General features: G+C 60.9%; 55 protein-coding genes (2 of these 55 only partly in view). 25 read left to right on the top strand and 30 right to left on the bottom strand.

The window, feature by feature from the left end:
• Both glpK and WIN67_RS24165 read right to left on the bottom strand, forming a co-directional pair.
• Positions 1 to 1,022 carry the 5' portion of a glycerol kinase GlpK gene (gene glpK, locus WIN67_RS24170; protein WP_339070128.1) on the bottom strand. It extends 484 nt beyond the left edge of the window, so only the first 1,022 of its 1,506 coding nucleotides appear in the window; its start codon is at positions 1,020 to 1,022; its stop codon lies beyond the left edge, outside the window.
• A gap of 76 nt (positions 1,023 to 1,098) precedes the next feature.
• The gene (locus WIN67_RS24165) at positions 1,099 to 1,947 is read right to left on the bottom strand and encodes an MIP/aquaporin family protein (RefSeq protein ID WP_102860475.1); all 849 of its coding nucleotides are present in this window, start codon (positions 1,945 to 1,947) and stop codon (positions 1,099 to 1,101) included.
• Positions 1,948 to 2,317: 370 nt separating this feature from the next.
• On the opposite strand from WIN67_RS24165, the gene ybaK reads away from it, so the two are divergent.
• Entirely contained in the window at positions 2,318 to 2,788 is a 471-nt protein-coding gene (ybaK, locus tag WIN67_RS24160) for a Cys-tRNA(Pro) deacylase (RefSeq protein ID WP_102860476.1), read from the top strand.
• 120 nt (positions 2,789 to 2,908) lie between these two features.
• Positions 2,909 to 3,703, top strand: coding sequence for a PhzF family phenazine biosynthesis protein (locus WIN67_RS24155; protein ID WP_339070127.1), 795 nt, complete (start codon positions 2,909 to 2,911; stop codon positions 3,701 to 3,703).
• Between the two features lie 82 nt (positions 3,704 to 3,785).
• Here the strand turns inward: WIN67_RS24155 and WIN67_RS24150 are convergent, their stop codons facing one another.
• A complete protein-coding gene (locus WIN67_RS24150) occupies positions 3,786 to 4,895 on the bottom strand; it encodes an ABC transporter ATP-binding protein (RefSeq protein WP_102880750.1) in 1,110 nt (369 codons plus the stop codon).
• Positions 4,892 to 5,812 (bottom strand): ornithine carbamoyltransferase, encoded by a 921-nt coding sequence (gene argF / locus WIN67_RS24145; RefSeq protein ID WP_339070126.1) that lies wholly within the window; start codon positions 5,810 to 5,812, stop codon positions 4,892 to 4,894. The genes WIN67_RS24150 and argF overlap by 4 nt, the downstream gene beginning before the upstream one ends.
• A gap of 409 nt (positions 5,813 to 6,221) precedes the next feature.
• Here argF and WIN67_RS24140 point away from each other — a divergent pair, with 409 nt between their 5' ends.
• The 3 genes from WIN67_RS24140 (at position 6,222) to grxD (ending at position 9,050) form a co-directional block, all read left to right on the top strand.
• Positions 6,222 to 6,371 (top strand): hypothetical protein, encoded by a 150-nt coding sequence (locus tag WIN67_RS24140; protein WP_339070125.1) that lies wholly within the window; start codon positions 6,222 to 6,224, stop codon positions 6,369 to 6,371.
• A 135-nt stretch (positions 6,372 to 6,506) separates the two neighbouring features.
• A complete protein-coding gene (locus WIN67_RS24135) occupies positions 6,507 to 8,615 on the top strand; it encodes a molybdopterin oxidoreductase family protein (RefSeq protein WP_339070124.1) in 2,109 nt (702 codons plus the stop codon).
• Between the two features lie 96 nt (positions 8,616 to 8,711).
• Positions 8,712 to 9,050 carry a Grx4 family monothiol glutaredoxin gene (grxD, locus tag WIN67_RS24130; protein ID WP_075121425.1) on the top strand — a complete coding sequence of 113 codons (339 nt, stop codon included), beginning with the start codon at positions 8,712 to 8,714 and terminating at the stop codon, positions 9,048 to 9,050.
• 81 nt (positions 9,051 to 9,131) lie between these two features.
• Here grxD and bfr read toward each other — a convergent pair whose 3' ends face one another.
• Entirely contained in the window at positions 9,132 to 9,605 is a 474-nt protein-coding gene (gene bfr, locus WIN67_RS24125; protein WP_025129649.1) for a bacterioferritin, read from the bottom strand.
• A gap of 212 nt (positions 9,606 to 9,817) precedes the next feature.
• Positions 9,818 to 10,036 (bottom strand): bacterioferritin-associated ferredoxin, encoded by a 219-nt coding sequence (locus WIN67_RS24120; protein ID WP_102860481.1) that lies wholly within the window; start codon positions 10,034 to 10,036, stop codon positions 9,818 to 9,820.
• Positions 10,037 to 10,358: 322 nt separating this feature from the next.
• Between WIN67_RS24120 and WIN67_RS24115 the strand changes: the two genes are divergently transcribed.
• Positions 10,359 to 10,961 (top strand): peroxiredoxin, encoded by a 603-nt coding sequence (locus tag WIN67_RS24115; RefSeq protein ID WP_007922432.1) that lies wholly within the window; start codon positions 10,359 to 10,361, stop codon positions 10,959 to 10,961.
• A gap of 77 nt (positions 10,962 to 11,038) precedes the next feature.
• Here the strand turns inward: WIN67_RS24115 and rnt are convergent, their stop codons facing one another.
• Both rnt and pyrC read right to left on the bottom strand, forming a co-directional pair.
• The gene (gene rnt / locus WIN67_RS24110; RefSeq protein WP_102860482.1) at positions 11,039 to 11,710 is read right to left on the bottom strand and encodes a ribonuclease T; all 672 of its coding nucleotides are present in this window, start codon (positions 11,708 to 11,710) and stop codon (positions 11,039 to 11,041) included.
• Complete coding sequence (gene pyrC, locus WIN67_RS24105; protein WP_110651376.1) at positions 11,707 to 12,753, bottom strand: dihydroorotase; 1,047 nt, start codon at positions 12,751 to 12,753, stop codon at positions 11,707 to 11,709. Before pyrC ends, rnt begins: the two co-directional genes overlap by 4 nt.
• A 157-nt stretch (positions 12,754 to 12,910) precedes the next feature.
• On the opposite strand from pyrC, the gene WIN67_RS24100 reads away from it, so the two are divergent.
• The 3 genes from WIN67_RS24100 (at position 12,911) to WIN67_RS24090 (ending at position 16,177) form a co-directional block, all read left to right on the top strand.
• Positions 12,911 to 13,825, top strand: coding sequence for a flagellar protein MotY (locus tag WIN67_RS24100; protein WP_102860484.1), 915 nt, complete (start codon positions 12,911 to 12,913; stop codon positions 13,823 to 13,825).
• 129 nt (positions 13,826 to 13,954) lie between these two features.
• Positions 13,955 to 15,172, top strand: a complete 1,218-nt coding sequence (locus WIN67_RS24095; protein WP_102880745.1) for an argininosuccinate synthase — start codon at positions 13,955 to 13,957, stop codon at positions 15,170 to 15,172.
• Positions 15,173 to 15,550: 378 nt separating this feature from the next.
• Positions 15,551 to 16,177: a response regulator transcription factor gene (locus WIN67_RS24090; RefSeq protein WP_102860486.1), complete on the top strand. Its 627-nt coding sequence runs from the start codon at positions 15,551 to 15,553 to the stop codon at positions 16,175 to 16,177.
• 137 nt (positions 16,178 to 16,314) lie between these two features.
• Here the strand turns inward: WIN67_RS24090 and WIN67_RS24085 are convergent, their stop codons facing one another.
• From WIN67_RS24085 to metG, 8 genes are all read right to left on the bottom strand, one after another.
• Positions 16,315 to 16,494 carry a PA3496 family putative envelope integrity protein gene (locus WIN67_RS24085; RefSeq protein ID WP_102860487.1) on the bottom strand — a complete coding sequence of 60 codons (180 nt, stop codon included), beginning with the start codon at positions 16,492 to 16,494 and terminating at the stop codon, positions 16,315 to 16,317.
• 107 nt (positions 16,495 to 16,601) lie between these two features.
• On the bottom strand, positions 16,602 to 17,240 hold the full coding sequence (gene nth, locus WIN67_RS24080; protein ID WP_060840796.1) for an endonuclease III: 639 nt from the start codon (positions 17,238 to 17,240) through the stop codon (positions 16,602 to 16,604).
• A gap of 7 nt (positions 17,241 to 17,247) precedes the next feature.
• On the bottom strand, positions 17,248 to 17,844 hold the full coding sequence (locus WIN67_RS24075) for an Rnf-Nqr domain containing protein (protein WP_110651377.1): 597 nt from the start codon (positions 17,842 to 17,844) through the stop codon (positions 17,248 to 17,250).
• Entirely contained in the window at positions 17,837 to 18,448 is a 612-nt protein-coding gene (locus WIN67_RS24070; RefSeq protein WP_110594906.1) for an RnfABCDGE type electron transport complex subunit G, read from the bottom strand. The genes WIN67_RS24075 and WIN67_RS24070 overlap by 8 nt, the downstream gene beginning before the upstream one ends.
• Before the next feature lie 2 nt (positions 18,449 to 18,450).
• Positions 18,451 to 19,437, bottom strand: coding sequence for an RnfABCDGE type electron transport complex subunit D (locus tag WIN67_RS24065; RefSeq protein WP_268562013.1), 987 nt, complete (start codon positions 19,435 to 19,437; stop codon positions 18,451 to 18,453).
• On the bottom strand, positions 19,424 to 20,629 hold the full coding sequence (gene rsxB / locus WIN67_RS24060) for an electron transport complex subunit RsxB (RefSeq protein ID WP_339070123.1): 1,206 nt from the start codon (positions 20,627 to 20,629) through the stop codon (positions 19,424 to 19,426). The genes WIN67_RS24065 and rsxB overlap by 14 nt, the downstream gene beginning before the upstream one ends.
• The gene (locus WIN67_RS24055; RefSeq protein WP_102880740.1) at positions 20,626 to 21,207 is read right to left on the bottom strand and encodes an Rnf-Nqr domain containing protein; all 582 of its coding nucleotides are present in this window, start codon (positions 21,205 to 21,207) and stop codon (positions 20,626 to 20,628) included. Before WIN67_RS24055 ends, rsxB begins: the two co-directional genes overlap by 4 nt.
• 128 nt (positions 21,208 to 21,335) lie before the next feature.
• Positions 21,336 to 23,387, bottom strand: coding sequence for a methionine--tRNA ligase (metG, locus tag WIN67_RS24050; protein ID WP_110594903.1), 2,052 nt, complete (start codon positions 23,385 to 23,387; stop codon positions 21,336 to 21,338).
• Positions 23,388 to 23,549: 162 nt separating this feature from the next.
• Here metG and apbC point away from each other — a divergent pair, with 162 nt between their 5' ends.
• Positions 23,550 to 24,644, top strand: a complete 1,095-nt coding sequence (gene apbC / locus WIN67_RS24045) for an iron-sulfur cluster carrier protein ApbC (RefSeq protein WP_300242288.1) — start codon at positions 23,550 to 23,552, stop codon at positions 24,642 to 24,644.
• Between the two features lie 102 nt (positions 24,645 to 24,746).
• Here apbC and WIN67_RS24040 read toward each other — a convergent pair whose 3' ends face one another.
• Positions 24,747 to 25,505, bottom strand: coding sequence for an SDR family oxidoreductase (locus WIN67_RS24040; protein WP_102860494.1), 759 nt, complete (start codon positions 25,503 to 25,505; stop codon positions 24,747 to 24,749).
• Positions 25,506 to 25,670: 165 nt separating this feature from the next.
• Here WIN67_RS24040 and WIN67_RS24035 point away from each other — a divergent pair, with 165 nt between their 5' ends.
• The 9 genes from WIN67_RS24035 (at position 25,671) to WIN67_RS23995 (ending at position 33,487) form a co-directional block, all read left to right on the top strand.
• Positions 25,671 to 26,402, top strand: a complete 732-nt coding sequence (locus WIN67_RS24035; protein WP_102860495.1) for a HugZ family protein — start codon at positions 25,671 to 25,673, stop codon at positions 26,400 to 26,402.
• Between the two features lie 66 nt (positions 26,403 to 26,468).
• A complete protein-coding gene (locus WIN67_RS24030) occupies positions 26,469 to 26,945 on the top strand; it encodes an FxsA family protein (protein WP_011063094.1) in 477 nt (158 codons plus the stop codon).
• Between the two features lie 251 nt (positions 26,946 to 27,196).
• Entirely contained in the window at positions 27,197 to 27,490 is a 294-nt protein-coding gene (locus tag WIN67_RS24025) for a co-chaperone GroES (protein WP_011063093.1), read from the top strand.
• 49 nt (positions 27,491 to 27,539) lie between these two features.
• On the top strand, positions 27,540 to 29,183 hold the full coding sequence (gene groL / locus WIN67_RS24020; protein WP_047288866.1) for a chaperonin GroEL: 1,644 nt from the start codon (positions 27,540 to 27,542) through the stop codon (positions 29,181 to 29,183).
• Between the two features lie 529 nt (positions 29,184 to 29,712).
• Positions 29,713 to 30,396 carry a two-component system response regulator ColR gene (gene colR / locus WIN67_RS24015; RefSeq protein ID WP_047305857.1) on the top strand — a complete coding sequence of 228 codons (684 nt, stop codon included), beginning with the start codon at positions 29,713 to 29,715 and terminating at the stop codon, positions 30,394 to 30,396.
• A complete protein-coding gene (locus tag WIN67_RS24010; RefSeq protein WP_102880736.1) occupies positions 30,386 to 31,666 on the top strand; it encodes a sensor histidine kinase in 1,281 nt (426 codons plus the stop codon). Before colR ends, WIN67_RS24010 begins: the two co-directional genes overlap by 11 nt.
• Positions 31,667 to 31,864: 198 nt before the next feature.
• Positions 31,865 to 32,545: a class I SAM-dependent methyltransferase gene (locus WIN67_RS24005; RefSeq protein ID WP_339071740.1), complete on the top strand. Its 681-nt coding sequence runs from the start codon at positions 31,865 to 31,867 to the stop codon at positions 32,543 to 32,545.
• A gap of 4 nt (positions 32,546 to 32,549) precedes the next feature.
• Complete coding sequence (locus WIN67_RS24000) at positions 32,550 to 33,260, top strand: lipopolysaccharide kinase InaA family protein (protein ID WP_339070122.1); 711 nt, start codon at positions 32,550 to 32,552, stop codon at positions 33,258 to 33,260.
• 2 nt (positions 33,261 to 33,262) lie between these two features.
• Complete coding sequence (locus WIN67_RS23995) at positions 33,263 to 33,487, top strand: hypothetical protein (RefSeq protein WP_102880734.1); 225 nt, start codon at positions 33,263 to 33,265, stop codon at positions 33,485 to 33,487.
• A 58-nt stretch (positions 33,488 to 33,545) separates the two neighbouring features.
• Here the strand turns inward: WIN67_RS23995 and WIN67_RS23990 are convergent, their stop codons facing one another.
• The 10 genes from WIN67_RS23990 to WIN67_RS23945 form a co-directional block, all read right to left on the bottom strand.
• Positions 33,546 to 36,569, bottom strand: a complete 3,024-nt coding sequence (locus WIN67_RS23990; RefSeq protein WP_253084611.1) for a multidrug efflux RND transporter permease subunit — start codon at positions 36,567 to 36,569, stop codon at positions 33,546 to 33,548.
• 13 nt (positions 36,570 to 36,582) lie between these two features.
• Positions 36,583 to 37,734 carry an efflux RND transporter periplasmic adaptor subunit gene (locus WIN67_RS23985; protein ID WP_339070121.1) on the bottom strand — a complete coding sequence of 384 codons (1,152 nt, stop codon included), beginning with the start codon at positions 37,732 to 37,734 and terminating at the stop codon, positions 36,583 to 36,585.
• A 124-nt stretch (positions 37,735 to 37,858) separates the two neighbouring features.
• A complete protein-coding gene (locus WIN67_RS23980) occupies positions 37,859 to 38,956 on the bottom strand; it encodes a DUF1513 domain-containing protein (RefSeq protein ID WP_102860995.1) in 1,098 nt (365 codons plus the stop codon).
• A gap of 2 nt (positions 38,957 to 38,958) precedes the next feature.
• Positions 38,959 to 40,023, bottom strand: a complete 1,065-nt coding sequence (locus WIN67_RS23975) for an imelysin family protein (RefSeq protein ID WP_102860502.1) — start codon at positions 40,021 to 40,023, stop codon at positions 38,959 to 38,961.
• A 44-nt stretch (positions 40,024 to 40,067) separates the two neighbouring features.
• Positions 40,068 to 41,492 carry a di-heme oxidoredictase family protein gene (locus WIN67_RS23970; protein WP_339070120.1) on the bottom strand — a complete coding sequence of 475 codons (1,425 nt, stop codon included), beginning with the start codon at positions 41,490 to 41,492 and terminating at the stop codon, positions 40,068 to 40,070.
• A gap of 189 nt (positions 41,493 to 41,681) precedes the next feature.
• The gene (locus tag WIN67_RS23965; protein WP_339070119.1) at positions 41,682 to 43,022 is read right to left on the bottom strand and encodes an imelysin family protein; all 1,341 of its coding nucleotides are present in this window, start codon (positions 43,020 to 43,022) and stop codon (positions 41,682 to 41,684) included.
• 163 nt (positions 43,023 to 43,185) lie between these two features.
• Positions 43,186 to 45,237, bottom strand: coding sequence for a putative bifunctional diguanylate cyclase/phosphodiesterase (locus tag WIN67_RS23960; protein WP_110594897.1), 2,052 nt, complete (start codon positions 45,235 to 45,237; stop codon positions 43,186 to 43,188).
• A 303-nt stretch (positions 45,238 to 45,540) separates the two neighbouring features.
• Positions 45,541 to 46,137 carry a superoxide dismutase gene (locus tag WIN67_RS23955; protein ID WP_011063080.1) on the bottom strand — a complete coding sequence of 199 codons (597 nt, stop codon included), beginning with the start codon at positions 46,135 to 46,137 and terminating at the stop codon, positions 45,541 to 45,543.
• A gap of 176 nt (positions 46,138 to 46,313) precedes the next feature.
• Complete coding sequence (locus WIN67_RS23950; RefSeq protein ID WP_102880727.1) at positions 46,314 to 46,916, bottom strand: LysE/ArgO family amino acid transporter; 603 nt, start codon at positions 46,914 to 46,916, stop codon at positions 46,314 to 46,316.
• A 2-nt stretch (positions 46,917 to 46,918) separates the two neighbouring features.
• On the bottom strand, positions 46,919 to 47,323 hold the full coding sequence (locus tag WIN67_RS23945) for an ACT domain-containing protein (protein ID WP_102860507.1): 405 nt from the start codon (positions 47,321 to 47,323) through the stop codon (positions 46,919 to 46,921).
• A 110-nt stretch (positions 47,324 to 47,433) separates the two neighbouring features.
• Between WIN67_RS23945 and WIN67_RS23940 the strand changes: the two genes are divergently transcribed.
• From WIN67_RS23940 to WIN67_RS23925, 4 genes are all read left to right on the top strand, one after another.
• Positions 47,434 to 48,333, top strand: a complete 900-nt coding sequence (locus WIN67_RS23940) for a LysR family transcriptional regulator ArgP (protein ID WP_102880725.1) — start codon at positions 47,434 to 47,436, stop codon at positions 48,331 to 48,333.
• A gap of 97 nt (positions 48,334 to 48,430) precedes the next feature.
• Positions 48,431 to 49,423 carry an NAD-dependent epimerase/dehydratase family protein gene (locus WIN67_RS23935; protein ID WP_110594894.1) on the top strand — a complete coding sequence of 331 codons (993 nt, stop codon included), beginning with the start codon at positions 48,431 to 48,433 and terminating at the stop codon, positions 49,421 to 49,423.
• Between the two features lie 106 nt (positions 49,424 to 49,529).
• Entirely contained in the window at positions 49,530 to 50,366 is an 837-nt protein-coding gene (locus tag WIN67_RS23930) for an ATPase (protein ID WP_273923016.1), read from the top strand.
• Positions 50,367 to 50,487: 121 nt separating this feature from the next.
• Complete coding sequence (locus WIN67_RS23925) at positions 50,488 to 51,336, top strand: cache domain-containing protein (RefSeq protein WP_102860511.1); 849 nt, start codon at positions 50,488 to 50,490, stop codon at positions 51,334 to 51,336.
• Positions 51,337 to 51,368: 32 nt separating this feature from the next.
• Here WIN67_RS23925 and WIN67_RS23920 read toward each other — a convergent pair whose 3' ends face one another.
• On the bottom strand, positions 51,369 to 52,886 hold the full coding sequence (locus tag WIN67_RS23920; protein WP_102880722.1) for an MDR family MFS transporter: 1,518 nt from the start codon (positions 52,884 to 52,886) through the stop codon (positions 51,369 to 51,371).
• A 403-nt stretch (positions 52,887 to 53,289) separates the two neighbouring features.
• Between WIN67_RS23920 and WIN67_RS23915 the strand changes: the two genes are divergently transcribed.
• Entirely contained in the window at positions 53,290 to 54,204 is a 915-nt protein-coding gene (locus WIN67_RS23915) for a helix-turn-helix domain-containing protein (RefSeq protein WP_110651386.1), read from the top strand.
• On the opposite strand, the gene WIN67_RS23910 is transcribed toward WIN67_RS23915, so the two are convergent.
• Positions 54,197 to 54,373 (bottom strand): hypothetical protein, encoded by a 177-nt coding sequence (locus WIN67_RS23910; protein ID WP_162884084.1) that lies wholly within the window; start codon positions 54,371 to 54,373, stop codon positions 54,197 to 54,199. The genes WIN67_RS23915 and WIN67_RS23910 overlap by 8 nt on opposite strands.
• Before the next feature lie 125 nt (positions 54,374 to 54,498).
• A complete protein-coding gene (locus WIN67_RS23905; RefSeq protein ID WP_339070118.1) occupies positions 54,499 to 55,404 on the bottom strand; it encodes a LysR family transcriptional regulator in 906 nt (301 codons plus the stop codon).
• Between the two features lie 114 nt (positions 55,405 to 55,518).
• On the opposite strand from WIN67_RS23905, the gene WIN67_RS23900 reads away from it, so the two are divergent.
• Positions 55,519 to 55,874, top strand: the start of a protein-coding gene (locus WIN67_RS23900) for an MBL fold metallo-hydrolase (protein WP_273906793.1). It continues 529 nt past the right edge of the window; only the first 356 of its 885 coding nucleotides appear in the window; it begins with the start codon at positions 55,519 to 55,521; the stop codon falls past the right edge of the window.

The raw sequence follows: 55,874 nt of genomic DNA, 5'->3' as shown, positions 1-55,874 counted from the left end.
TACACGCCGTTGCTGTCCTTGACCTTGCCGGCGAAGTATTCGGTGTCATGGGCGTCGTTGATGATTTTCAGTTCATCACGCAGCCACTGCACAGTGGAGCCGCCGTTGAACACGGCGCCTTCCAGGGCATAGGCCACTTCGCCGCGGGGGCCACAGGCGATGGTGGTGAGCATGCCGTGCTGGGACTTCACCGCCTTGTCGCCGGTGTTCATCAGCAAGAAGCAACCCGTACCGTAGGTGTTCTTGGCTTGGCCCGGTTCGACGCACATCTGGCCAAACAATGCGGCTTGCTGGTCGCCAGCGATACCGCCGATGGCGATGCCACTCTTGGTACGGCCGTAGATTTCCGACGAGGACTTCACTTCCGGGAGCATCTCCCGCGGGATGTCCAGCACCTCCAGCATCTTCGCGTCCCACTCCAGAGTGTGGATGTTGAAGAGCATGGTGCGCGAGGCGTTGGTGTAGTCGGTGACGTGGGTCTTGCCGCCAGTGAATTTCCAGATCAGCCAGCTGTCGATGGTGCCGAACAGCAGTTCGCCGCTACGGGCGCGCTCACGGCTGCCTTCGACATTGTCGAGGATCCACTTGAGCTTGGTGCCGGAGAAGTAGGGGTCGGTGACCAGGCCGGTGGTGTCGCGGATGTAGTCTTCCAGGCCGTCGCGCTTGAGCTGCTGGCAGATCTCGGTGCTGCGGCGGCACTGCCAGACGATGGCGTTGTAGATCGGGCGGCCGGTGGTCTTGTCCCAGACCACTGTGGTTTCACGCTGGTTGGTGATGCCGATGGCCGCTACCTGATCGTGATGCAGGCCGGCCTGCGCCAGGGCCTCCACCATCACCGCGCTCTGGGTGGCGAAGATTTCCATCGGGTCATGTTCGACCCAGCCGGCCTGAGGGTAATGCTGGGCGAATTCACGCTGGGCAGTGCAGACCACGTTGGCATCGCGGTCGAAAATGATCGCCCGGGAGCTGGTCGTACCCTGATCAAGGGCAATGATGTAGTTCTTATTCTGAATGTCGGTCATGTCGATTGCCTTGGACGAAATAAGGGAGTGAGAACAGGCGCGTGATCGATTTGGGCAGGATCACGCGCCGCGAGAATCAAGAAACTTTGACTTTGCCCTCTATGGCCGGTTCGGCCTCGGAGGCGGCAACAGCGCTGGGCAGATGCCGGGCAATCAGCCCGCGATAGGCCGCAGCACCGAGGCAGGCCCCCAGAATCGGGGCAAAGATCGGTACCAGGAAATACGGAATGTCACGGCCGCCGGTGAAGGAGATTTCACCCCAGCCAGTCATGAACGTCATCAGTTTAGGGCCGAAGTCCCGTGCCGGGTTCATGGCGAAGCCGGTCAGGGGACCCATTGCGCTGCCGATCACGGCAATCAGCAGGCCGATCAGCAGCGGCGCCATCGGGCCGCGAGGCAGGCCGTTGTTATCATCTGTCAGGGACATGATCACGCCCATGAGAATCGCTGTGATCACCACTTCCACCAGGAACGCCTGGGCAGTGGACAGTGCCGGGTTGGGGAAGGTGGAGAACACCGAGGCCAGTTCCAGGCTGGCCTGGGAGCCACGGATCATTTGGTGGGATTGTTCGAAATCGAAGAAAAGGTTGCTGTACAGCGTGTAAACCAACAGCGCCGCGCAGAAGGCGCCGGCGACCTGGGCCAGGATATAGAACGGCAGTTTGCGTTTATCAAAGTCGGCGAACAGCCACAGAGCGATACTCACGGCCGGATTCAGGTGCGCGCCGGAGACCCCGGCAGTCAGGTAGATCGCCATGCTCACGCCGATCCCCCAGATGATGCTGATTTCCCACAGACCGAAGCTGGCGCCCGCGACCTTGAGCGCGGCGACACAGCCGGTGCCGAAGAAGATCAATAGCGCAGTACCCAGGAACTCGGCCATGCATTGGCCCGATAGCGACGGTTGTTGCAGAGCAGTTGTCATTGTGAACCTCGATTTTTGTTGTTGTCTGGCGCTGCTGCAAAAGGCATGGAGCGCGACTTCCAACGAAGACGGAATCCCCATTCCGGCCTCGTCTTGCTACTGGGTGCAACCTTGGATCTACCGCAGGATATTCAGAAACGAAAAAATATAGACAAGAAACACCGCTGTCAAAGGTCGAAAGTGAACGATTGGTCATTTTATAGATATCAATCAGATGAATGATCCTGGGTGGCAGTCTCGGGAGTGACAGAGAACGTTGTGCTGGCAGCTCTCATGGGGCGTTATCAAGGCTTGGAATAGAGCCTTTTGCTGATGAATGGCCTAAAATTCGCCCGCTCGGTTTTGCCTTTTCGTCCCCCTTGGAGCTGCCATGACCCCTGCACTGGACCTGCTGAAAAAAGTTCGCGCCGAACATCGCATCCACAGTTACGAACATGACCCCAAGGCAGCGTCCTACGGCCTGGAGGCGGCGGAGAAGCTGAATCTCGATCCGGCGCAAGTGTTCAAGACCCTGCTGGCCAGCAGTGAAAAGGGCGAATTGCTGGTGGCGGTGGTGCCGGTCGTCGGAAGTCTTGATCTGAAGGCCCTGGCCCATGCTGCGGGGGTGAAGAAGGCTGAGATGGCTGATCCGGCCGCTGCCCAACGTGCCACCGGTTATCTGCTGGGGGGCATCAGTCCGCTGGGGCAGAAAAAACGACTGCGGACCTTTATCGACAACAGTGCCCAGCCGTTGGCCAGTATTTTCGTCAGTGCCGGTCGCCGTGGCCTGGAGGTGGAGTTGGCGGCGGCCGTGCTGGCCGAGCACACCCAGGCGAAGTTCGCCGACATCGGTCGCTCTTGAGCCCAGGCGTCGGCAGCGGCCCGGGCGGCTGCTGTATGCCGGAAAATCTTCCCTTCTGTGTCTGTCGGGTTCCTTGTTCCGGGCCTCATGCTGGCGGCCGACTATCCAAGGAGCACAGTTATGCCGCTTGAGTTCCAGCAGATCGATGCCTTCAGTGATCGCCCCTTCGCCGGCAATCCGGCCATGGTTTACCGGCTTGATGCGTGGCTTGATGCGTGGCTTGACGAGGCGCTGATGCAGCAGATCGCCGCCGAGCACAACCTGGCGGAAACCGCTTTTGTGGTGCGCGAGGCGCAAGGCTGGCGAATCCGCTGGCTTACTCCGACCACTGAAGTACCCCTGTGCGGGCATGCCACCCTGGCCAGTGCTTATGTGTTGTTCGAGGTCTACGACGAGCCGACGCAACGCATCGATTTTCAGAGCCGTTCCGGGCCCTTGAGTGTCACCCGCGAAGACGGGCTGCTATGGCTTGATTTCCCTTTGCGCAGCCCCAGCAGCCAGGCTGGGCTGGAAGACGTGGCGCAGATACTGGGTGCCCGAGTCATCGAGCTGCTGGGCGCCAATGAGCTGTTGGCGGTGCTGGAGTCGGAGCAGGCGGTACGCGATTGCCAGCCGGATATGGCAGCGTTGGCGAAGCTGCCCTGGCCTGGAGTGATTGTTACGGCGCGTGGAGACCGGCATGACTTTGTCTCGCGGTATTTTGCCCCGGGCATTGGCATCGACGAGGACCCGGTGACCGGTTCGACCCATTGCTGCCTGACGCCTTACTGGGCACGGCAATTGGATAAACAGCAGTTGAGCGCTTATCAGTGTTCGGCGCGAGGTGGAGCCTTGTTCTGTCGGTTGGAGGGAGAGCGGGTGAAGATCGGTGGCCATGCGCGGCTGATTGCCAGCGGACATTTGCACCTGGAATGACTGTGCCGGGTGTTTCGCCGTCAAGCCGGCTCCTACAGTTCGTTGCGATCTTGTAGGGGCCGGTTGGCCAGGGGAAGCGTTATCAGTGCGCGCTGCTGTAGCGGCGTACCCCTGATTCACTGTGTGGAATCTGCGCGGCGGTGCTGCCCGAGGCTTGGAACAGCACCAGGTGTTCTGCGGCGACCCGAATCCCCACGTCCGCTCCAACCTGATGATCGGCATGGCTGGGGAAGATCGACTCCAGCAGGCTGCCAGTCGGCAGTTGCAGGCGATACAGGGTCGAGGCACCGAGAAAGGTCTTGCCGACGATCCGCGCTTTCAGAGTGCTGTCCGGCGCATAAACGATATCGTCGGGGCGCAGCAGTACGTCCACCGCTCCACCGGACGGCCAGGTGTAGGCCCGGTTGCCCTGCAGCACACCCAGTTCGGTCTGCACCGATTCCGGGCTGCTCAACTGGCCACGAATGAAGTAGCCCTGGCCAATGAAACTGGCGACAAAGGGCGTCTGCGGTTCGTGATAGAGGTTGTAGGGGGTATCCCACTGCTCCAGGCGGCCTTCCTTGAACACCCCGACCTGATCGCTCACGGCAAAGGCTTCTTCCTGGTCGTGGGTGACCAGGATGGCACTGGTACCCCGAGCCTTGAGGATGTCACGCACCTCATGGCTGAGCTTGCGGCGCAATTCACCATCGAGATTGGAGAAGGGCTCGTCCAGCAACAGCAGTTGGGGTTCCGGCGCCAGGGCGCGGGCCAGAGCCACCCGTTGTTGTTGGCCGCCAGACAGTTCGTGGGGGAAGCGCTGACCGAGGTTCTTCAGGTTGACCAGTTCCAGCAATTCAGCGACCACACGGTCTTTCTGTGGGTGCTTGCGAATGCCGAAGGCAATGTTGTCCGCCACACACAGATGTGGGAACAGGGCGTAGTCCTGGAACACCATGCCGATCCGGCGTTTCTCCGGCGCCAGGGTGAAGCCGGCGCTGGAGATGGTTTCGCCGGCCAACTGGATCTCGCCCTCGTGTACGGGCTCGAATCCGGCGATGGCCCGCAGGGTGGTGGTCTTGCCGCAGCCGGATGAACCCAGCAGGCAACCGATATCACCGGCATTGAGGTGCAGATTGAGGTTCTGCACCACCCGTTGGTCCTGATAGCCGCATGCCAGATTGCGCAGGTTCAGCAGTAATGGCTGGCTCATGCGTGGTGGTACGCCGGTTCGACAAGAAACTCGAGCAGGGCCTTTTGCGCATGGAGACGGTTTTCCGCCTGGTCCCAGGCCACCGAACGTGGGTCGTCCAGCAGGTCGAGGCTGATTTCCTCGCCGCGGTGGGCGGGCAGGCAATGCATGAACAGTACGTCCGGCGCGGCCAGGTCGATCAGGGCGCGGTTTACCTGGAATGGCGCGAACAGCTTGAGGCGCTTGGCGGTTTCCTCTTCCTGGCCCATGGAGGTCCAGACGTCGGTGCTCACCAGGTGGGCGCCGGTTACCGCTTCGCGAGGATCGCGGACGATGGTCACGCGATCGCCGGCCAGAGCGACAAACTCCGGGTTGGGTTCGTAGCCTTCAGGGCAAGCGACGCGCAGTTGGAAATCGAACTGCATGGCCGCTTCTATATAGCTGTTGCACATGTTGTTGCCATCGCCGATCCAGGCCACGGTCTTGCCTTGGATCGAACCGCGATGTTCAAGGAAAGTCTGCATGTCCGCCAACAGTTGGCAGGGGTGCAGGTCATCGGACAGGCCGTTGATCACCGGTACCCGGGAGTTGGCCGCAAATTCGGTCAGGGTGCTATGGGCAAAGGTACGGATCATCACTGCGTCGAGCATGCGCGACATGACGATGGCGCAGTCGCCGATGGGCTCGCCGCGTCCCAGTTGGGTATCCCGTGGCGAAAGGAAGATGGCCTGGCCGCCCAGTTGGATCATGCCGGCTTCGAAAGACAGTCGGGTACGGGTCGACGACTTCTCGAAAATCATGCCGAGCACACGATTTTTCAAGGGCTCGAAGAGTACGCCGCGGTTACGCAGGTCCTTCAGCTCGATGCCTCGACGAATCACACTGACCAGCTCTTCGGGCGTGCAATCCATCAGGGAGAGAAAGTGCCTTGCGCTCATCATTAACTACCTTTTTGCAACGGACCGCAGATTCTCAAAGCCTTGTTTAATCGAACAACGGGCTGGACCTGCGGCGAAAGCCGCACGGGGCGACGAAATAGGGGAAGGCGCGATCTTATAATTAAATGTCGCGTCTTACCAATAGTGCTACGGCGATTACGGGCAAGAGAGGTCAGGACGCGATTGCGCTGACGCTTTTGAGACCAGTTTCCAGACAGCAGCCGAGCATTTGTACACTGCCCTGGCGCGCCTTGGCAATCCAGCGGGGCGCCGGCTGTTCGCTTGCAGTCGTTTTCTGACCTGTGGGCCGATGTCGCTGCCATGGGCATGCCAGGGAGTGTCAGTCTGAAACATTTCCTAATGCAAAGTACTGCGGTTACCAAGGCGAATCTGCGGCCGGGATAGATGCGTGATGAAATCCAAGGAGCAGCAACTGATGGCGCTTTTGGGGGAGGAGATGGCCCGGACACTCACTGACATGACCGCCTCAGTGACAGTCCTTTTTTTGAATTGCTGCTCAATTGCTGCCGATGGCCTGCCGCGCTTGGCGCCGAACTGACAGCACTGATCATGGCTGGGGCTGATGGCCCTGAATTCATGGGGCGAACGTCGCTGGTGTCAGCAGCGGTCAGCCGCCATAGTTTTTGCTTCCAGCGGCCCCCTATGGGTTGCCTTCAAACAATAGAGACTGGCCATGACCAAGACTCTCCATCACCGTGCCTGCCACTTGTGCGAAGCGATCTGCGGCCTGACCCTGGAAGTCACCGAGGAAGAGGGTGGCGCTCCGCGCATTACCTCGATCAAGGGGGACGCTCAGGACGGCTTCAGTCGCGGCCACATCTGCCCCAAGGCTGTGGCCCTGCAGGATATTCAGAATGACCCCGATCGCCTGCGTCAGCCGGTGCGGCGCGTGGGCAATGAATGGCAGCCGATCGAGTGGGACGAGGCTTTCGCCCTGGTAGCCGAGAGGCTGGCGAGCATCCAGCAGCGTCATGGCAATAATGCGGTGGCGGTCTATCAGGGCAACCCCAGCGTTCACAACTACGGGCTGATGACTCACAGCAACTACTTCCTTGGCCAGCTCAAGACCCGTAACCGTTTCTCGGCCACGTCGGTCGACCAGTTGCCCCAGCACCTGACCAGCTACCTGATGTATGGCCACGGTCTGCTGCTGCCGATTCCGGACATCGACCACACCGACTTCATGCTGATCCTCGGCGGCAATCCCTTGGCGTCCAACGGCAGCATCATGACGGTGCCGGACGTGGAAAAGCGTTTGAGGGCAATCCAGGCTCGTGGTGGCAAGGTGGTGGTGGTCGATCCTCGGCGCAGTGAAACGGCGGCCATGGCCGATCAGCATCTGTTCATCCGTCCTGGAGGAGATGTGGCCTTGCTGTTTGGCCTGTTGAACACGATTTTTGAGGAAGGGCTGATTCGCGACAGTCATCTGCAAGTCGATGGATTGGCAGAGGTGCGCCAGGCGATTTCCCGCTTCACCGCAGAGGCCATGAGCCCGCTGTGTGCGATTGCGGCGCCGCAGATTCGGCAGTTGGCCCGGGAGTTCGCCTCGGCGGAGCGAGCGGTCTGTTATGGACGCATGGGGGTTTCGACCCAAGCCTTCGGTACGTTGTGCCATTGGTTGCTGCAACTGCTCAATCTGATCACCGGCAACCTTGACCGGGTAGGTGGGGCCCTGTGTACCGAGCCGGCGGTGGATCTGGTAGCGGCGACTTCGGGGGGGCATTTCAACCTTTGGCAGAGTCGGGTTTCCGGGCTTCCGGAGTATGGCGGCGAGCTGCCTGTATCGGCCCTGGCCGAAGAGATGCTCACTGAGGGCGAGGGACAGGTTCGGGCATTGATCACCGTGGCAGGCAACCCGGTGTTGTCCACACCCAATGGCCGGCAGTTGGAGCAGGCACTGGACGGGTTGGAGTTCATGCTCAGCATCGACTTGTACATCAATGAAACGACCCGTTATGCCGACTTGATCCTGCCGTCCACCTCGGCTCTGGAGAACGATCACTACGACACCACGTTCAATCTCCTTGCAGTACGCAATGTCAGTCGCTTCAACCGGGCGATCCTGCCCAAGCCTGCGGGTGCGCTGCACGACTGGGAGATCTTTGTCGGCCTGGCCAAAGCGTTTGCCGCGAAAACCGAACAACCGCTGAAGCCGACCATCCCCCCTGCGCAGATGATTGACATGGGTTTGCGAGCCGGTGCCTACGGCGATGCATCGCCGCTCAAACTGTCCTTGGCAACACTGGACCAGTATCCCCACGGTATTGATCTGGGGGCGCTGCAGCCGAATCTGGCGGCACGCTTGAAAACCGAGAATCGGCGGATTCAGGCGGCGCCAGCGCCGATCATGGCGGATCTGGCGCGATTTGCCGCCTTGAGCGTGCCGCCGTTGGATGAGTTGCTGCTGATTGGCCGTCGCCATGTACGCAGTAACAACTCGTGGATGCACAACTATCACCGCCTGGTGAAGGGCAAGCCCCGTCACCAGTTGCTGATGCACCCGGATGACCTGGCCAGCCGCGGGCTGAATGACGGTCAGCGGGTGCGAATCAGCTCTCGGGTTGGTGCGGTGGAGGTAGAGGTGCTGGCCAGCACTGAAATGATGCCGGGGGTGGTGAGCTTGCCTCATGGTTGGGGGCACGGGCGCCCAGGGGTGCAACTGAGCATTGCCATGGCGCAGCCCGGTTGCAGCGCCAATGACCTGACCGATGAGCGTCAGCTTGATGCGTTGTCTGGGAATGCGGCGTTGAACGGGGTGCCAGTCAAGGTGGAAGCGGCCTGAGATGTCTGTCGGAGAGGCCGAGCAGGGCGCTCAGGTTTCCGTTACAATGCGCCACCGTGCCGACAACAGCGTCGGAAAGTTCAGCCGAGGTGTTCCATGGATATCATCGAAACTATTAAAGAGCAGATTGCCAACAACACCATTCTGCTTTACATGAAAGGCTCGCCGAATGCCCCGCAGTGTGGCTTCTCCGCGAAAGCCGCCCAGGCCGTAATGGGCTGTGGTGAGAAGTTCGCTTATGTGGACATCCTGCAGAACCCGGAAATTCGCGCCAACCTGCCTAAGTACGCCAACTGGCCGACCTTCCCACAGCTGTGGGTGGCAGGTGAGCTGGTCGGTGGTAGCGACATCATGGCTGAGATGTTTGCCAACGGTGAATTGCAGACTCTGATCAAGGACGCAGCCGAAAAAGCCGCGGCCAAGACTGAAGCCTGACGCGAATATATCCGCGTAATAAAAAGCCCCGCCTCTCTTTCGAGGGCGGGGCTTTTTATTGCGTGAGTATTACGAGTTAAGTTACTCGTCACCCATTTGCGATTGCAGATAGTTCTCGATGCCGACTTTATCGATCAGGCCCAATTGGGTTTCCAGCCAGTCGATGTGTTCTTCTTCGGATTCAAGAATATCTTCCAGCAGTTCACGGCTGCCGAAGTCGCTCACCGACTCACAATGGGCGATGGCTGCCTTGAGGTCTGCATGGCCGGTGCGTTCGATACGCAGGTCGCACTCGAGCATTTCCTTGGTGTGTTCGCCGATGTGCAGCTTGCCCAGGTCCTGAACGTTCGGCAGGCCTTCGAGGAAGAGAATGCGCTTGATTAGCTTGTCCGCATGCTTCATCTCGTCGATGGACTCGTGGTACTCGTGCTTGCCCAGCTTGTTCAGGCCCCAATCTTCATACATGCGTGCATGCAAGAAGTACTGATTGATCGCGACCAGTTCATTGGCAAGGATTTTATTGAGATGCTGGATGACTGTAATGTCGCCTTTCATGATGGGGTCCTGCCCTTTAATTAGTGGAATAAGGACAGAGTCTGAGCCGCGCAAACATTACTGTCAAACCTAAGTTATTGAATAATATATGAAAATTAATCGGAATAAGAATGTTTGTGTTCCGCGTTTTGACCCTAAGCGATTGAATTACAGGCATAAAAAAACCGGACGCTAGGTCCGGTTGTTTAAAACAGTGCTATTTATCCGAGAAATCAGGCGACATTAAATTCTACTGGATAGGGAATTGCTGCCTGGCTGCTCTGCAGTTCGGTCAGGGTCTCGCGGACCACTTGCTTGGCCAGGCATGCGCATTTACCACATTGGCTGGCGACGCCGGTTGCCTGACGCACATCGCGGTAGCTGCAGCAACCTTCATAGATGGCTTCGCGAATTTGTCCGTCGGTGACACCGGTGCAGAGGCAGACATACATAGGATGAGAACCGTCGCTGGTTAGGGCTCAATTGCGATGGATCTTAATGTTAACGAGAATGATTGTCAAAGTGGTTTCGGCGACCTTTGTTGCAGTTTCCTACCAGGGTGACGAACGGTTTTGTTCGCGATAGTGACAGATGATTCGCATTTTTCGCCTTGTGAGCCGGGCTGATGAAAAACCGTTAAGGACAGCTCAAAGACGCGGTGTATGATGGCCGGTCCTTGCGAAGCGGGGTCAGGTCACGGAGCTGTCGCATCCGCGTGGCAGACTCAAGGCCAATCCCCTTCTTCATTACTACGTCCACACCAGGAGATATCCAATGAGCGTACTCGTAGGCAAACAAGCCCCTGACTTCACCGTACCGGCCGTTCTCGGCAATGGCGAAATCGTTGACAGCTTCACCCTGTCCTCGGCCATCAAAGGCAAATACGGCCTGGTGTTCTTCTATCCACTGGACTTCACCTTCGTTTGCCCGTCCGAGCTGATCGCCCTGGACCACCGCATGGCTGACTTCAAGGCACGTAACGTGGAAGTGATCGCTGTTTCGATCGACTCGCACTTCACCCACAACGCCTGGCGTAACACCCCGATCAATGCCGGTGGCATCGGTCAGGTTCAATACATCATGGCGGCTGACATGAAGCACGACATCGCCAAGGCCTACGACGTTGAGTCCGAAGGCGGCGTGGCTTTCCGTGGCGCGTTCCTGATCGACGACAAAGGCGTTGTTCGTTCGCAGATCGTCAACGACCTGCCACTGGGCCGTAACATGGAAGAGCTGATCCGTCTGGTTGACGCTCTGCAATTCCACGAAGAGCACGGCGAAGTCTGCCCTGCCAACTGGAAAAAAGGTGACAAAGGCATGACCGCTTCGCCAGAAGGCGTTGCTGCTTACCTGAGCGAGAACGCTGGCAAGCTGTAAGCCAGGCGTCACGCATAAAAAAACCGGCCTCAGGGCCGGTTTTTTTATGCAGGCAATTCAACCCGACGAAGAATTGATCAGTCGTCGAAATCCTGCCAGCCGCCCATTTGTTTCCAGCGGTTGACGATGCCGCAGAACAGCTCGGCAGTCTTCTCGGTGTCGTAGCGGGCCGAGTGAGCCTCGCGACCGTCGAAGTCGATATCCGCGCTCTGACAGGCCTTGGCCAAAACGGTCTGTCCATAAGCCAGGCCAGCCAGGGTGGCGGTGTCGAAGCTGGAGAACGGGTGGAACGGATTGCGCTTCATATCCAGGCGCGCCACAGCGGCGTTGAGGAAGCCCAGGTCGAAACTGCTGTTGTGGCCCACCAGGATGGCGCGTTTGCAACCATTGGCTTTCAGCGCCTTGCGCACCCCACGGAAAATATCGGTCAGTGCAGTTTCCTCGCTGACGGCCATGCGCAGCGGGTGGTCGAGCTTGATCCCGGTGAACTCCAGGGCCGCGGCTTCGATGTTCGCGCCTTCAAAAGGCTCGACCCGGAAGAAATAGGTGTGTTCCGGGAACACGAAGCCTTTTTCATCCATGCCGATAGTGGTGGCGGCAATCTCCAGCAGGGCGTCGGTGGCCGAGTTGAAGCCGCCGGTTTCAACGTCGACGACTACCGGCAGGTAACCGCGAAAACGAGCTGCCATCGGGTGTCGAGGGCCGCCGCCGTTACCTTCTTGTTCGTCGTCGAAATGGTCGTCACTCACGAGTGATCCTCCAGCAGGCGCCAGCGCAGTTTTTCACCGGCGCGCAGCGGAATGACAGTCAGCTCACCGAACGGCAGGCTGGCGGGGGCGGTCCATTCTTCACGAACCAGGGTGATGCGATCGGTGTTGGTCGGCAGGCCGTAGAAGCGCGGGCCGTTGAGGCTGGCAAAGGCTTCCAGTTTGTCCAGGGCATTGCGCTGTTCGAACGCTTCAGCATACAGCTCGATCGCGGCATAGGCGCTGTAGCAGCCGGCGCAACCGCAAGCGGCTTCCTTGGCGTGCTGGGCATGAGGCGCCGAGTCGGTGCCGAGGAAGAACTTCTCGCTGCCACTGGTGGCCGCATCCAGCAGAGCTTCCTGGTGGGTGTTGCGCTTGAGAATCGGCAGGCAATAGAAGTGCGGGCGAATACCGCCCACCAGCATGTGGTTGCGGTTGTACAGCAGGTGGTGCGCGGTGATGGTTGCGCCGACGTTGGCCGAAGCCTCCTTGACGAACTGCACGGCTTCACCGGTGGTGATGTGTTCGAACACCACTTTCAGACTGGGGAAGCGCTCGACCACGCGACGCATATGCTCGTCGATGAAGATTTTCTCGCGGTCGAAGACGTCGACGTCGCCGCGGGTCACTTCACCGTGAATCAGCAGCGGCAGGCCAACTTCGGCCATCGCTTCGAGCACCGGGAAGATCTTGTCGATGCTGGTCACGCCCGAGTCCGAGTTGGTGGTCGCGCCGGCCGGGTACAGCTTGGCGGCGTGCACGAAACCGCTGGCCTTGGCTGCGCGGATCTCGTCCGGCTGGGTGCGGTCGGTCAGGTAGAGCACCATCAGCGGCTCGAAGCGGCTGCCGGCCGGGCGCGCAGCTAGAATACGCTGGCGATAGGCGTCGGCTTCCGCGGCGTTGCGCACCGGAGGTACCAGGTTGGGCATGATGATGGCGCGGCCAAAGGTGCGCGCGACATCTGCGACTGTATTGGGCAACACGGCACCATCGCGAAGATGAATATGCCAGTCGTCGGGACGCAGCAGGGTCAGGCGGTCGGACATTGGAGGTTCCAGGCGGGTAAAACTCGGGGGGAATGCTACCGGAAAAGACTCTTCCAGGCACTCGCTATCAAGTTTTGCGACGAGCAACCGATATCCCGAAGGTATGGCGTATTAACGCCTGTCGATTTTTCTGTTGTACACGTCAGTGGAGCCTCCCGTGCGCCAGCGTTATCTAGCCTTGCTCAGTGTGTTTGCCAGCCTGCCCGCGATGGCTCTCACTTTCCAGACCCGTCTGGAGAGCATTGAGTGGACGGTCGAAGGTGACAAATTCGAGTGCCGCTTGATCCAGCCCGTCACCGATTTCGGTTCCGGCGAATTCGTTCGCCGCGCCGGTGAGCAGGCGATTTTTCGCCTCAAGAGTTTCAACCCGATGCAGGCAGGTGGCTCGGCGACGCTGCTTGCGGCGGCGGCGCCCTGGCAGCCGGGGCGTGGCGACATCAACCTCGGGGCGGTCAAGGCCGGCACGGATGGGGTGCTGTACAACAGCAATCAGATGCAGGCCGGTCGCCTGATCATCGGTTTGCTGGAGGGGCGTAGTCCGGTGGTCCGGCATTTTTCCCGCGAGGGTGGGGTTTCCGAGGTGCGCCTGCTTCCGGTGAAATTCAGCAAGGCCTACAGCGACTATCAAAGCTGCATGACCAAACTGCTGCCGATGAACTACGAACAGGTGAAACAGGGCGAGATCGGGTTCCCGGGCGGCGGTATCGAACTCGATGCTCGAGCCAAGGCGAAGTTGCAGGTGATGGTGGACTTCATCAAGGCCGATCCGACGGTCAATCACGTCGAACTGGACGGCCACTCTGACAACAGCGGCAATCGCTTGACCAACCGCGACCTGTCCCGCCGCCGGGCCTTGGCGGTGATGGAGTTCTTCAAGGCCAACGGTTTGGCGGAAAACCAGATTGTGGTGCGCTTCCATGGTGAGCGTTATCCCCTGGCTCCCAACACCAATCCTGCCAACCGAGCGAAGAATCGCCGGGTCAATGTGCATCTGGAACGGGTCGCCCCCACCGAAAAACCGGCTCCGGCGCCTCAGGCCACCTCCGGTTCCAGCGCTGCGGCGACTTCCTGATACGGCTGTCGTCGTCGCGCGCTCGACATAATCTGTCGCTTGGTCGTCATAAGCTGTCGCGCCTCTGTAAATTATCCTCGTGGATCGGTAGACTCGACGGCTTTCCGTACAACCCCGTGGAGTGATGGCATGGCGGACGTAAACAAGGTCGTTCTGGCGTATTCGGGCGGCCTGGACACTTCGGTGATCCTCAAGTGGCTGCAGGATACTTACAACTGTGAAGTAGTGACTTTCACTGCTGACCTAGGCCAAGGCGAAGAGGTCGAGCCGGCCCGCGCCAAGGCGCAAGCCATGGGCGTCAAAGAGATCTACATCGACGATCTGCGCGAAGAGTTCGTGCGTGATTTCGTTTTCCCGATGTTCCGCGCCAACACCGTCTACGAAGGCGAGTACCTGCTGGGTACTTCCATCGCTCGTCCGTTGATCGCCAAGCGCTTGATCGAAATCGCCAACGAGACTGGCGCCGATGCCATTTCCCATGGCGCCACCGGCAAGGGCAACGATCAGGTGCGTTTCGAGCTGGGCGCCTATGCCCTCAAGCCAGGGGTCAAAGTGATCGCCCCTTGGCGTGAGTGGGACCTGCTGTCCCGCGAGAAACTGATGGACTACGCCGAGAAGCACGGTATCCCGATCGAGCGTCACGGCAAGAAGAAGTCGCCGTACTCGATGGATGCCAACCTGCTGCACATTTCCTATGAAGGCGGCGTGCTGGAAGACACCTGGACCGAGCACGAAGAAGACATGTGGCGCTGGACCGTCTCCCCGGAGAAGGCTCCTGACACCCCGCAATACCTGGAGCTGACCTACCGCAACGGTGACATCGTCGCCATCGACGGCGTGGAAATGACTCCGGCTACCGTGCTGGCGACCCTGAACCGCATCGGTGGTGAACACGGCATCGGTCGTCTGGACATCGTCGAGAACCGTTACGTGGGCATGAAGTCCCGTGGCTGCTACGAGACCCCGGGTGGCACCATCATGCTGCGCGCCCACCGCGCCATCGAGTCCATTACCCTGGACCGCGAAGTGGCTCACCTCAAAGACGAGTTGATGCCCAAGTACGCCAGCCTGATCTACACCGGCTACTGGTGGAGCCCTGAGCGTCTGATGCTGCAACAGATGATCGACGCCTCCCAGGCCCACGTGAACGGTGTAGTGCGCCTGAAGCTGTACAAGGGCAACGTGATCGTTACCGGTCGCAAGTCCGATGAGTCGCTGTTCGACGCCAACATCGCCACCTTCGAAGAAGACGGTGGTGCTTACAACCAGGCGGACGCAGCAGGCTTTATCAAGCTCAACGCATTGCGCATGCGCATCGCTGCAAACAAGGGCCGGACCCTGGTCTGATACCTTGAGTTGCTAAAAGAACCCCGCGATAAGCGGGGTTTTTTTTGCTTCTGATTAATGGTGCCTACGGGCAGAGGCTGAGTAGGGCAGTTGATTGAACGAAGAAGTGCTATTGAGTGCAGTTTGTTAATCACCCTCCCGCTGCTGAAAGTGCTGCCTGATGATGTGGCTTTTAGTACGAAAAGTAGCTGCTCTAGCGATTAATCTTAAGCGCTTTTCCAGTTAAGTGACCTTTATCTAAATTTTTTTGTAAGGTAAATCGGTATTGTTTGTAAGGATCGTCCTCGTAGGGTCGTAGCCCCTGGTAGCACGGTGTCAGAGTCAATTCTCTGGGGTATTGTGCGGGCTCTAAAAAACTCTAAGGACTTGGATGGACCTATGAAAAGAGTATTGATCGTGGATGATCATCCTGTTATTCGCCTGGCTGTGCGCATGTTGATGGAACGCCATGGTTTTGAAGTAGTAGCAGAAGCAGATAACGGCACGGACGCTTTAAAGTTGGCTCTTGAATATGTTCCCGATATTTTGATTTTGGATATTGGTATCCCACAACTTGATGGGCTTGAAGTTATAACCCGCCTGATGTCCAGAGGCATGCCGATCAAAATTCTAGTGTTGACCCTGCAAGTTCCCGGACCCTTTTCCATGCGTTGCATGCAGGCCGGGGCCGCCGGCTACGTGTGCAAGCAGCAGGACATTACCGAACTGATCAGTGCGGTGCGGGCGGTGCTGGCAGGTTACAGCTACTTTCCCAACGAGGCGTTGCACACCTTTCGTTCCAGTCAGGGCATCAGCAGCGAGGAAGAAATGATCGAGCTTCTTTCAGGGCGTGAGTTGATCGTATTGAAGCAGCTCACCAATGGCATGAGTAACAAGGAAATCGCCGAGGGCTTGTGTTTGAGCAACAAGACCGTCAGCACTTACAAGCGGCGGTTGTTGGCCAAGCTCAATGCTCGTTCATTGGTTGACCTGATCGAATTTGCCCAGCGCCATCAGTTGGTATGAGTGTGGATGACTGAAGCGACAGCCTGAATGGAGCAATCTGCTAATTCGGAACGGACCGGTCATGCCGAGGGGCTGACCGGTCGAGTTTCAGGGCGAGAGAGGCACAAAAAAACCTCCGTCTGGAGGTTCTTTTGTGACTAGAGGTCAAAGTCGTAATCGGCCAGTTGTTTCTGCAGCCGTCGTTCTTCCAGAAGATTGTCGATGGTTCTGCGCTTGCTCAGATTGGTTTTCGCCACCTCGACCACCGGTTCAGCATCGTCTGTGTCTGCTGCGATGAAGTCTTCTTCCACGTCCAGTTGTTCTTTGCCAGTGCTCATAAGGTCAACTCCAGGCTAAGACTGCCATTGGCGCTCCTTATATCGATATTCTCCTGGCGGGTAAAAAAGATTTTTTCAATCGACTCATCAACAAAATCAATGCTGCCTCAATCGTCAGAAGTCTTTTGCTTGTACTCGCACAGGTCTTCGATTCGACAGCTGCCGCAACGTGGCTTACGGGCCAGGCAGACGTAGCGACCGTGAAGGATCAGCCAGTGATGGGAGTCCAGCAGAAACTCCTTGGGTACAAACTTCAGCAGTTTTTTTTCCACTTCCACTACATTCTTGCCCGGGGCCAGCCCGGTGCGGTTGCTGACCCGGAAGATATGGGTGTCCACGGCCATGGTCAATTGCCGGAAAGCGGTGTTGAGGACCACGTTGGCGGTCTTGCGGCCGACGCCAGGCAAGGCTTCCAGCTCCTCCCGGGTCTGTGGCACTTCACTGTTGTGGCGTTCCACCAGCAGACGGCAGGTCTCGATGACGTTCTTGGCCTTGCTGTTGTACAGGCCAATGGTCTTGATGTACTCGGACAGGCCCTCGACCCCCAGTGCATGGATAGCTGCCGGTGTATTGGCCACGGGGAAGAGTTTGGCGGTCGCCTTGTTGACCCCGACGTCGGTCGATTGCGCCGAAAGAATCACCGCGATCAGCAACTCGAACGGCGAGGAGTAGGCCAGTTCGGTTTTTGGTTCGGGGTTGTCTTCGTGAAGTCGGCGAAATATTTCCAGGCGTTTGGCGGCATTCATCGGTGGTTCATTTCCTCGAAGGCGGTCGGTTGAAGGATGAAGAGGTGGTCCAGGCCCGCTTTGCCGCCAGCAGCAGGCCAAGCAGGATAAAACCCCCAGGGGCCAGAGTCAGCAGGCGCAATCCGCCTTGGGGCAGCAACACCCAACCGGCGCTATCACCGGGCAGGCCGGCGAGCCAGCCCAGATGGCTGCCCAGGGCGCCGGTGCCCAGCAATTCGCGCAGCGCGCCCACCAGCACCAGCGCGCCACAGAAACCTGCAGTTAGGCGTAGCCGGTCGCGGTGCTGGAAGAAGCCCGCCTGTTCCAATATCACGCATTGCAGGGGCAGCAGGCCCAGGTACAGGCTCAACTGCTGGTGCAACTCATAACTCCAGGCTTGCACCGCCAGCCACAGCCAACTGCCGAGAGTGGCGGCGAGCAACAGGCTGGCCAGCCACTGCTGACGGCTTTGCAAATGTGGCCGCAGCAGGCCCATGCCGGCCCCGAAGGTCCCGATCAGCAGCGTGGACGCCAGAGCCAGGCCCAGGGCCTTGACCCAGGAATCCGTGGCCCCGATCAACGGCGTCAGCATCAGCAGGCCCGGCAATGACAGTGGCTTACTCATCGGCGGCTCCCGAAAGCAGTTGCTGACGATGCTCATCGAAGTAGCGCAGGGCATCGTGCAGGGCGCTGATCACCGCGCGGGAGGTGATGGTGGCGCCGGCGATCTGATCGAACTGGCCATTGTCCTTTTTCAGGGCCCAGGCAGCATCGTCCGGGGATGTGCGGGATTTGCCGGAAAACCCCAGCAGCCAGGCGTTGGGCTGTTCGGCGATGCGGCCTCCCAGGCCTGGGGTTTCATCCTGCTTGAGCGTCTTGCTGCCCAGCAGGCGGCCATGACTGTCGATGGCGATCAGCAGCTCGATGGGGCCAGCGTAACCGTTCACTCGAGTGCGTAGCAGCACGGCACTGGGCTGACCCGCGCGGGTGGCCAGGTAGCCATCCAGCAAGCGGCTGTTGTCCAGTTGCACATCCCTCAAGGGCAGTGGTTGCTCCAGTGGCTGGTTGTCGTAGCTTGCCGCAGGCAGCAGGTCGAGTAACTTGCGGGCCTGCAACGCCCGTTGCTCGGCGGCGATGCGCGGTGCGCCAGCGTATTGCAGCCACAGGGTGGCGCCCACGCCGAGAACGCCGAGCAGCACCAGCAGGAGCAGACCTCGCGTTCTCTTCATGCTCAAGCTTTCTCCTGTTCCGAGAGGCACAGGCGTTCCAGCCCCGGTACCGCCAGATTCATCAGCAGTACGGCGAAGGCAACGCCGTCGGGGTAGCCGCCCCAGGTGCGGATCAGGTAGGTCAGCAGGCCGACGCCGACGCCGAACAGCAGCCTGGCTTTCGCTGCCTTGGGGCCGGACACCGGTTCGGTGACGATAAAGAATGCGCCCAGCATGCTGGCGCCGCTGAGCAGGTGAAACAGCGGTGAGCCATGGGAGTCGGAGCCCGAGCCGTTCCAGCACAGCAGGCTGATGACAAAGAGGCTGCCCAGCATGCCCACGGGCGCCTGCCAACTGATGACCCGCTGCTGCAGCAGAAACAGCCCCCCGGCAAGAAATCCCAGGCTGATCCATTCGGCGCCACGGCCGCCGAAGTGCCCGAAGGCGGGGTTGCCGGCAAAGAGTTCGTCGAGGGTCAGGCTCTTGTTGATCCGCAGGCTGTCCAGTGCCGTGGCTTGAGCCCAGGCGTCCGCATGCAGGCCGTCCGCGACACCGAATACCTGTTGCAGGCCGCCAAGCAGGTCCATGGCGTGGGGCGCAGGCCAATGGGTCATCGACTGGGGAAAACACAACAAGGCCAGGGCGTAGCCGAGCATGGCCGGATTGAACGGGTTCTGGCCGACACCGCCGTACAAGTGCTTGCCCAGGACAATGGCGGCAGCGGCCGCGCTGAGCGGCAGCCACCAGGGGCAGTAAGCTGGCAAGGCCAGGGCCAGTAGCGTGGCGCTGACCAAGGCACTGCCATTGCCTAGGTTGGGCGGCAGCGGGCGTCTTCTGAGGTACAGGACCAGGGCTTCCATGGCCAGGGCGCCGCTGACGGTCAGCAGCAGATTGAGCAGCACGCCCCATCCGTACAGCCACAGCATCACCAACAGGCCCGGCAGCGTGGCCAGCAGCACTCGCTGCATGGCCTGGCGCAGGCGCTGGTCGACGCCGTCAGCTATCAGCATGGGCCTTCACCTGGCGCTCGGCCTCGTACAAGCGTGCCTGAGCCTGGGCCAGCTGTTCTGCTCGGGTGTCGGGCTGGCGCTGTAGTTTGTTCAGATCGGCGCGGGCGTAGGCCAGTTCGGTTTTCAGTTGCCGCAGCTGTGGATCGATCGGGCGTTTTTCGATACGAGTCAGTGTCGGCGCCGGTTTCGCACTGGCGTCCTCGGCGGCATGCAGGGCCTGTTCGGCCGCCGCCAGGGCTGCGCCCAGGGTTTCCAGTTCAGCACTGGATGCGTCAGCCGCCTGAGCTTTCTTCAGTTCGGCGCGGCGCGTCGCCAACTGGATTTTCGCGCGCTTGAGCTCAGCATCCTTGGCCACTGGCGGCGGAGCAGGTGGCGCCTGGGACTCCAGCTGGGCCAAGGCCTGCTCGGCGGTTTCGAACTGACGCTGCAGGACGATCAATTGCATTTGCTGCTCGAAGGTCGGTGGATGGCCGAAAGCCTTGAGCGACTTGTGCAACTGGGCCCGGCTCATGGCCAGCTCGATCTTGGCTTTTTTCAGTGCTGCATCGGCCGCCGCGGCCTTCTGCGCACGGACTCGTTCGATGGCGGCCTGCACCGGGTTCTGGCTGTCGTCAGTGGTTTGCGCGGCTCGTTGTGCGCGGGCCTGGCGCTCGGCCAGGCGCCGGGCGTCTTCCCGTTGCAAGCGTTCGTTGCGTTGTTCGAAGCGTCGTCGCGCCTGCTCGCGCTTGCTGCTGCGGGCTTGCAACTGTTGGGGGCTGGTGGCCAAGCCGCCGACGATCGGTACCACCTTGCTCTCGGGCAGCGGCAGCATATCGATACAGTCCACCGGACAGGGCGCCACGCACAGGTCGCAGCCGGTGCATTCGTCGATCAGCACGGTATGCATCAATTTGGCCGCGCCGACGATGGCGTCCACTGGACAGGCCTGGATGCATTTGGTGCAGCCGATGCATTCGGCCTCGCGAATATAAGCGATCTGGGCCGGAGCTTCGCCGCGGCTGCGATCCAGCTCCAGCACCGGTAACTGCAGGAGTTGCGCCAGGCCGGCGATGGTTTCCTCGCCGCCGGGTGGACACTTGTTGATGGCCTCGCCGTTGGCGATGCCCTGGGCGTAGGGTTTGCATCCGGGGTGGCCGCACTTGCCGCACTGGGTCTGGGGCAGGAGGGCATCGATGCGTTGAATCAGACTCATGTTTTGATCAGTCCGTTGAAGCCGAAAAACGCTACTGCCAGCAGGCCGGCGCTGATCAGGTCGATCGGCAGGCCGCGCCAGGGCAGGGGAATATCGTTGTTGGAGATACGCTGGCGCAGATCGCTGAACAGGCTCAGTACCAGCCAGAAGCCCAGTCCGGCCCCCAGGCTCATGGCGCTGAGGGTCGCGAGCCCGAGGTTTTCCCCAGTGGCGATCAGCAGCAGGCCGAGCGCACTGGCATTGCCCAGCAGCAGCGGCCAAAGGCCGTCGAATGGAACATTGGGCAAGGCCCGGGATAGCAACTGCAACAGCGGTTTGATCAGCAGCACGCTCAGGGGCAGCCAGAGAAACAACTGCAAGGATTCCAGCCCCCAAGGCAGCAGCGCGCCACGATAAAGGACATGGCCGAGCACGCAACTGACCAGCATCAGGACCGTGGTCGCCAGGCCCAGCGCGTGAATCCGCTGCCGAGCGCTATCGGTTGGGGCCTGCAGCAGTGGATCGACGCCCAGCGGCCACTGCAACACGAAGTTGTTGATCAGGGCAGTGCTGACAAGGGCGAGGAGGAAGTGGGTCATGGTTGGGCCGGTACGGGCAGGCGGTCTCTCAAGAGTAGGCAAACTCCGGCGCGGGCGCAGGGCCGCCAGATATGCAAATCCCCCCGTTGCGCCGGGCACAACGGGGGGACGGGGTCCAGCCTGCAGCCTTACTTGATCCGCTGGCCCGGCTTGGCGCCGCTGTCCGGGCTCAGCAGGTAGATCTCTTCACCGCCAGGGCCGGCGGCCATCACCATGCCCTCGGAGATGCCGAATTTCATTTTTCGCGGCTTGAGGTTGGCGATCATCATGGTCAGGCGACCATCGAGCTTGGACGGATCCGGGTAGGCACTCTTGATTCCGGAGAACACGTTGCGCTGCTCATCACCGATATCCAGGGTCAGGCGCAGCAGCTTGTCGGCACCTTCCACGGCTTCGGCCTTGACGATCAAGGCGACGCGCAGGTCGATGGCGGCGAAGGTGTCGAAGTCGATTTCCGGCGACAGCGGATCCTTGGCCAGTTCGCCGTTGCCTGCTGGCGCGGCTGCGCCGGTGTCGGTCTGGCTGGCGGTCAGGTCTTCTTTCGAGGCGTCGGTCATGGCTTGTACTTTTACCGGGTCGATCCGCGTCATCAGCGGCTTGAATTCGTTGAGTTGATGGTTGGCCAGCAGGTGCAGGTGATCGTTCCAGGTCAGCGGTGCAACGTTGAGGAACGCCTCGGCATCGGCGGCCAGCAGCGGCAGCACCGGCTTGAGGAAAATCACCAGCTGGCGGAACAGGTTGATACCAGTGGCGCAGATGGCCTGGACTTCATCCTGCTTGCCTTCCTGCTTGTTCAGCGACCATGGGGCCTTGTCGGCGATCCAGGCATTGGCGCGGTCGGCCAGGGCCATGATTTCGCGCATGGCACGGGCAAAGTCGCGGGCTTCATAGGCGTCGGCGATGCTTGGCGCGGCCGCCAGAAATGCCTCGGTCAGCTCGGGGGCGGCATTGCTGTCGACCATCAGCCCGGCATTGCCCTTGTGGATGAAGCCGGCGCAACGGCTGGCGATGTTCACCACCTTGCCCACCAGGTCGGAGTTGACCTTCTGTACGAAGTCTTCGAGGTTCAGGTCCAGATCGTCGACACCACGGCCCAGCTTGGAGGCGTAGTAGTAGCGCAGGTATTCCGGCGACAGGTGCTCCAGGTAGGTGCGGGCCTTGATGAAGGTGCCCCGGGACTTGGACATCTTCTGGCCATTGACCGTCAGGTAGCCGTGGACGTTGATGCCGCTCGGCTTGCGGTAGCCGGCGCCTTCGAGCATGGCGGGCCAGAACAGGGCGTGGAAGTTGACGATGTCCTTGCCGATGAAGTGGTACAGCTCGGCGGTGGAGTCCTTGCCCCAGAACGCGTCGAAATCCAGCTCCGGACGACGGGCGCAGAGGTTCTTGAAGCTGGCCATGTAGCCGATTGGCGCGTCCAGCCACACGTAGAAGTACTTGCCCGGCTCGTCCGGGATCTCGAAGCCGAAGTACGGTGCGTCGCGGGAGATGTCCCACTGCTGCAGGCCGGCATCCAGCCATTCGGCGATCTTGTTGGCCACGGCGTCTTGCAGGGTGCCGCTGCGGGTCCAGCTTTGCAGCATCTGCTGGAAGTCCGGCAGCTTGAAGAAGAAGTGCTGGGAATCCTTGAGCACCGGGGTGGCGCCGGAGATCGCCGACTTTGGATCTTTCAGGTCGGTCGGGGCATAGGTGGCGCCGCATTTTTCGCAGTTGTCGCCGTACTGGTCCTCAGTGCCGCACTTCGGGCAGGTGCCCTTGATGAAGCGGTCGGCCAGGAACATTTTCTTTTCCGGGTCGAAATACTGCGTGATGGAGCGCGTGGCGATGTGCCCGGCGTCCCGCAGCTTGAGGTAGATCTGGCTCGACAGCTCACGGTTTTCTTCGGCGTGGGTCGAGTGGAAGTTGTCGAAGTCCACCAGGAAGTCGGCAAAGTCGGCGCTGTGTTCGGCCTGGACGTTGGCGATCAGTTGTTCCGGGGTGATGCCTTCCTTTTCCGCGCGCAGCATGATGGCCGAGCCGTGTGCGTCGTCGGCGCAAACATAGATGCATTGGTTGCCGCGATGCTTCTGGAAGCGCACCCACATGTCGGTCTGGATGTACTCAAGCATGTGGCCAAGGTGAATGGAACCATTGGCATAGGGCAGGGCGCTGGTGACGAGGATCTTGCGTGGCTCGGACATGGGGCTCGGCTACTTGATGAAACGGAGGTCGGCCACTATAAAGCGCCAGCGCGGATTTTTCACCCTTCCGGGCACATTGTGCACAGCAAGCTTTCTCGCCACGAAGGAGTCGGCGGCGTAGGATAGCCGCCTGATTTTCCAGTCTTGTTATCGGAGTTGCCCATGAGCGCCGTCAATCGCGCAGCGGTGGAAGCCGTCCTTCGCCAATACACCGACCCTTACCTGAACCAGGACCCGGTCAGCGCCGGCTGCGTGCGCGACATCGACGTCCAGGGCGACCGGGTCACGGTCCGCATGGAACTGGGTTATGCCGCCGGCCTGTTCAAGAGCGGCTGGGCGCAGATGCTGCAACTGGCCATCGAGGGCCTGGACGGTGTGAGCTCGGCCAAGGTCGAGATCACCAGCGTGATCGCCGCGCACAAGGCCCAGGCGCAGATCCCGGGCCTGGCTAACGTCAAGAATGTGGTGGCGGTGGCGTCCGGCAAGGGCGGCGTGGGCAAGTCCACCACTGCGGCCAACCTGGCCCTGGCCCTGGCCCGGGAAGGCGCCAAGGTGGGGATTCTCGACGCTGATATCTATGGTCCGAGCCAGGGCATCATGTTTGGCATTGCCGAAGGCACCCGGCCGAAGATCAAGGACCAGAAGTGGTTCGTGCCCATCGAGTCCCATGGGGTCGAGGTCATGTCCATGGCCTTCCTCACCGACGACAACACGCCGATGGTCTGGCGCGGCCCGATGGTCTCCGGCGCCTTGCTGCAACTGGTGACCCAGACCGACTGGGGCAATCTCGATTACCTGGTGATCGACATGCCGCCGGGCACTGGCGATATCCAACTGACCCTGGCGCAGAAAGTCCCGGTGGCCGGTGCCGTGATCGTCACCACGCCGCAGGACCTGGCGTTGCTGGATGCGCGCAAGGGTGTCGAGATGTTCCGCAAGGTCAACATCCCGGTGCTGGGCGTGGTGGAGAACATGGCGGTGCACATTTGCTCGAACTGTGGCCATGCCGAGCATCTGTTTGGCGAAGGCGGTGGCGAGAAGCTGGCCAGTCAGTACGATGTTGAACTGCTGGCTTCGTTGCCGTTGTCGATGCTGATCCGCGAACAGGCCGATGGTGGCAAGCCGACGGTGATCGCCGAGCCTGAAAGCCAGATCTCCATGGTCTATCAGGAACTGGCGCGGCATGTCGGCGCGCGCATCGTCTTGCAGGAAGCCGCGGCGCCGGCGATGCCCAACATCACCATCAGCGACGACTGAAACCCTAAGACGGGTGAGTCATGTAGGAGCCGGCTTGCCGGCGAAGGCGCCCTCAAGATCGCTTTCGCCGGCAAGCCGGCTCCTACCGTTGCGATGACAGGATCAGACTCGCAGGCCGCCGTCCATTTCCAGGATGCGTCCGGTGTAGTAGTCGTTCTCGAAGATGTACGCCGCTGAATGGGCGATCTCTTCCGGTTTGCCCATGCGCTTGAGCGGAATGCCGGAAGTCATCTTCTCCAGGGCCTCAGGCTTCATGCCCAGGGTCATCTCGGTTTCGATAAAGCCCGGGGCAATGCCGGCCACGCGGATGCCATAGCGCGCCAGTTCCTTGGCCCAGGTCACGGTAGCTGCCGCTACGCCGGCCTTGGCCGCGGAATAGTTGGTCTGGCCGATATTGCCTGCGCGCGAGATTGACGAGATGTTGATGATTGCGCCGCTGTTGTTCAGCTCGATCATTTTCGCCGCCACCTCGCGGGTGCAGAGGAAGACACCGGTCAGGTTGACGTCGATCACCGCCTGCCACTGGGCCAGGCTCATCTTGGTCATCTCGCCGTCCTTGACCTTGACCAGCAGGCCGTCGCGCAGGATCCCGGCGTTGTTGATCAGGCCGTGGATGGCACCGAAGTCCTCGGCGACCTGGGCCACCATGTGGTTGACCTGTTCTTCATTGGCGACGTTGCACAGATAGGCTCGGGCTTCTACGCCGTGGGCCTTGCAGGCCGCGACCGCCTGGTCGAGTTTTTCCTGGTTCAGGTCCACCAGGGCCAGCCGTGCGCCCTTGGCGGCGAAATACTCGGCCATGGAGCGGCCCAGACCTTGGCAACCGCCGGTGATAATGATTACTTTGTCAGTGAGTTGCATTCGCATGTCCCGCTAGCAGGTCTTGAGGGGTGGTCCTTTTGGGGGAACCTCGGCTGGCTGCCGGACCTGGCCTGGCTGCAGAAGAGAATTGCCCCGTTGGCGTAGCTGGAACAATGCTCCAGGCGCCCGTCCGTTTTCGACGGATTCTAAAGAAGGAGTCATAAAGTGAGCGTTGAAGCTGCCAAGAATGCACGAGAATTGCTGCTCAAGGAATACCGCGGCGTGTTGTCGACGCACTCCAAGGCCATGCCGGGTTTTCCCTTTGGGTCCGTAGTGCCTTATTGCCTGGATGCCGAGGGGCGACCGCTGATTCTTATCAGCCGCATTGCCCAGCACACCCACAATCTGCAGAAGGATTCCAAGTGTTCGCTGCTGGTGGGCGAGCGCGATGCCGACGACGTGCAAGCAGTGGGGCGCCTGACCTACCTGGCCGAAGCCGAGAAGCTTGAGGACCAGGACGCCATCGAGGCCGCCGCCGAGCGCTACTACCGCTATTTCCCGGAATCCCAGAACTACCATAAGGCCCATGACTTCGATTTCTGGGTGCTCAAGCCCGTGCGTCACCGCTATATCGGCGGTTTCGGCGCCATTCACTGGGTGGATCAAGTGGCCCTGGCCAACCCGTTCGCCGGCAAGGCCGAGCTGAGCATGGTGGAACATATGAACAGCGACCACGCCAAAGCTATTGCCCACTATGTGGAGTTGGCCGGACTGCCGCACAGCGAGCCGGCGCAACTGGCCGGAATCGACAGTGAAGGCATGCACCTGCGCATTGGCCAGGCTCTTTACTGGCTGCCCTTTCCAAGCCTTTGCAACACGCCGACACAAGTGCGCGAAGCCCTGGTTTTTCTGGCCCACGCCGATCAATGGCCGAAAAATCCGGCACCGGGTGCTTGAATTCACGAATTGGCGACGTCATTTACGGTCTACTGGAAGGCATTCTTCCGCAGAGGAAACCATTTGATGCGCCCTTTTCTGTTGCTCTTTTTACTGTTCCCGGTGCTGGAGCTGTTCGTCTTCGTCAAGGTCAGCGCGGCCATCGGGTTTTTCCCGGCACTGCTGCTGATCATTCTCGGTTCGATGCTCGGTGTGCTGGTGTTGCGCGTGGCCGGTCTGGCCACGGCACTGCGTGCTCGTGAAAGTCTCAATCGCGGCGAGCTGCCGGCTCAGCAGATGCTCGAAGGGCTGATGCTGGCCCTGGGTGGCGGCCTGCTGATCCTGCCGGGGTTCATCAGCGATGTATTCGGCCTGCTGATGCTGCTCCCTATCAGTCGTCGTCTGCTGGCCAATAAAATGCGCCAGCGTGCCGAGGAGCAGGCCCTGCGCCAACGCGCCTTTGCCGATGACATGCGTGCGGCCCGTGGCGGCCCGGCGCCGCAACAGCCGTTGGGCCGTGAGCCCAATGTCATTGAAGGTGAGTTCGAGCACCGAGATTCTTGATAACTGGCCTCAAACACACGGCACCTTCGGGTGCTGTGTTCGTTTTAACCCGGGTGATGTAAAAAATTTCATCAGCCAGCCCTTGTAATAACCTTATGCGCCCTTATGTAACGGTCACCGCAAGGTTTCTGGTGCTGACACCAGACAGACTTCCGCGGCTCGCTCGTCGAGCCGCACCCGGCAAAGCCGGATTTGCTAACCCGCCGGTATCGACACCGGCCGTTGAAAACCACAATTAGGAGAGATCGACAATGAAGCTTCGTCCTCTGCATGACCGCGTCGTCATCCGTCGCAGCGAAGAAGAATCGAAAACTGCTGGCGGCATCGTTCTGCCTGGTTCGGCTGCTGAAAAACCTAACCGTGGCGAAATCGTCGCTGTAGGTACCGGCCGTGTGCTGGACAACGGTGAAGTACGTGCGCTGGCCGTGAAAGTGGGTGACAAAGTGGTGTTTGGCCCGTACTCCGGCAGCAACACCGTGAAAGTCGATGGCGAAGATCTGCTGGTAATGGCTGAGAACGAGATTCTCGCCGTTATCGAAGGCTGATTTCCCACGTATTTCCCCGCTACTACACAGTATTTAAGGAATATCGATCATGGCTGCTAAAGAAGTTAAATTCGGCGATTCCGCCCGCAAGAAAATGCTCACTGGTGTCAACGTTCTGGCTGACGCAGTAAAAGCGACCCTGGGCCCGAAAGGCCGTAACGTGATCATCGAGAAGAGCTTCGGCGCTCCGACCATCACCAAGGACGGCGTTTCCGTAGCCAAAGAAATCGAGCTGAAAGATCGCTTCGAAAACATGGGCGCGCAGCTGGTCAAAGACGTTGCCTCCCGTGCCAACGATGACGCTGGCGACGGCACCACCACCGCCACCGTTCTGGCTCAGTCGATCGTCAACGAAGGCCTGAAAGCCGTCGCTGCCGGCATGAACCCGATGGACCTGAAACGCGGTATCGACAAGGCCACCATCGCCATCGTCAAAGAGCTGAAAGGTCTGTCCAAGCCATGCGCTGACTCCAAAGCCATCGCTCAGGTCGGCACCATCTCCGCCAACTCCGACAACTCCATCGGCGACATCATTGCCGAAGCCATGGAAAAAGTCGGTAAAGAAGGCGTGATCACCGTTGAAGAAGGCTCGGGCCTGGAAAACGAACTGTCGGTTGTAGAAGGCATGCAGTTCGACCGTGGCTACCTGTCCCCTTACTTCATCAACAAGCCGGACACCATGGTCGCCGAACTCGACGGCCCGCTGATCCTGCTGGTGGACAAGAAGATCTCCAACATTCGCGAAATGCTGCCAGTGCTGGAAGCCGTTGCCAAAGCCGGCCGCCCACTGCTGATCGTGGCTGAAGACGTTGAAGGCGAAGCCCTGGCGACTCTGGTTGTGAACAACATGCGTGGCATCGTCAAAGTCGCTGCCGTCAAGGCACCGGGCTTCGGCGACCGTCGCAAGGCCATGCTGCAGGACATCGCCGTTCTGACCGGCGGTACCGTGATCTCCGAAGAGATCGGCCTGAGCCTGGAAAGCACCACTCTGGAGCACCTGGGTAACGCCAAGCGCGTGATCCTGTCCAAAGAAAACACCACCATCATCGACGGTGCTGGCGTTGAAGCGGACATCCAGGCTCGTGTGACTCAGATCCGTCAACAAGTGGCCGACACTTCGTCCGACTACGACCGTGAAAAACTGCAAGAGCGTCTGGCCAAGCTGTCCGGCGGCGTTGCAGTGATCAAGGTTGGCGCTGGCTCCGAAGTTGAAATGAAAGAGAAGAAAGCCCGCGTTGAAGACGCCCTGCACGCGACCCGTGCAGCCGTTGAAGAAGGCGTGGTACCTGGCGGTGGCGTAGCCCTGATCCGTGCTCTGCAAGGCATCAAGGACCTTAAAGGCGACAACGCCGATCAGGACGTGGGTATCGCTGTTCTGCGTCGCGCGATCGAAGCCCCACTGCGTCAGATCGTTGCCAACTCCGGCGACGAGCCAAGCGTGGTGGTGGACAAGGTCAAGCAGGGCGCTGGTAACTTCGGTTACAACGCTGCCACCAGCGAATACGGCGACATGATCGAAATGGGCATCCTGGACCCAACCAAGGTGACCCGTTCCGCGCTGCAAGCTGCATCGTCCATCGGCGGTCTGATCCTGACCACCGAAGCCGCTGTTGCTGAAATCGTGGAAGACAAGCCGGCAGCTGGCGGCATGCCAGACATGGGCGGCATGGGTGGCATGGGCGGCATGATGTAAGCCAGCCTTACCCCCGTACTGAAAAAGCCCCGCCGGTGAAAACCGGCGGGGCTTTTTTGTGCCTGAAATTGAGGGGCGCCTGTCGGTGCCGCCTTTGGCATGGACTGAGAATGGCCAGGCCCTTGCCGTCGAACAGTCCCAGGTGTTGGTGGTTGCCCACCAGGAGCGCAGTGGCCGTGGGGTGTCTTGCAACAGTTCCAGGACGCTCGATTCGTCGTTCAGGTTCAACAACCCAACAGCGCTGGCGCGGCGAACATCCACTGAGTTCTGGCCAATGAAACGCATTGGCTCATTCTGCTTGGCGGGTAAGCCAGGAAGTGGCTGTTCCTGTCTGTTTCTTGTCGGCAAACGGTCGGCAGTCTGGGCTTGCCCCTGTAGTCAGGTTGTGAGCCAGCGGTGAAAAATTTGTTAAGCCATTGAAGGGGTGAAAAGTGCCCCAGGAGCGGTCAGACAAGGCTGGCGGCGAGTCGGACTTGGCCTTAAGCTGCGCGAGCCAAGACGGCCCTAACTGTGTGCGGAGAGAGTGCCGATGCGAATTCTACTGGTCGAAGACAACCGCGATATTCTCGCCAACCTGGCGGATTACCTGGGACTCAAGGGCTATACCGTGGACTGCGCCCAGGATGGTCTGTCGGGGTTGCACCTGGCTGCCACCGAGCATTACGACCTGATCGTGCTCGACATCATGCTGCCAGGGATCGACGGCTACACCCTGTGCAAGCGCCTGCGCGAAGATGCCCGGCGCGATACCCCAGTGATCATGCTCACGGCCCGCGACCAGTTGGATGACCGGCTTCAGGGCTTCAAGTCCGGGGCCGACGACTATCTGCTCAAGCCATTTGCCCTGTCCGAACTGGCCGCGAGGATCGAGGCGGTGATGCGCCGTACCCAGGGCGGTGGTCGTCGAGCGCTGCAGGTCGGTGACCTCAGTTATGACCTCGATACCCTGGAAGTCACCCGCGAAGGGCGTCTGCTCAAGCTCAACCCGGTGGGCCTCAAGCTGCTGGCAGTGTTGATGCAGAAGAGCCCCCATGTGTTGCGCCGGGAAATCCTCGAAGAGGCCCTGTGGGGCGATGACTGTCCGGACAGTGACAGCCTGCGCAGCCATGTCCACCAACTGCGCCAGGTGATCGACAAGCCGTTCGCCAAGCCGTTGCTGCACACCGTGCACGGTGTCGGCTACCGGTTGGCCGAGGGTCGTGATGGAGTTTAAGCAGAGCCTTGCCCAGCGCATCATCATCGCCTTTGCCTTGATGAGCGCACTGGTGGCGGGGGCTTTCGCCATGGGCATCGTGGCGACCGTGCATCTGGTGGAGGAGAAACTCATCTCCGCCGGCCTTGGTGGCGATCTGCAACGCCTGTTGCTGATGGATAACGTTGCCGACTGGAATCACCGCCCCGAGCCCGACCAGCTGTTCTACTACAGTGGCGGGCGCGGCGACTTCGAGTTGCCCAAGGACCTGAGGCATCTGGACCCAGGCTTCCATGAAGTGTTTCGCGAGCAGCTGTCCTATCACGCCATGGTTGAAGTGGTGGATGGCCGGCGTTATGTGCTGCTGCAGGATCAGAGTGATTTCGAAGAGCGCGAGCGGGTGCTGTTCGCGGTGGTGCTGGTGGGCTTTGTCCTCAGCCTGGCGCTGGCGGTGTTCCTGGGTTGGGTCTTGGCGCGTAGGGTGATGGCACCGGTGGTTCGTCTGGCTCGCCAGGTCCGTCACCGCGATCAATTGCTGGGCCTGGCCCCGCCCCTGGCGCCGGATTATGCGGCGGATGAGGTGGGCGAGTTGGCGATCGCCTTCGATGCGACGCTGGGACGTCTGCGCCAGGCTTTAAGCCGTGAGCGGCTGTTCACCAGTGACGTCAGCCATGAACTGCGAACGCCGCTGATGGTTCTGGCCACGTCCTGCGAGCTGCTCCTGGAAAACCCTGGGCTTGATCCCCGTGGACGATCCCAGGTCGAACGTATTGCCCGGGCCTGCGACGAAATGCGTGAGCTGGTGCAGACGTTCCTGATGCTGGCCCGGGCCCAGCGAGAAGATGCCAGCATGTCGCCGCAACTGACGTTGACCCAGGCTGCCAAGGACCTGATCGGGGTGTGGCGCGAATTCATCGAAGCCAAGGGTATCGAGCTGATCTTCGAGCCGGGGCAACCGGGTGAGACTCGCTACAACGCCACCTTCCTGCATGCGGTGATGGGCAACCTGTTGCGCAATGCCTTGCACTACACCGAACAGGGATTTATCCGCCTGAGCCTGGTGGCGGATGGATTTGTCGTCGAGGACAGCGGCGTGGGCATTCCCGAGGAAAAACGCGAGGCGATGTTCCAGCCCTTTGTCCGTGGCGATGAAAAACGCGGTGAGGGCCTGGGGCTGGGCTTGTCCCTGGTCCAGCGCATCTGCGAGAACCAGGGCTGGAGCGTCACTCTCAGTACCATGACCCCCAATGGCTGTCGTTTTCACGTTCAGCTCCCCCCTTCCAAGGCTTGAATACTCTTGCCAGGCCCTGTTTTGCAGGGCCACTCGCTTGTCGATTTTTCTTCTGAAGTGGCCCCAGGCCATTGCCTGCTGCCTGTAAAACTCTGAAATATTTCATCGTTGGACGGTACGAAGTTTTCACAAGGGGATGACCTGTCGCTGACACGTCGCTGCCTAAGGTGGCGCCATCAGTTGCAGGAGACTTTGATGATGGCGACACCGATCAAGCTGGAATTTTCCGACAAGTACGATGCCCAACATGCGCAGCAATACCTGCTCAAGCACCAGCAAGGACTGGCACGACAGTTGTCCCACAAGCGTGATGAACAATTGGCTCGCGCTGCGCTGGCCCTGGCGGGAGAGCCGGGCCTGGTGCTGGACCTGCCGTGTGGCACGGGCCGTTTCTGGCCGCTGCTGACCGAAAAGGCCAATCGAGTCATTGTTGGCGCTGACAATTCAGCGGCTATGCTCAGCACCGCTACGGTGGCGCAACCGGCCGACGTGGTGAAACGGGTACGAGCCTTGCAAACGTCTGCGTTTGCCATCGATTTACCGGACAACGCTGTGGACTGCATTTTTTCCATGCGGTTGCTGCACCACATCGGCGAGGTCGAGCATCGGATGGCGCTGCTACGGGAGTTTCAGCGGGTTACCCGTGACAGCGTGATTATCTCGCTATGGGTCGATGGCAATTTCAAGGCCTGGAAGCGCAAGCGTATGGAGCGCAAGCGGCTGTCCGAAGGTGGGCAGGAGGGTTACCAGAATCGTTTCGTGTTACCGGCGGCTACGGTCGAAGAAGAGTTCAGGCAAGCCGGTTTTCGTGTCCAGGAGCATCTGGACTTCTTTCCGCTCTACGCCATGTGGCGAGTCTACGTATTACGCAAGAGGTAAGAGGATGGCTGTTGAATGTGCTTCGGAAATGGATGCCGTGCCCACAGATTGCTTCGAATACTTCTGGGACCAACAAGGTGAATGGGTCGAGCAACCCAATAAGCGTCGAGGCGGTGAGAGCGGCGTGCAGCGCCTGATCAGCGGCGGTCGTTTGCTCTATGCCAAGCGGCAGATCGGGCATATTCATCGCAGTTTTCTGCATCCTTTTGGCCGTCCGACTGTCCTGCGTGAGCGCGATGCCCTACAAGGCTTGCGTTCGCTGGATATAGAGGTGCCGGAACTGGTGTTCTGCGGCGCCCGGCGCGGCCCCGAGCACCAGTGGCAGGCCCTACTGGTGACCGCTGCGCTCGACGGCTTCGTGGAAATCGACAACTGGTATGCCGCAGGTGAGCGTGAACGCCACGGCGAAGCGTTGCACGAACGAGTGTTGCAGACACTGGCGCAGACCCTGGCGCGCATGCACAAGGGCCGTTGGCAGCATGGCTGCCTGTATTCCAAACATGTTTTCGTGCGAGTAGATGGCGAGGGCGAGCAGGCCCAGGTGAGGATTGCATTGCTGGATTTCGAGAAGTGCCGCCAGCGCCTGAGCAGCCGCCGGGCGGCGGCCCACGACCTCAAGCAACTGCGCCGCCATTCGTCGTGGAATGACACCGACTGGCAAAAGCTCTACTACCTTTATAGAACGGTGTTTGGCAGCTCCATCAAAGGTTTATAGCTATGAAGCTAGAAATTGCACGAGGTTTGTTCCTGGCAGGAGCCTTGGCAGTTGCTTCCTTGGCGATGGTTGTCTGGGAGCAGCCGCGAACGCAGGTTCTCAGCGCCGCTCAGGGTGAACATTGCCCATTGCCACGGGGGGCCAAGAGCTCGGTGGCGGTCAAGCCGGATCATGAACTGCTGCTGTTCATGTTCGGCATGAGCCAGGCGTTGAAGCCCCAGAGTTGAAGACCTGAAACTGCCACCTGAAGGCCTCGCATTGCGAGGCCTTTTGTTTGTCCCCGGCTCAGGCGTCCGGCTTGGCCAGCAGGGTGTAGATGCAGGGCAGGACGAAGAGGGTGAACAGGGTGCCGATGGACATGCCTGTGGCAATCACCGTGCCGATATCGAAGCGGCTGACTGCTCCGGCACCGCTGGCCAGGATCAGTGGCACCATGCCGAACACCATCGCCGCTGTGGTCATCAGTACTGGGCGCAGGCGAATGGACGCGGCTTGCTCCACCGCCTGTCGGGCGCTGAGTCCCTGGTCCCGGCGCAGTTGGTTGGCGAATTCGACGATCAGGATCCCATGCTTGCTGATCAGGCCGATCAGCGTCACCAGGCCGACCTGGGTGTAGATGTTCATGCTCGACCAGCCGAGAAACAGCGGGATCAGGGCGCCGCAGATCGACAGCGGCACGGTCACCAGAATCACCACCGGGTCGCGGAAGCTTTCGAACTGCGCCGCCAGTACCAGGAAAATGATCGCCAGGGCCAGGCCGAAGGTGACCCAGAGCGCGCTGCCTTCCTGGACGTACTGGCGGGCGGCGCTGGCATAGTCGAACGCATAGCCGGCGGGGGCCTCTTGCGTGGCGATCTGGCGCATGGTGTCGATGGCTTCGCCCATGCTGACCACGGGCACACCGGAAATGGTCGCGGCATTGAGTTGCTGGAACTGGTTCAACTGCCGAGGGCGGGCGCGGTCGCTGACTTTGATCAGGGTCGACAGCGGCAAGGCCTCACCCTTGCTGTTCTTCACGTAGTAGTTGTTCAGCCAGTCAGGGTTGTCCCGATAGGCGCGCTCCACTTGGGCGATCACTTTATAGCTGCGTCCGTCGATGGTGAAACGGTTGATTTCCGCCTCGCCGAGCAAGGTCGCCAGCGTACCCCCCAGGTCCTGCATGGTAACGCCCATCTGCGCCGCCTTGGCCCGATCGATGTCGACCACTACCTCGGGCTTGTCGAAGGCCAGGTCAATGTCGACAAAGGCGAATTTCCCCGACTCCATGGCGCGTTTCTTTACCCGGTTGGCCACCTCCAACAGGGACTCGTAATCGTTGGGGGTATTGATCACGAAGGCAAAGGGCAGGCCCTCGCCGGTGCCGGGCAAGGCTGGCAGGTTGAAACCGAAGACTTGCAGGCCGGCAATGCCTGCCAGTTTCTCCTGGACCTGAGGCAGGATTTGCATCTGGGTCTGTTGGCGCTGGTTCCAGGGCTTGAGCAGGAAGCCGCCGATCCCTGACTGCACTCCGTTGAAACCGTTGATCTGGAATGAGGAGTAGTACTCGGGGAACTCCTTGAAGATCGCCAGGAACTCATCGGTGTAGGCATTGAGGTACTCCAGGTTGGCCGGTTGCGGCGCCGTGGCCAGCATGAAAATGATGCCCTGGTCTTCGTCCGGTGCCAGCTCCGCCTTGGTGAACTTGAGCAGCAGGGGAATCAGGCACAGCACGATCAGTGCGAACACCAGTACGACGGGGCGGGTATCAAGGGTGCCGTGGAGCAGGCGCTGGTAGCGCTGCTTCAGACTGTCGAAAATCCGGTCCAGGCGATGGGACAGGCCGCTGGGGTTTTCCTCGCGGCGCAGCAACAGTGCACACATCATCGGTGACAGGGTCAGGGCGACGATCCCGGAAATCACCACGGCCCCGGCCAGCGTCAGGGCGAACTCCTTGAACAGGGCCCCGGTGAGTCCCTGGAGAAAACCAATGGGGGCGTAAACCGCCGCCAGGGTGATGGTCATCGATACTACCGGCATGGCGATTTCCCGCGCTCCTTCGATGGCCGCGTCCAGGGGGGACTTGCCCTCTTCGATGTGCCGATGGATGTTCTCCACCACCACGATGGCGTCGTCCACCACCAGGCCGATGGCCAGGACCATGGCCAGCAAGGTCAGCAGGTTGATCGAGTAGCCCATCAACTGCATGAAGAACATCACGCCGATCATCGACAGTGGAATGGTCACTACCGGGATCACCACCGAACGCAAGGCGCCAAGAAACAGGAACACCACCACAATCACGATCAATACTGCTTCGAACAGGGTCTTGAGCACCTCGTCGATGGAGGCCTGGATAAACAGCGTGGCGTCGTAGGCAATGTCTAATTTGAGGGTCGGAGGCAATTGCGCTTCCAGTTCCGGGAGCAGCTTGCGCACCTCTTTGATCACGTCCAGAGGGTTGGCTCCGGGGGTGGCCTTGATGCCGATGTAGACCGAGGGGACGCCGCCGAAGGAACTGATGGCGTTGTAGTTTTCCGCACCCATTTCCACCCGCGCCACATCCCTGAGCAGGACCCGGCTGTCGCCATCGGTTTTCAACGGGATAGCGGCGAACGCCTCGGCGGATTTCAGTTCGGTGTTGGCATTGATACTGGTGACGACGTACTCGCCCTTGACCTCGCCGGCGGCGGACAGAAAGTTGTATTGGCGCACGGCATTGCTCACGTCGCTGGCCGCCAGGCCATAGGCCGCCAGCTTCACCGGGTCCAGCCACAGGCGCATGGCGAACACCTGATTACCGAGGATCTCCGCCTCGGCCATGCCCGGCAGGGTCGCCAGCTTGGGCTGGATCACGCGCGACAGGTAGTCGGTGATCTGTGGGTTGTTCAGTTGCGGGCTGGAGAAGCTGATGTACATCAGCACCGAGGCGTCGGCTGCTTCTTTGCTCAACACCGGGTCTTCGGCTTGCTGGGGCAGCTTGTTCTTGACCTCGTTGGCCTTGGCCAGCAGTTCGGTGAACAGGCGGTCGCTGTTGGAGCCGATCCGGGCGTAGATCGAGATCACCGAGAAGTTCTGCCGGCTCACCGAGGTCATGTAGTCGATGCCTTCGGCGCTAGCCAGGCTCTGCTGCATGGGCTGGGTGATATAGCCCTGGATGGTTTCGGCATTGGCCCCGGGGTAGGCGGTGGTCACCGTGATCAGGGCGTTCTCCATCTGCGGGTACTGGCGCAAGGGCAGCTTGCTCCAGGCCTGGAACCCCAACAGCACAATCAGCAGGCTGACCACGGTCGCGAGCACCGGGCGGCGAATGAACGGATCGGTAAAGGCCATGGGGATTCCTTGATCAGTCGGCGCGGGGCTGGCTGTTCGGCTGTTCCGGTTGCAGCTTGTCCGGAGTGATGCTGATGTCGGCGCCGTTATCCAGTTTGATCTGACCGGCACTGACCACCTGTTCGCCCTTTTTCACGCCCTTGTTGATCATCACCAGGCCGCCGCGATGCTCGCCCGTGTCGACGAAGCGCCGCTCGGCGACCAGCAGCGGCTGGCCCTTGGGGTCTTTCTCCTGGCTGCCGTCGGCGGCTTTCTTTTGCGTTACCACATACACCGAGTTGCCGTAGAGGGAGTAGGTGAGGGTGCTTTCCGGCACCACGACCTTGAGCTGCGGATCGGGGAGCAATACTTGCAGGTCGGCGAACATGCCTGGCAGCAAGCGGCCTCCGGGGTTGGCCAGGGTGGCGCGTACCAGCACGTTGCGGGTGCTGTTCTCGACCTTGGGGTTGATGGCGCTGATGCTGCCGGGGAACGACTCTCCGGGGAACGCCGCAACGCTGAGTTCCACGGTCTGGCCCAGGCGGATCTTGGGCACCGATTGTTCCGGGATGTAGAAGTCCACGTACAGGCTGCTCAGGTCCTGCAGGGTGGCGATCACCGTACCGCTGGCCAGGAAGTCGCCGATATCCACCTGGCGGATGCCGATCGTGCCGGCAAAGGGGGCGAGAATGCGTTTCTTGGCCAGGGAGGCCTTGAGCTGGTTGACCGTGGCCTTGTTTTTTTGCAGCTGTGCCGAGAGTCGGTCGTACTCGCCCTTGGAAATCGCCTGGCTGCCCACCAGTTGGCTGCCGCGTCCGAAATCCAGCTGGGCCAGGCCGAGGTCGGCCTGGGCGGTTTCCAGCAGGGCGCTTTCCACCGCGCTGTCCAGGGTCAGCAATGGCTGGCCGGCCTTGACCTGCTGCCCGGATTCGAACTGCAGGTCCTTGACCGTACCGGCGACTTCCAGGCTGAGGTTGACCCCTTGCAGGGCCTTGAGGCTGCCGACACTGGGCAGCCGGCTTTGCCAGGGGCGCTCGTCGGCGGTAACCACCGCCACGCTGATCGGCGGCTTGGGGGCCGAGTAGACCTGGACCATCTTGTAGATCGAAAACGCCTTGTAGCCGGCCAGCAACAGCACGACCAACAGGACCACACCCAGCATGATCAGCATGCGGCGACGCAGCATATTCCGCTTCCTTGGAAAGCCCGGTAAACAAGCCCGGTAGACATTACTCCGAGTCGCGTGCGGGTTCCAGATGAGCGTCCTGTCGTTCAGCGAAGCTCCCGGCGCCAAGGCCGGGGAGGTTTTTTCAGATCAGATGCAGATGGTTGTCCCAGAGCCCTGCGGGCAGATCCAGCGGCTTTGCCACAATCTGTGTCTGACGACAGTCGTAGAAGCGGCAACGGCCTTGTCCCGACGTCACCACGAAGCCGTCGGCCACGGCGCCGACGCCGGCACAGTCTGGCAGGGGCGCATCGACCCGCACTGCGCCGCTGTCCAGGTCCCAGATGAAGAAGCGGTTGCCCCGGGGGGCGGTCAGGGCCACCAGGCGCAGGTCGCTGTGCACCGCGACGCTGGCGGTGTAGTGCCCCATGGCTTGCAGCTGCTGTTCGGGCACCGGGAAGGCCGCGAAGGGCTGGCCCGGACGCTTGATTGCCAGGAGTTCCGAGGGCTCGTGGGCGGCGCCCATGAACTGCTGGCCGGTGACGATGGTGCCGTCGCTGGCGATGCCCATGTGGCGCACGCTGTTCATCTGCTGGGCCAGGGTTTCCTTGCTCAACAGGGTGCCGTCGCGCTGCATCAGCACCAGGCTGGGCTCCATGGCATCGAGGTTCATCTCCACCCGGCTCTCGGCTTCAGTGCGGATGCCGCCATTGGCTACCACCAGGGTTTCACCGTCGGGCATCCACGACACCTGGTGCGGGCCGATACCGTGGGTGGACAGCTCAGCGCTGTGCACCAGGCGCTCGCCTTCGAAGCGATACACCCCGAGCAGGCCGCGGCCGGGGTCCCGGGTGTCGTTCTCGGTGGCGTACAACCACTGGCCATCCTTGTGGATCACCGCATGGCCGTAGAAGTGCCGGTCAGGTTGCGAGGTCACGGTCTGCAGCAGCGCGCCGTTGCGCAGGTCGATCAGGTAACTCTCGGTGCCCGGGCGCCGGGCCACGAACAGGGCGATCGGCAATTGCGGGTGATTGATGATGTCATGGCAACGCTGGCCGACCTGGGTGGCAAACACCTGTTTACCGTCCAGCTGATAACCGACGGCGTAATGCTTGCCGTCACCATCGTCCCTGGCCGAAAGCAGCAAGGGCTGTTTGCCCTTTTGCTTGAACAGCGTCCAGCCGCCCAAGGTCACCGCACTGAGCAGCAGGCTGCCCAGAACCAAAGCCTGACGTCGCAGCATCATCAGTCACCGTCGTTGGCGTTGAAGCCCAGTTGGATACCCAGCGCCTTGGCCAGTTCGCCTTCGTGCAGGCGGTGGACCACGTTGAGGCTGTCGTACAGATCATTGAGCTGCTGGCGCCCGGCGTCGTCACCGAGCATTTCGGTCAGCGAGCGCTGGGTACTGGCGAAGAGTTTCAGCGAGGCGGCGTATGCAGCGTCGATCTTGTCGGCCAGGGGCTTCTGATCGGCTGGCAACAGGCCGCGCAGGCCCTTGTTGTCGACTCCGGCCCAGACCGTCTGAGCAGCGCTGAGGCTGGCCTCAAGGCCTTGCAGGGACGACTGGCTGCGCCAGGCGTCGGCCTGGAACGGCTGGGGAATGCCCTTGGTCTGGCGGCCCATCGGCGTGCCGAGCTTCTTCTTCAGGGTATCCAGGGCAGTGACCTGGACCCGCAGCAAATCAGCGATGGCTTCATGGGAGTCGGCGTAGCGCTGGTTGGGGAACTTGCTCATCTGCGCGAGCATGCCGTCGTTGGTATTCCAGCCCGCCAGGATTTCTTCCGCCAGTTGTTTCTGACGTTCACCGATGGCGGTCAACAGTGGGCAGTAGCGAGCTTTCTGTGCGCTGTCGGCCATGTCGATCTTGCTGTCGAACAGGATGTACTCGTAGGCCGATAGGCCTTGCACCACCACACTGGACTTGGCCAGGGCCGCGGCATCGATCTGCGCATTGGCGCTGACCAGTTGTTCGACCTGGCGGCCTACCAGGTTTTTCTTGTCCGGCCAGAACTGCACTTGCCAGGCGCGGTTGCCCTCGGCCAGCGGGCCGATCAGCAGCGGTTGTAGCTCGGCCCAGGCCTTTTGTGCGTGGAGGAAGTCGGCACGGGCAGTGTCCAGGCTTTCCTTGCCTTCGCAGAAGGCCAGGGCGCTGATGGCCAGCTGGCGGTCAGCGTCGACCCAACGGCTGTAGGTCGGCAGGATCACCTGCTTGGCGATAGCGGCCGAGGTCACGGCTTGTGGGTCCTGGGGCGAGCAGGCGCCCAGGGCGAGTGCGGCAAGGCTGGTGAACAGCAGTTTGGGGCGGAACATGTTCGGGCTCCCTTTATTGTGGAGAAAGCAGATAAGACGAATGTTTATAGCGAATTCAAAAAGGCCAGCAGCGCGGCACGCTGCTCGGCATTGAAGGCGAGAACCTGTTGCTTCGCGCCCTCGGCTTCGCCGCCATGCCACAGCACCGCCTCCATCAGGTTGCGGGCGCGGCCGTCATGCAGGAACTGGGTGTGGCCACTGACGGTTTCCGTCAGGCCGATGCCCCACAGGGGCGCAGTGCGCCAGTCGCGGCCACTGGCCTTGAACTCAGTGCGGTGGTCCGCCAGGCCCTCCCCCATGTCGTGCAGCAGCAGGTCGCTGTAGGGGCGTATCACCTGATTGGCCAATTCGGGTTCGGCGGCGTTGGCCGCAGTGGTGAAACTTGGGGTGTGGCAAGACTGGCAGCCGGCCTGGAAGAACAGGTTCTTGCCGGCCAGGACCTGGGGCGAATCGACATCGCGGCGCGCCGGTACCGCCAGGTTGCGAGTGTAGAACAGCACCAGGCGCAGGATGTTGTCGCTGACTTCTGGCTCACCGTCCGGACCATTGCCGTTGGGGGCCTGCTTGCAGGCGGTTTGCGCGTCGGTGCAGTCATCGAAGGGCCTCAGGCGGGTGGTCAGGCCCATATCACCAGAGAACGCGTGAACATTTTGTTGATTGAGGTTGGGTTGGCCGGCTTTCCAGCCAAAACGCCCGAGTACGGTCTTTTGCTGGGCGTCATCCCAGACCCAGTTGGGCCGTCCGGCAATGGCCTTACTGCCGGCAGCGGGCCGAGCGTTGGCCAGGATTGCCGCTTCGGGAATGGCCTCCAGCAACCCCAGGCCGATCATCGGCGGCGCCACTCGGGCGGAGAACTGCGTCTCGGGGTGCATTGGGCCGTAGCCCAGGTCCGTGATCCGCAGCCTGGGTTTGCGCAACTCCACCTGGGTGCCGTCCTTGAACCGTACGGGCAGCGGATCGTAATCGACCCGTACTCGGCCTTCGGGGGCGACTCCGGGAATCGCCATGTCTTGCAACTGGCCGCCATACACCGGTTCCGGCACCACGCCGACCTGCTCAATGACCTTGGCGTAGGCCGGGGTATCCGGAATCGACAGGCGCACCAGCATCGACACCGCGTTCAGTGCATCCGGCGCGGGCGGATGGCCGCGGCCGTCCTTGACGTGGCAGTTCTGGCAGGCATTGGTGTTGAACAGCGGGCCGAGGCCGTCACGGGCGGTGGTGGTGGAAGGGGCGATCACCCAGGGGTTGCGGAAAAAACTGTTGCCGACGCTGAAGTCCAGGCGTCGGGTCGGTGGCAGGTTGGCCGATGGCAGGGAGAAGGCATTGCGATCGGCCTTGTTGACCGTGGTCGCGCCGCCGGCCCGGGCTTCCCCCGGTTCGGCCTGGGTAAAGCGCGGAGCGTCATCGCAGGCACTCAGGCTCAAGGCCATGAGTAGAGCGGACCAGCGAAGCAGCGACGGGGGCATCGGACATCCTGCAAGACGAGCAAAACAAGGGCGCAAAGTCTAACAGGGCCGCTTGGATTGAATAAGAGGAATTATCGTTTGGTTTGACCCAGGACAAGCTGGCCGGGAAGCGTCCAGGCGCCTTAAACGCAGCACCACGGGCACAAAAAAGGCGACCCGCAGGTCGCCTTTTGGCTGAAGCCGCGCTGATCAGAACTCGTGATCGGCGTTGTCCGGGTTCAGGTCGCTGATGCCCAGCTTGCCCGCAGCCTGTTCGATCGAGCCGGTCTGCTTGACCAGGGCGGCGATGGCGTCGCGCACGATCTGGTTGCCGGACTCGTTGCCCGCCGCGATCAGTTGGTCGTAGTGCTCACCCTTGTTGGCGTGGTCGACCATGACCTGGATCTTGGCTTCGGTGGCGGCCAGGTCGGCTTTCAGGGCAGCGTCGGCTGCCGGGTCGGCCTTGGCCACCAGGGACGACAGACTGGCGCCGGTCATCTTGCTGCCGTCGACACGGGTGTACTCGCCCAGGTAGACGTTGCGGATGCCCTTGGCATCGTAGAAGTGCGAGTTGTGGGTGTTGTCGCTGAAGCAATCCTGCTCATCTTCAGGGGAGTTGGCTTCCAGGGATACCTTCATCCGCTCGCCCGCCAGTTCGCCCAGGGACAGGCTGCCCATGCCGAACAGCATCTTGCGCAGGCCGGTCTCGGCCGGTTCGGCTTCCAGGGTGGCGCGGTAGTTGTCGGCCACATCCGGCTTCCAGTTGCCGACCATTTCTTCCAGGTCGTTGACCAGCAGTTGGGTCACGGCCTTCAGGTAGGCGCGACGACGCTCGTTGTGGCCGCCGGTGGCACCGGCACCTTCCAGGTAGTCGGAAGCAGGGCGGGCGCCGGCGCCAGGGCCGGTGCCGTTCAGGTCCTGGCCCCAGAGCAGGAATTCGATGGCGTGGTAGCCGGTGGCGACGTTGGCCTCGGCACCGCCCAGCTCGTTCAGGCTGGCGAGGGTTTCCGGGGTGATGTCTTTCACGTCGACCTTGTCTTCGCCGACCTGGATCTGGGGGTTGGCGATGATGTTGGCGGTGGCGCCCGGGTTGCCCAGTGCGTGCTCGTAGCTCTTGTCGACGTAGTCGATCAGGCCTTCGTCCAGTGGCCAGGCGTTCACCTGACCTTCCCAGTCATCGATGATGGTGTTGCCGAAGCGGAACACTTCGCTCTGCAGGTAAGGCACGCGAGCGGCAACCCAGGCAGCCTTGGCGGCTTTCAGGGTGTCGTCGTTGGGCTTGGCGAGGAAGGCATCGATGGCGGTTTGCAGGGTTTTCGCGGTGGATTCGGAGTCGCTGTAAACGGCGAATACCATGTCGGCGTAATGCGCGACTACAGCCTTGGCTGCGGCTTCGTCGACCTTGCCGGCAGCGTCATTGGCTGGGGTGGCAGTGCTGGCGGCCGGGGTCGGCGCTTGAGCGGCAGCCTTGTCGTCTTTGCCTTCGCCGCAGCCGGCGAGGGAAATAGCGATGGCCAACAGACTGGCGGTAGCCAGAGGCATACGAATCATGGCGAACATCCTGCTTCGAGAGGGGGAGTGGACGGCGCTGGGGGCGCGCAAAACTGCAACATAATGCGAAAGATTTGCATTATGTGTAAAGGGTCGCGCTTGTAAATATTTCTTATTCAGAAGGGGACTGCGCCAGGTCAAGCCGGCCAGTGCTCTGTTTAGGTCAGAGGATCACCGCGTTGCTGCGCTGCGCCTGTTTCAGGTAGGCGCTCAACTCCCGCGCCGGCAGGGGTTTGCTGTAGTGATAGCCCTGACCTTCATGGCAGCCTTCGGAGATGATGTAAGCCTCCTGTTCGGCCGTTTCCACGCCCTCGGCGATCACCTGCATGCCCAGGCTTTTACCCAGCTGGATAATGGCGCGCACGATGGTCGCATCGTCGTCGTCATCCAGCAGATCCTGGACGAAGCTCTTGTCGATCTTGATCTTGTCCAGGGGCAGGCTTTTCAGGTAACTCAGGGACGAATAACCGGTGCCGAAATCGTCGATGGCGATCAGCGCTCCGGAGCGTCGCAGGCTCAGCAGGTGCTGGGCGGCGGTGCTGATGTCTTCCATCAGGCCGGTTTCGGTGACTTCCAGTTCCAGGCTGCGCGGTGGCAGGCGGTAGATCTGCAGCAGGTTGTTGACCACCCGTGGCAGTTCGGCGTGGTGCAGTTGCACCGTGGACAGGTTGACCGCCATACGCAGGTCGCTGAAGCCCATGTCGTGCCATTCGCGCAGTTGGCGGCAGGCCTGATCCAGGACCCATTCGCCGATGGCGATGATGGTGCCGTTCTGCTCCGCCAGGGGAATGAACAGGTCCGGCGGCACCAGGCCGTGTTCCGGGTGTTGCCAGCGAATCAGCGCCTCGACCCCCACCACCCGGTGGTCGCGATAGCTGATCTGTGGCTGATAGACGAGGAAGAACTGCTCCCGGGTCAGGCCTTCACGCAGGTCCTTCTCCAACTCCCGGCGCCGGCGCATTTCGCTGTCGACGCTGGCGATATAGAACTGATAGCGATTGCGTGACCGGCTCTTGGCCAGGGTCATGGTCTGTTCGGCTTTTTGCAGGAGTTTTTCCGTGCTGTCGCCGTCTTCCGGGAACAGGGTGATGCCAATGGTGGCGCGCAGGCGGATTTCCTGATGATCGAGGGCGAAGGTGGCCTCCAGGTCGTCGAGGATGCTTTGTGCCAGTTCTGCGGCTTCATAGGGTTGTTCGATATCGGCCTGGACCAGGGCGAACTGATCGCCACCCAGGCGAGCCAGGGCTCCGAGGCGGCCACTGTGGCCGCGCAGGCGATCGGCCAGGGCCAGCAGCAGTTGGTCGCCGGTCTGGTAGCTGAACTGTTCGTTGATGCCCTTGAAGTCATCCAGGCCGACACACAGTACTGCCACCCGGCGTTGCAGGCGTCCGGCGTCCACCAGGATCTTGTCCAGTTGCTGCTGCAGTTGCTGACGGTTCGGCAGGCCGGTCAGGAAGTCGTACTGGGCCATGCGCAGCAGGCTGTTTTCCGCTTCGTGGCGCAAGTGGGTGTTGCGCTCGATGGAGGCCAGCAACTGGTTGGCGGTGATGATCCAGATTCCCAGTTCGTTTTTTTCGTGCCCCTTGAGCAGTGGCAACTGGTGTTCGCTGGGGCGGTCGGGATTGATGGTAGTCAGGTGCTCGATGATTCGCGACAGCGGTTTGGTCAGCAACCAGTGATAGACCAGGTACAGCACCAGGCCCATGGCCAGGGCGCGCAGGACGCCGGAGATGAAGATGATCACCGAGCTGATGATGAAGCCCTGGCCGTAGGTAGCGGTGTCGAGGGTGATGCTCAGGTCGCCGTAATACTCGCTGTAGGGGCCGCGGCCCACCAACTGGGTGGTGAAGGTGCGTTCCTGGCCAAGAATCAGATCAGTGAGCCAGCGACTGGAAGAGTGCTGCAGCTCGCGGGACTTTTCCGCGAGCATGGTTTCATTGGGGTGGCCAATGGAGGCCATGCGCACCGCATCATCCTGGAACAGGCCTTCAATGACTTGCATGCCCATTTCCCGGTCCAGGCTGTAGACCGCCTGTGTCGATGGGTCGCGAAACATGTCGAGAATGCGCTGGGCGTCGTTAGCGACCGCCTGCCGAGTCTTGTAGGCATCGAAGACGATCTGGGCACAGCTCAGGACTACGCCCACTATGAGTGCCGACAGCAGCACAACCCGGAGCAACTTCACCGACAAGCTGTTTTTGAGTTCCAGCTTCAAAGGGCTATTCCTTGTTCCGTGCGCGTAGCGTCAAGTTGCCATGAGTATTGGCAATCCCGTGTTGGCCGTCAAAGTGACATTAAGGCCGAGAACAGGACGTCTGCGGGCCAGGCCCGGGTGATCAGATTCAGGATTGCTCTTGCTGTGGATAGTGTGTCGGTAGCGACGCCTTGCAACTTGAGGGGCGGCGTTGATTTTTACATCAGATGAATCTTAGCGTCTCGGCTGGGCGGGACAAGATGCCGGCTTTGTCAGAGGCAAAAAAAACCCGGCCAGGCCGGGTTTTTTGCACTGCAAACGGACTTAAGCGACGAAGTTCTTGCCTTCGAACTGCTCAGCCACGAATTTCCAGTTGACCAGGTTCCAGAACGCTTCGACGTATTTAGGACGAACGTTGCGGTAGTCGATGTAGTAGGCGTGTTCCCAGACGTCGCAGGTCAGCAGCGGAGTGTCGCCGCTGGTCAGCGGGTTGCCGGCGCCGATGGTGCTGGCCAGGGCCAGGGAACCGTCAGCCTTCTTCACCAGCCAGCCCCAGCCGGAGCCGAAGGTGCCAACGGAAGTCTTGGTGAATTCTTCTTTGAACTTGTCGAACGAACCGAAGGCTGCGTTGATGGCCTCGGCCAGAGCGCCAGTAGGTTGGCCGCCGGCGTTTGGCGCCAGGCAGTTCCAGTAGAAAGTGTGGTTCCAGACCTGGGCTGCGTTGTTGAAGATGCCGCCCGAAGAGGTTTTGACGATCTCTTCCAGAGTCTTGCCTTCGAACTCGGTGCCTGGCACCAGGTTGTTCAGGTTCACGACATAGGTGTTGTGGTGCTTGTCGTGGTGGTATTCCAGGGTTTCCTTGGAAATGTGCGGCTGCAGGGCGTCGTGTGCATAGGGCAGCGGCGGCAATTCGAAAGCCATGATGATTCTCCTAATCAGGTCAGTTGCGGTGAGCGCAAGGCCGATCACGGGCGGCCAGACAAGCGCCGGGGAGTTTGTACTCTTTGCGGCGCAGGGTTCGGATCATAGCACCGGGGGTGCGGCTTAACCACGCAACAACTGTGTGGGATAGAGGTTCCAGAGCCTTTTGGAATAAGTCACGCAGCGCTGATCAGCTGGAACGCCACGCTGAACATCATCACCGCCACCAGCAGGTCGAGAATCCTCCAGGTACTGGGGCGAGCCAGCCACGGAGCCAGCCAGGCGGCGCCCAGGGCCAGGGTGAAGAACCACAGCAACGAGGCGCTGGCGGCCCCCACCACGTAAGCGCCGGGCTCGGTTTGTTGCGCCCCCAGTGAACCGATCAGCAACACCGTATCCAGGTAGACGTGGGGGTTGAGCAGGGTGACCGCCAGGGCACTGAGCATGACAGCCCGCAGCGAACGCACGGTCTGGCCTTCGCCCTGTTGCAGGCTTTGTTTCGAGCAGGCCCGGCGCAGGGCCTGGGCGCCGTACCAGATCAGGAACGCCGCGCCGCCCCAGCGCGCCACGGCCAGCAGCATCGGGCTCTGGGTCAGGACGGTGGCCAGGCCGAACACCCCGGCGGCCACCAACAGGGCATCGCAGGTGACGCACAGTGCCGCCACCGGCAAGTGGTGTTCACGGCGCAGGCTCTGAGCCAGGACGAAGGCGTTTTGCGTACCGATGGCCATGATCAGGCCGGCGGCCACCAAGAGACCGTTTACATAGCTTTGCCACATGATTACTGCTCCTCGCCGGCGGCCAGTTTTTGCAGAACCTGCATGGCTCGTCGGGCATCCGCCTGACCGACAAACAGGTGATCGTGGTAGTAGCCGGCGATCACGTTGCAACTGATCCCGGCCTGGCCCAGGGCGCCAGCGAAGGCCGCTGTCAGGCCCACGGCTTCAAGGGCCGAATGCACGTTGAGGGTGATCCAGGCCGCCACGTAATCGAAGGCCAGGCCCAGGCGCTCGGCCTGTTGGCGCGGGAGGATAACCGTCAGTCCCTCGCGTTCGCGAAAGCTGCCCAGCACTTCGCAGTCCTGCAGCAGGCTGGGGTCAGTGAGAGAACAAAACACGTACTCGCCGTCGTTGAGCTGTGGGCTCATGCTGCGTAGCAGGGTAGCGAGGGAGGTTTCACCAGCCATGAACAAAATCCTTGAGCGAAGAAGCATTACAGAGGCTTTACGCTGGCTATTTTCTCGCTCCAGGCGGTATAAGAAAAACCAATAGTGCTGATCACTCATTAGGAAAACTGATGTTCGACTACAAGTTGCTCTCTGCCCTGGCCGCGGTGATCGAACAGGCAGGATTCGAACGGGCGGCCCAGGTGCTGGGATTGTCGCAGTCGGCAATTTCCCAGCGCATCAAGTTACTGGAGGCCCGGGTCGGGCAGCCGGTGCTGGTGCGGGTGACGCCACCTTCGCCCACGGAAATCGGGCGCCGCCTGCTCAACCATGTGCAGCAGGTACGCCTTCTAGAGCGGGACCTGCAAAGCCTGGTGCCGGCCCTGGACGAAGAAGGCTTGCCGGAACGCCTGCGCATCGCCCTCAACGCCGACAGCCTGGCCACCTGGTGGGCCGAAGCGGTGGCTGACTTTTGCGCCGAACATCACTTGCTTCTGGACCTGGTGGTGGAGGACCAGACGGTGGGCCTCAAGCGCATGCGCGCCGGCGAAGTGGCAGCGTGTGTCTGCGCCAGTGAGCGCCCGGTGGCCGGGGCCCGCAGTCTGCTGCTGGGTGCCATGCGTTACCGCGCCCTGGCCAGCCCGGCGTTCATCGCCCGGCATTTTCCCCAGGGCGTGCGCGCCGAGCAGTTGGCTCGGACCCCGGCGCTGGTGTTCGGCCCCGACGATTTCCTGCAGCATCGCTATTTGGCGTCCCTGGGGGTCGATGGCGGTTTCGAACATCATTTATGCCCGTCTTCCGAGGGCTTCATCCGTCTTACCGAAGCCGGGTTGGGCTGGGGGCTGGTGCCCGAACTGCAGGTTCGCGAGCAACTGCAGCGAGGCTTGCTGGTGGAGCTTTTACCGGATAAACCCATCGATGTGCCGCTGTACTGGCATCATTGGCGCAACGGCGGACAATTGCTGGGCTTGTTGACCGAGCACCTGGCACGTTTATCTGCACAATGGCTGGTGCCTTGGGAGCAGCCATAAGCGTCAAGCGACAAGCTGCGAGTGCACAGCTTGCGCTTCGACTTTCAATGCGCGGCTTGTAGTTCGTAGCTCGTCACTGCTTTGTTTAGGAATATTCATGAAAATTCTGGTTACCGGCGCAAGCGGCTTCATCGGCGGGCGCTTTGCTCGTTTTGCCCTTGAGCAGGGCCTGGAGGTCCGGGTCAACGGCCGTCGCGCCGAAGCGGTGGATCATCTGGTGCGCCGTGGCGCCGAGTTCGTCCAGGGCGATTTGAACGATGCCGGCCTGGTGCGCGAACTCTGTCGCGATGTCGAGACCGTGGTGCACTGCGCCGGCGCGGTGGGCTTGTGGGGGCGTTATCAGGATTTCCATCAGGGCAACGTGCTGGTCACTGAGAATGTGGTCGAAGCCTGCCTCAAGCAACGGGTCCAGCGCCTGGTGCACCTGTCCTCGCCGTCGATCTATTTCGATGGCCGTGATCACCTGGGGCTGACCGAAGAGCAAGTGCCCAAGCGTTTCAAGCACCCCTACGCAGCCACCAAGTACCTGGCCGAGCAGAAGGTTTTCGGTGCCCAGGAGTTCGGGCTGGAGGTCATTGCGTTGCGGCCGCGATTTGTCACCGGTGCCGGCGACATGAGCATCTTCCCGCGGCTGTTGAAGATGCAGCGCAAAGGTCGCCTGGCCATCGTCGGCAACGGCCTGAACAAGGTCGACTTCACCAGTGTGCACAACCTCAACGAGGCCCTGTTCAGCAGCCTGCACGCCAGTGGTTCGGCCCTGGGCAAGGTCTACAACATCAGCAACGGCGCGCCGGTGCCGCTGTGGGACGTAGTCAACTACGTGATGCGCCAGATGCAGGTGCCGCAAGTCACCCGCTATCGCTCTTTTGGCCTGGCCTATAGCGTGGCGGCGCTCAACGAGGGGTTCTGCAAGCTCTGGCCCGGCCGTCCTGAACCGACCTTGTCGCGCCTGGGGATGCAGGTCATGAACAAGAACTTCACCCTGGATATCAGCCGGGCCCGGCATTACCTCGGCTATGAGCCCAAGGTCAGCTTGTGGGCCGCTCTGGATGAGTTCTGCAGTTGGTGGAAGGCTCAGGACATAAGCTGAAATCAAAGACTGAACCCGGTTTGCCCGGGCCGGTCCATTGGCCGGGTGAATTAGCGGTTTATACTCGCCGCATTCAGCCATCACCGCGGTTCACAAAGGTTGCCCCATGCGTAACGATGCACACGATGACTTCGATGACGTTCCAAGTCTGCGCGCCGATCCCCTCGATGACGATGTCTTTCCTACCACCAGCGCTGCCCGTGAGCGCACCACCGTGCATTCGCGCAGCGCTCCGGTGGCCAAGGCCAAGGGGCCCAGTACCGGTCCATTGTGGGCATTGGTGGGGGCGTTGTTCTTTGCCTTCATCGGTCTTGCCTGGTGGAGCTTCCAGCAGATTTCGCTGATGGAGCAGCAACTGGTGGCGACCCAGGAAAGCTTCGCCAGGATCAGTGAAGAGGCCGCCGGCCGTCTGCAGGACATCTCCGGCAAGGTAGTGGCCAGTCAGACCAATGTCACCACTGACAGCGAAGCCTTGAAGCTGCAGATTAAACAGTTGGAAAGCCGGCTGCAGGATCAGAGCCGACAACAGCAGGGCGTGGCCGGGCAGGCGACTGACCTGGACAAGCGCCTGGCGCAGATGACAGCCCAGACTGCCGAGCAGCAGGCGGCCAACGCCCAGTTGCAGGCCCAGGTGAAAGCCTTGAGCGCTGAACTGGCGAGCCTCAAAGGTGCCCAGGCGGACGCCGGCAAGCTCGATAGCCAGCTCAAGAGCTTGAATGCCGACCTTGCCGCATTGAAGAAACAGGGCAACCCGAGCGCTGCCATCGAGCGACTGGAGCAGGAACTGGTGGTACTCAAGAGTGAGCAGGACAATCGTCCCGCTGCCCAGAGCGGAGCCAGCACCGCCGAGTTCGATGCGTTCCGTGGCCAGGTCACCCGCAACATCAATACCCTGCAAAGCCAGATCCAGAACCTGCAGCAGCAGATCAATACCCGTCCTTGAGTGGTCAGGCCCTCCCCGCGCACGGCGTGGGGGGGCTGTTCGGCCAAAGTGTGCTGAATGTTCACCCATATTGCGCAGCCGTCTACGCTCTTCAAACGCCATCAGGAACGAGGAGCGAGCGATGAGGCTGTTGCAGAAAAATACCTGGCTGGGATGGTTGTTATTGCTGTGCATGGGGTCGTTGCATGCGGCGGTACCGGCGGCCGATGACGGTGTGGCGGCCCGGGCGCTGCTGGAGAAAGCCCTGCGCTATTACCACGACCAGGGTGACAAGGCGTTTGCGGCCTTCAGCCGCCAGGGTGAGTTTGTCGATCGCGATCGTTATGTGTTCGTGGTGGACACCCGGGGCGTGATGCTGGCCAGTGGCGGTCCTTCGTCGGCACTGATTGGCCGAGATGTTTCCGAAGTCCTGGGACCGGATCTGCGCAAGGCGTTCAAGGACGCCCTGAAGATTCCCGAGGCCAATGGCATCCAGCAAGCCGAATACCGCTGGCAGAACTGGGCCGACGGCAAGATCGAACGCAAGCATGTGTACTTCCAGCGTATCGGCGAACGCATCCTGGCGGTGGGGTATTACCTGCCTCGGGCCTCGGCCGAACAGGCCAAGGCGCTGCTGGATCGAGCGGCCACGGCCTTGGGCGGCGATCAGCCGGGTACGCTCAAAGCCATCAATGACTTGCGTGGCGGGTTTCTCGAAGACGATCTGTATGTGTTCGTGGTGGACCTCGACAGCCACCGCTATCTGGCCCATGGCACCAACCTGCGCCTGCTCAATACCGATTTTGGCAAGATCAAGGACCCAGAGGGCAAGCCGGTGGGGGAGCCGATCCTGGCGCTGATGGCAGGCCAGGATCAGGGGGAATACGAGTACCGCTGGAAGAACCCGGTGACGGGCAAGGTCGAGGACAAGCATGCCTACTTGCGCAAGGTCGGGAAGCTGCTGGTTGCCGTGGGTTACTACAGCCCCTGAGTCCTGAACGCTGGCCCCTGCCAGCATCAGGATCAATGCGCCTTGTCTTCACGGCCCCGCAGCAGGCGATTGGGCATGGCAATCGCCGCCGCCAGCCCCAGCAGGGAAACCGCGGCACTGACCAGCAGCAGATGTCGGAAGGTCAGCAGCAACTCGTTGCGCAATGCGTCGCGGGCGGGTCCAGGCGCGGCGTCCAGGCCTTGCAGCAAGGCATTGCCGGAGTGCCCCTCGTTCATCAGCCCTGTGCCACTCAGATGCGCCAGGCTGGAATCCTGCAACAAGGCCAGCAGCAAGGCCGACATCAGCGCCACTCCCACCGCGCCGCCCAGGGCGCGAAACAGGTTGGTGGTGCTGGTGGCGACACCGATATCCCGTTGCTCCACCGAGTTCTGGGTGCCCACCAGGGAGGTAGGGAACTGCATGCCGCCGGCGATCCCGCAGAGCAACATGAACAGGCTGCTCAGCAGGACCTCCTGGGGCGGCACCAGGGCCATGCCGAGAATCGACACTGGCATCAATAGCGCGCCGCCCAGGATCATCGGTTTGTAGCGTCCGGTCACCGAGGTTAGGCGTCCGGCGCAATAGGCGCCCATGGGCAGGCCCATGGCCAAGGGCAGCAAGTGCAGGGCGGCACTGTCGGCCCCGGCCCCGGTGATGCTTTGGAAACGCAAGGGCATCAGCACGATCAGCGAGATGGCCTGGAAACTGGTGAAGAAAATCGTGCACCAGCACAGCAGCGCATTGCGGTTGGCAAACAGGTGCATCGGCAGCAGGGGTTCCCTAGCCCGGCGCTCATGCCAGACGAACAGAGCCAGGACGATGCAGCCGATGGCCAGCAGGTCGAGCACTTCGGCGCTGCGCCAGGAGTGGCCCTGGCCCACTTGGGTGATGCCCAGCAGCAGGGCGCTCAGGCCGATGATCAGCAACACAGTGCCGAGGTAGTCGATGATCGGCTTGCGCTGGGGCACCGGCAGCCCCACCAGGGTGCGGTGGGCCACCCACCAGGCACCCAGTCCCAGGGGCAGGTTGATCAGGAACACCCAGCGCCACGACAGAAACTCGGTCATATAGCCGCCCAGCACCGGGCCGGCGACACTGGCCACCGCGTACATGCTGCTGAAGTAGCCCTGATAGCGGCCGCGCTCCCTGGGCGGGACTATGTCGCCGATGATGGCCTGGCTCACCGAAATCATGCCGCCGGCGCCGATGCCCTGAAAGATCCGCGCCAGCACCAGTTGTTCCATGTTCTGGGCCAGGCCGCAGAACAGCGAGGCCAGGGTGAACAATCCCATGCCGAACAGCATCAGCCGACGCCGGCCATACAGATCACCGAGCTTGCCGTAGATCGGCACTGCCACGGTCATCGCCACCATGTAGCCGGAGATGACCCAGGCCAGCAGGCTGACATCCTTGAACTGGGCGGAAATGGCCGGCATGGAGACCGCGACGATGGTCTGGTCCAGGGCGCCGAGAAAGATCGCCAGCATCAGGGCGATCAGCACGCTGCGGATGGCCGGTTTGGGTGGGCCAGGCTGTTGGAGGTGAGTCACGAAAAAACCTGCGGGCAGTGATTGATCCGTAGCGGCAAGGCTGGCGGGAATGGGCGTCAGTGTACTCGATAGGGTGCTATCGGATAGCGCTACAAGGAAGAGTACGGCGTTTTTTCATGAAGGTTTCCAAGGGGGGATGTTGTGCCAAAGCGCCTTGGATTCACCGCTCTCGAAAAGCTTTGTGGCACTTGGTGTTGATGTGTAATGGGACGCATTCTGTATAGTGTGCGCTCGGTGCCGGCTTCCTGAATCCTGGCTGTACGAATGTTTATTTGTGTTGCCGGTGCTTGCGTTTTTCCTGGCTGAACCCGTCAATGGGCCGATGAAACCTGGCGGTTACCTGAGCTTTTTTTCAGCGGTGCAATTCTCCCCCCCCCGTTACTCTGAGGCCTGGACTGTAGTGATGAACAAGCCTGCCCTTGCTGCCATTCCCGTGTTCAAACTCTATGGCGAGAGCCTGGAGTGGCCCACCCCGGATCTGCTCCATTGCGAGTCCATCAGTCAACGCAGCCGTGAGCACCAGTGGGAAATAAAACCCCATCGGCATGCCGATCTCGGCCAATTGCTGTTCGTCTTCCGAGGGCAGGCCGAACTGGAGGTCGAAGGCCAGCGGACCTTGTTGGATGAACCGATGATCCAGGTGTTGCCGCCGTTATCGGTCCATGGCTTTCGATTTTCCGAGGATGTCGAAGGTTATGTCGTGACTCTGGCGGCGCCGCTGTTGAGCCATTTGCAAGCTCAGTTGGGGCGTTCGGAAAATACCCTGGCTACGTCTTGCAGCTACCCGGCCCGGGAGGATGCGCAGTACCTGAACGGTTTGTTCAGTGCCTTGCAGAATGAGTATCAAGGGCAGCAGCCGGCTCGGGAAATGATCATGCACGCCCTGGTGAGCATGATTGTGGTCTGGATTGGTCGCCAGGCACTGCAGCGCAGCAGTTCCAGTCAGCGTCCTCAGCGGGCCCGGGAGTATTTCAACGGTTTTATCCAGTTGGTGGAGGCCCATTATCGCGAGCATGTGAAGGTCGAGGACCTGGCTCACAAGCTAGGCATCTCCGTATCGCACCTCAACGGCACCTGCCGCGAGCTGGCCGGGCAACCGGCGCTGCAGATCATGCACGAGCGTCAACTGCTGGAGGCCAAGCGCCTGCTGACCTACACCGGGATGACCATCTACGAGATTTCCGATGACCTGGGCTTTTCCGATCCCACCAATTTCACCCGGCTGTTCCGACGCCGCGAGGGGATTTCGCCCAAGGTGTTCCGCGACCGGCTCAAGGCCGATCAGGCGGGGGAGCCTGGGGCGTTGCCGCTCACCTGAGGGCGTTCAAGGTGGCGTTGTGGGGAATGCAGCGTTCCAGGTTGCAACTGGCGTAGTTGCGCTGTTGCATGCGGGCCTGCTCGACGCGATAAGCGGCGGTACCGTATAGCGCCAGGGTCATGGTGCAGGTCATGAAGATGGCCAGGTACCTTCTTGTCTTGACGTTCATGGCAACGACCTCTGAACCAATACCCCGTGTTTTCAGGGGCACTGATATCAGCATAGGTCAGTTGCGGGGGCTTGCCAGGCTGCTGCCCAGCCTGTTTGGCGAGGTATTGAACCGCTGGATCGTGTCTACAGCCCCACATCCCAGAGCGGTTCCTGGGGAAACCTGAGCACCAGGAAATCCAGCATGCTGCGCAAGGTCGCCGGCATGTGCTTGCGCGAGGCGTAGACCGCGTACATGTTCATCTTGCGGGGTTCGGCATGGGGCAGCAGGCGCACCAGTTCTCCCCGCTTGATGTACTCCCCGGCCTGGTAGCTGGGCAGCATGGCGATGCCGGCGCCGGCCACTGTGGTGCGCAGCAGGGTACTGGCTTCGTTGGCGCTGATATTGCCCTGCACCGGCACCGACACTTGCTCGCCGTCCTGTTCGAAATGCCACAGGCTTTTGCCGAAGTAGGAGTGGGTCAAGCAGTTGTGCTGGCTCAAGTCCTCCACCCGTTGTGGCGCCGGGTGCTCCTGGAGGTAGATCGGTGAGGCGCAGATCACCGAGCGACAGATGGTCAGGCGTCGGGCGATCAGGTTCGGGTCCAGGTCGTTGCTGGTGCGGATCGCCAAGTCGATACGCTCATCCACCAGGTTCACCGTGCGGTCGAGCATCTGCAGATCGATGCTCACACCGGGATAACGCTTGACGTAGTCGGCCACCGCCTCCGCCAGTTGTGACTGGCCGAACGAGGTGCTGACGCTGATGCGCAGCAGCCCGCGGGGCGCATCATCAGGCTCGCCCACCGCAGCCTGCATATCGTTGGACAGTTCCAGCATCTGCCGGCAGCGGGGCAGGATCTCGCCGCCGGCCGCGGTCAGGCTGAGCTTGCGCGTGGTGCGGTGCATCAACCGGGCGCCGACCCAATCCTCCAGCTCCGCCAGATAACGTGAAACCACCGGCCGTGAAAGGTCCAGGTGGTCGGCGGCGGCCGACTGGCTGCCCAGGTCCACAACGGTGACAAAGACCCGCATTGCTTGGAGACGATCCATGATTTGCCCGCTTTCAGAAACAAACTATGTTCAAGCATCGCATTTTTTGTAACGAGTCTGGCAACTAAGCTTTGTCCACTTCTCACCAAGCCAACAGATGCTGGAGCTGCCCTCATGATCGGATTCACCTCTCTTAAACGCCTGCTGCTGGCCACCGCCACCCTGGGTTTTGCCGCCCATGCCGCAGCCGCCGAGCCCAGCCTGAAGCTGGATGTCTACAACCCGGGGGCCAATGCCATCTTCCCGGTGACCTCGGTACTGGTCAGCGGCAAGAAGGACGCGATCCTGGTGGATGCCCAGTTCGGCAAATCCCAGGCCCAGCAACTGGTGGAAAAGATCCGTGCCAGTGGCAAGCACTTGACCACCATCTACATCAGCCACGGTGATCCGGATTACTACTTCGGCCTCGACACCCTGACCACGGCCTTCCCTGATGCCAAGGTTGTTGCCTCACAGCCCACAGTGGATCA

This window comes from Pseudomonas idahonensis, from assembly GCF_037903935.1.
GTDB classification, from domain to species: domain Bacteria; phylum Pseudomonadota; class Gammaproteobacteria; order Pseudomonadales; family Pseudomonadaceae; genus Aquipseudomonas; species Aquipseudomonas danubii.
This window is presented reverse-complemented; position numbering and strand designations above follow the sequence as displayed.

Excerpts from the sequence above, each read along its gene's own strand:
- colR (WP_047305857.1), top strand. The coding sequence starts at position 29,713 with ATGCGAATTCTACTGGTCGAAGACAACCGCGATATTCTCGCCAACCTG.
- grxD (WP_075121425.1), top strand. The coding sequence starts at position 8,712 with ATGGATATCATCGAAACTATTAAAGAGCAGATTGCCAACAACACCATT.
- WIN67_RS23980 (WP_102860995.1), bottom strand. The coding sequence starts at position 38,956 with ATGCTGCGACGTCAGGCTTTGGTTCTGGGCAGCCTGCTGCTCAGTGCG.
- metG (WP_110594903.1), bottom strand. The coding sequence starts at position 23,387 with ATGTCCGAGCCACGCAAGATCCTCGTCACCAGCGCCCTGCCCTATGCC.
- WIN67_RS23965 (WP_339070119.1), bottom strand. The coding sequence starts at position 43,022 with ATGATTCGTATGCCTCTGGCTACCGCCAGTCTGTTGGCCATCGCTATT.
- WIN67_RS23975 (WP_102860502.1), bottom strand. The coding sequence starts at position 40,023 with ATGTTCCGCCCCAAACTGCTGTTCACCAGCCTTGCCGCACTCGCCCTG.
- groL (WP_047288866.1), top strand. The coding sequence starts at position 27,540 with ATGGCTGCTAAAGAAGTTAAATTCGGCGATTCCGCCCGCAAGAAAATG.
- WIN67_RS24025 (WP_011063093.1), top strand. The coding sequence starts at position 27,197 with ATGAAGCTTCGTCCTCTGCATGACCGCGTCGTCATCCGTCGCAGCGAA.
- WIN67_RS24000 (WP_339070122.1), top strand. The coding sequence starts at position 32,550 with ATGGCTGTTGAATGTGCTTCGGAAATGGATGCCGTGCCCACAGATTGC.
- WIN67_RS23935 (WP_110594894.1), top strand. The coding sequence starts at position 48,431 with ATGAAAATTCTGGTTACCGGCGCAAGCGGCTTCATCGGCGGGCGCTTT.
- WIN67_RS24010 (WP_102880736.1), top strand. The coding sequence starts at position 30,386 with ATGGAGTTTAAGCAGAGCCTTGCCCAGCGCATCATCATCGCCTTTGCC.
- WIN67_RS23950 (WP_102880727.1), bottom strand. The coding sequence starts at position 46,916 with ATGTGGCAAAGCTATGTAAACGGTCTCTTGGTGGCCGCCGGCCTGATC.
- WIN67_RS24090 (WP_102860486.1), top strand. The coding sequence starts at position 15,551 with ATGAAAAGAGTATTGATCGTGGATGATCATCCTGTTATTCGCCTGGCT.
- WIN67_RS23955 (WP_011063080.1), bottom strand. The coding sequence starts at position 46,137 with ATGGCTTTCGAATTGCCGCCGCTGCCCTATGCACACGACGCCCTGCAG.
- pyrC (WP_110651376.1), bottom strand. The coding sequence starts at position 12,753 with ATGTCCGACCGCCTGACCCTGCTGCGTCCCGACGACTGGCATATTCAT.
- WIN67_RS23995 (WP_102880734.1), top strand. The coding sequence starts at position 33,263 with ATGAAGCTAGAAATTGCACGAGGTTTGTTCCTGGCAGGAGCCTTGGCA.
- rsxB (WP_339070123.1), bottom strand. The coding sequence starts at position 20,629 with ATGAGTCTGATTCAACGCATCGATGCCCTCCTGCCCCAGACCCAGTGC.
- WIN67_RS23970 (WP_339070120.1), bottom strand. The coding sequence starts at position 41,492 with ATGCCCCCGTCGCTGCTTCGCTGGTCCGCTCTACTCATGGCCTTGAGC.
- WIN67_RS23930 (WP_273923016.1), top strand. The coding sequence starts at position 49,530 with ATGCGTAACGATGCACACGATGACTTCGATGACGTTCCAAGTCTGCGC.
- WIN67_RS23990 (WP_253084611.1), bottom strand. The coding sequence starts at position 36,569 with ATGGCCTTTACCGATCCGTTCATTCGCCGCCCGGTGCTCGCGACCGTG.
- argF (WP_339070126.1), bottom strand. The coding sequence starts at position 5,812 with ATGAGCGCAAGGCACTTTCTCTCCCTGATGGATTGCACGCCCGAAGAG.
- WIN67_RS24150 (WP_102880750.1), bottom strand. The coding sequence starts at position 4,895 with ATGAGCCAGCCATTACTGCTGAACCTGCGCAATCTGGCATGCGGCTAT.
- ybaK (WP_102860476.1), top strand. The coding sequence starts at position 2,318 with ATGACCCCTGCACTGGACCTGCTGAAAAAAGTTCGCGCCGAACATCGC.
- WIN67_RS23915 (WP_110651386.1), top strand. The coding sequence starts at position 53,290 with ATGAACAAGCCTGCCCTTGCTGCCATTCCCGTGTTCAAACTCTATGGC.
- WIN67_RS24165 (WP_102860475.1), bottom strand. The coding sequence starts at position 1,947 with ATGACAACTGCTCTGCAACAACCGTCGCTATCGGGCCAATGCATGGCC.
- WIN67_RS24135 (WP_339070124.1), top strand. The coding sequence starts at position 6,507 with ATGACCAAGACTCTCCATCACCGTGCCTGCCACTTGTGCGAAGCGATC.
- WIN67_RS24065 (WP_268562013.1), bottom strand. The coding sequence starts at position 19,437 with ATGCTGATAGCTGACGGCGTCGACCAGCGCCTGCGCCAGGCCATGCAG.
- WIN67_RS23925 (WP_102860511.1), top strand. The coding sequence starts at position 50,488 with ATGAGGCTGTTGCAGAAAAATACCTGGCTGGGATGGTTGTTATTGCTG.
- WIN67_RS23905 (WP_339070118.1), bottom strand. The coding sequence starts at position 55,404 with ATGGATCGTCTCCAAGCAATGCGGGTCTTTGTCACCGTTGTGGACCTG.
- WIN67_RS24115 (WP_007922432.1), top strand. The coding sequence starts at position 10,359 with ATGAGCGTACTCGTAGGCAAACAAGCCCCTGACTTCACCGTACCGGCC.
- apbC (WP_300242288.1), top strand. The coding sequence starts at position 23,550 with ATGAGCGCCGTCAATCGCGCAGCGGTGGAAGCCGTCCTTCGCCAATAC.
- WIN67_RS23985 (WP_339070121.1), bottom strand. The coding sequence starts at position 37,734 with ATGCTGCGTCGCCGCATGCTGATCATGCTGGGTGTGGTCCTGTTGGTC.
- WIN67_RS24155 (WP_339070127.1), top strand. The coding sequence starts at position 2,909 with ATGCCGCTTGAGTTCCAGCAGATCGATGCCTTCAGTGATCGCCCCTTC.
- bfr (WP_025129649.1), bottom strand. The coding sequence starts at position 9,605 with ATGAAAGGCGACATTACAGTCATCCAGCATCTCAATAAAATCCTTGCC.
- nth (WP_060840796.1), bottom strand. The coding sequence starts at position 17,240 with ATGAATGCCGCCAAACGCCTGGAAATATTTCGCCGACTTCACGAAGAC.
- WIN67_RS23910 (WP_162884084.1), bottom strand. The coding sequence starts at position 54,373 with ATGAACGTCAAGACAAGAAGGTACCTGGCCATCTTCATGACCTGCACC.
- WIN67_RS23940 (WP_102880725.1), top strand. The coding sequence starts at position 47,434 with ATGTTCGACTACAAGTTGCTCTCTGCCCTGGCCGCGGTGATCGAACAG.
- WIN67_RS24085 (WP_102860487.1), bottom strand. The coding sequence starts at position 16,494 with ATGAGCACTGGCAAAGAACAACTGGACGTGGAAGAAGACTTCATCGCA.
- WIN67_RS24070 (WP_110594906.1), bottom strand. The coding sequence starts at position 18,448 with ATGAAGAGAACGCGAGGTCTGCTCCTGCTGGTGCTGCTCGGCGTTCTC.
- WIN67_RS24095 (WP_102880745.1), top strand. The coding sequence starts at position 13,955 with ATGGCGGACGTAAACAAGGTCGTTCTGGCGTATTCGGGCGGCCTGGAC.
- WIN67_RS24040 (WP_102860494.1), bottom strand. The coding sequence starts at position 25,505 with ATGCAACTCACTGACAAAGTAATCATTATCACCGGCGGTTGCCAAGGT.
- WIN67_RS24055 (WP_102880740.1), bottom strand. The coding sequence starts at position 21,207 with ATGACCCACTTCCTCCTCGCCCTTGTCAGCACTGCCCTGATCAACAAC.
- WIN67_RS24075 (WP_110651377.1), bottom strand. The coding sequence starts at position 17,844 with ATGAGTAAGCCACTGTCATTGCCGGGCCTGCTGATGCTGACGCCGTTG.
- WIN67_RS24030 (WP_011063094.1), top strand. The coding sequence starts at position 26,469 with ATGCGCCCTTTTCTGTTGCTCTTTTTACTGTTCCCGGTGCTGGAGCTG.
- WIN67_RS23945 (WP_102860507.1), bottom strand. The coding sequence starts at position 47,323 with ATGGCTGGTGAAACCTCCCTCGCTACCCTGCTACGCAGCATGAGCCCA.
- WIN67_RS24005 (WP_339071740.1), top strand. The coding sequence starts at position 31,865 with ATGGCGACACCGATCAAGCTGGAATTTTCCGACAAGTACGATGCCCAA.
- WIN67_RS24120 (WP_102860481.1), bottom strand. The coding sequence starts at position 10,036 with ATGTATGTCTGCCTCTGCACCGGTGTCACCGACGGACAAATTCGCGAA.